The organism is Paenibacillus sp. SSG-1, assembly GCF_002224835.1.
Classification (GTDB): Bacteria; Bacillota; Bacilli; order Paenibacillales; family Paenibacillaceae; genus Paenibacillus_AQ; species Paenibacillus_AQ favisporus.
Genome location: NZ_MBRK01000001.1, coordinates 5,690,870 through 5,747,331, shown reverse-complemented (window position 1 = coordinate 5,747,331; position 56,462 = coordinate 5,690,870). Strand labels below are relative to the sequence as shown.

The window sequence follows — 56,462 nt, the reverse complement described above, 5'->3', positions numbered from 1 at the left end:
ACGGCGGGCTTCTGGCCGGGGCTGCTCTGGCTGCTGTATAACGGCAGCGGGGACGAGCGTCTGCGGGGGATCGCCGAGGAATGCGAGGCCCGGCTCGATGAAGTATTGGACGGCTACACCCGTCTCGACCATGACCTCGGATTTATGTGGACGCTGACGAGCCTGGCTTCCTACAAGCTGACGGGAAGCGAGGAGTCGAAGCGGAGGGCGCTCAAGGCGGCGAATTACCTGGCCGCCCGCTTTAATTTGAAAGGCCGGTTCATCCGCGCCTGGAATCCGTGGTCCGCAGGCGAGGACAATGCCGGCGTCACCATCATCGACTGCGCCATGAACGTGCCGCTGCTGTTCCAGGCGTCCGCCATGACCGGCGATCCGCGGTACCGCCACGTCGCTGAGGCGCATATGGACACGGTGGCCGCCGACTTTGTCCGTCCGGACGGCTCCGTGTATCACATTATGCGCTACGACCCGGACACGGGCGAGCGTATCGGCGGCATCGGCGGCCAGGGCTATGCGCCGGAGTCGGCCTGGTCCCGCGGCACGGCCTGGGCCATCTACGGCCTGACGCTGGCCTATCATCATACCGGCAAGCAAGCCTATCTGGACACGGCCAAGCGTGTCGCCCACTTCTTCCTTGCCAATCTGCCGCAGGACCACGTGCCGCACTGGGACTTCCGGGCGCCGCTGGAAGAAAGGCAATACCGCGACTCCTCGGCCGGCGCGTGCGCGGCCAGCGGGCTGCTCCTGCTGTCGGAGCAGGTGGGTGAGCTGGAAGCAGCCGTCTACCGTGAGCCGGCCGTGCGCATATTGGAGTCGCTATACGCGAACTACGGCGCTTTTGACGATCATGCGCAGGAAGGCCTCATTTTGCATGGGACGAGCCATTATCCGAACCAAACGAATGTGGACGTGCCGCTGATTTACGGCGACTTTTTCTTCGTGGAAGGCCTCGCCCGGCTGCAGGGGAAAGGACCGTTTTATTGGGAATAAGCGGGCGTTGTATTGCGGCGTATGGGCGATTTGAACGTGCAAGGTTGAGCGGTCAAAGCCTGTTTTTTACAGCTGAATACTTGAACGGACGAAAGGAATGGGACTTTAGGGTCTCATTCTTTTTTTTGTTTTAAACTTTCCTAAACTTAATGAAGGATGATAACTGTTATTTGAGCAGCGATAAGTTAAATATTTTCCGAAGACGATTGAAATTTAATGATTATCATTATATGATTACTTAAAACATTTTAGTTTTATCTAAACAAAATACGTGTTGAAAGCGGTTTACAGGTCGACGAAACGGTAACAAGGGAGGGATCGGTCGCCGGGCCGCGGCAGGGGTCACGATGAAGCAGCGCTGTGCGGATCAATGAATGCGTTTTCGCCAAAGATTGAATGATCTTATTTTCTGAAAATTTTATTTGTTGGAGGGAGCAAACATGAACAGAAGGTGGGTTTCGGCATTTTTGATGATGATGCTGTTCGTCACGGTTCCGGGGCAGGTATTTGGTACCGGGCCGGACAGTACGGCGCAGAAAGGCGGCAAGACACAGGAGCAGCAGGGACAGGCGCCGGTGTATCAAAACGTATCCGTACACGATCCATCCATCGTGAAGGACGGGGATACGTATTACGTATTCGGTTCGCATATTGAAGCGGCCCGATCAAAGGACCTGCAGAGCTGGACCCGGTTTACGAACGGGTATACGACGCCGGGCAACGTGCTGTATGGCGATCTGGCGCAAAATTTGGCCGGGTCGTTCGCCTGGGCCGGACAAAATGATTCGGACAGCAAGGGCGGTTTTTCCGTGTGGGCTCCCGACGTGTTCTGGAATCCCGAATATGTGAATACGGACGGCACCAAAGGCGCCTATATGCTGTACTACTGCACGTCCTCGACGTATATCCGGTCGGCCATCGGGTTTGCTGTGTCGCCAAAGATCGAGGGGCCTTATCAGTATGTCGATACCCTGGTGTACTCCGGCTTTACGGAGGGCGATGCCAAGGATAAGGACAGCGCGATCAATAAAAAGTGGACGAACACGAACATTCCGAAGCTGATCGACGGCGGACAGCTCAGCGGGGCAAGCGGTGCCTGGTTCAACGCTGACGGGTCGTTTGCCAACGGCACGTATCCGAATGCGATCGATCCGAACCTGTACTATGACAACAACGGGCAGCTCTGGATGTCTTACGGCTCCTGGTCCGGTGGTATCTTCGTCCTTCCCGTGGACCCGAAGACCGGCAAGGTGAAATATCCCGGCAAAGACGGCAAGACCGCCGACGGACGCCTGGTGGACCGGTATTTCGGCACGAAGGTGGCCGGAGGTTACGGCAAATCGGGCGAAGGTCCGTATGTGGTGTTTGATAAAGCTACCGGCTACTACTACCTGTACATGACCTACGGCTGGCTTGGAGCCGACGGAGGTTACAACATGCGGGTGTTTCGCGCGAAGAACCCGGACGGACCGTATGTGGATGCCCAGGGCCAGAACGCCGTTCTGCCCGGAGACACGGACAACGCGCCGTACGGCAACAAGCTGATGGGGAACTACCTGTTTGCCAGAGACGTGGGCGATCCGGGCACCGGCATCGGCGTAGGGTATGTGTCTCCAGGGCATAACTCCGTGCTGCTGGATGATGCGACCGGCAAGCGGTTCCTCGTCTTTCATACCCGTTTCCCGCAGATGGGCGAAGCGCATGAGGTGCGGGTGCATCAAATGTACATGAATGCGGACGGCTGGCCGGTGGTTGCCCCATACCGGTATGCAGGAGAAACGTTGAGCAAGGTGGACCGTCAGGACCTGATCGGGGAATATAAATTCATCAACCACGGAAAAGGGACGACCGCGGATATCCAGTCCTCCGTGTATATCCGGCTGAACAAGGACAACACGATTTCAGGCGATGTGACCGGCACTTGGAAAAAGACCGGGCACAACGAGGCGGAGCTTGTCATTGCCGGTTCCGTGTACAAGGGCGTCTTCGCCAGCGGCTGGGATCCGGTGTCCGAGCGTTATGTCATGACCTTCACGGCTTCTTCGCGGGAGGGCGTGGCGGTCTGGGGCAGCCGGCTTGAAGACAAAACCGATCAGGCGCTGGTTCAGGACGTATACAACGATCTGAGTCTGGGGGATACGGCGAAGGTCGTGTCGGACCTCGCCCTTCCGGCGGAAGGAGCCCGGCACACCGCGATTTCCTGGAAGAGCTCGGACGAAGCGGTCGTATCGGCCAAAGGTGAGGTGCACCGTCCGGCAGGCGGCGCCCCGGTTCAAGCAGTGCTCACTGCAACAATCACCAAAGGCGGCGCGTCGCTGACGAAGTCCTTTACGGTGACCGTTCTGCCGTACCAGGACGCCAAGCTGTCTGCTTATTACGGACTTGATGGCAGCTTTGCGGACAGTCAGGGGCGGTTTGCCGCAGGTACGGTGACCGGCGACCGGATTGACAAGTCCGGCGGCAGCATCACCTTCGCCGAGAGCAGACAAGGCCAGGCCGCCAAGTTCGACGGAGCCTCCGGGATCCGGCTGCCGGACGGACTGATTTCAAGCAATGCCTATTCGGTTGCGCTGTGGATCAAACCGGAGGAGCTGACGACGTACACGACGGCCTTCTTTGGCGCGAAGGACGGCGACCATTGGGTGAGCCTCGTACCGCGGGGAGCCGTCGCCAACAATACGATGGTCTGGTCGGGCAGCACGATCTGGTATGACGGGGCGACCGGACTGACCATTCCGACCGGCGAGTGGTCGCATCTGGCCTTTTCCGCGGAGAATGGCACGCTGACCGTGTACGTAAATGGGGTGCAGAAGTTCAAGGGAGCGAACTTCCCGGACTGGTTTACCGGCACGAAGGCAAGCTTTAGCCTGGGCGTCAACTGGTGGGATCCGCCGTTTAAAGGGCTGATCGACGAGCTGCGCGTGTATGATGGCGCACTGACGCCAGCGCAGGCAGCGGATTTGGCCAAGAATCCGTCTTAAACATGAGCATACCCCAAGGCAGGCGGTAATAAAAAGGGACAAAGTGAAAAGAGGAAACTCTTTTCACTTTGTCCCTTTTTGACGACTCACTGATATCGGCCGGGGCGGCGAACCAGCAGGTTCCCATTCTCGGCATTATTGCGCTGCCTTTGCTTAGGCTAATGTTCTGTGGGCAAAATCACCCGATAGAGGAGGCCTTTCATCCGCTAGCTCTTGCGGCGCGGAATCGTCAGCGTCTCCCAAGCGTCCGATTGAATCTGCTTGGCGATGTAAATGATCTGCCCGATATGGCTGGAATAGTGCGACATCTGCCGTTCGATCGCTTCCAGCACCGAATGCGGCTTTTCCCGGATGTAGACGGTCCGCAGCAGGTCATCGCTGCTGAGGGAGCCTAGCGCCTTCAGAAAGACGCCCCAGCCGCGGTTCCAGATGTCCAGCAGTTCTTCTCTTGAGGCCACGGTGCCCTCGAACTCGCTGTCCCGGTCGCGGCCTTCTTTTTCCCCGTCGGAATCAAGGAAGTTCGTCCAGCGGGAGATCATATTCCCGCTCATATGATGAACGATAACCGCAATGCTGTTGGAGTCTTCGTTTAACGACCAATTCAGCTTATCGTCCGGAACCTGCGCGATCGCCTTCTCGGCGGAACGTTTCAGTTCGGCGAATTTCTCGTTGACCACCCGGAAATATTCGGTCCCGATATCGTGGGCGCTCATTCCAACCACCTCCGCTATAAAATAACTTTTTTAAACCAGTATAGGGGCCGTTCTTCTTTCCCGGCAAGCAGGGAGGTGACTCTACAATATCTTTTGATTTTCGGGTCTTCCGGTTTTATCGCCGCTCCTGCCATTCCTGATCTCCCATATCCCCAATAGTCCGCGCTTACTCCTCTTTGGGGACGGGGGGGACCAGCTCGGCGATGCCGCCCATATAAGGCCGAAGGGCGTTCGGAATGTAAATCGATCCGTCTTCCCGCTGATGGTTTTCGAGCAGCGGAATCAGAATGCGGGGCGAGGCCACGGCCGTATTGTTCAGCGTATGGCAGTACTGCAGCCTGCCTTCCGCATCGCGGTAGCGGATGTTCGAGCGCCGGGCCTGGAAGTCGAGCAGATTCGACGACGAATGGGTTTCGCCGTAGGCTCCGCGGCTCGGCATCCAGGTTTCGATGTCGTACTGCTTATACGTCTTCTGCGACATGTCTCCGGTGCAGACGGCCATCATCCGGTAAGGAAGCTCCAGCAGCCGCAGGATCTCCTCGGCATGGCCGGTAATTTCCTGAAGCATCGCCTCCGACGCCGCGGGATCGTTCTCGCAGAGGACGACCTGCTCGACCTTGGCGAACTGGTGGACGCGGTATAAGCCGCGTACGTCGCGGCCCGCCGAGCCGATTTCCCGGCGGAAGCAGCTCGACACGCCCGCGAGCCGGATAGGAAGGGCGGCGTCGATCACTTCGTCGCTGTAGTACGACACCAGCGACACCTCCGAAGTGCCGACGAGCCACTTGTCCTCACCGGCCAGCTCATAGGTCTGATCCTTCCCGGTAGGGAAGAATCCCGATCGGGCCAGCGCTTCGGGACGGACCATGACCGGTACGTCCATCGGCGTAAATCCGCGCGAGGCCAGGAGGTCAATCGCCAGCCGCTGTACGGCCAGATGAAGGAACAGGCCAGCTCCCTTCAAATAATAGCTGCGGCTGCCCGCCGTCTTGACCCCGCGCGGAATATCGAACAGATCGTGCAGCTCGCCGAGCGTGACATGATCCTTCATCTCAAAATCGAATTGCCGCGGCGTCCCGATCCGGCGGACTTCCACATTGTCGCTGTCGTCCTTGCCAATCGGCGTGTCCTCCGAGACAACGTTGGGGGCGAGCAGCATCAGTTCCTCAAATTTGCTGGTTGCCTCGCGCAGACCGGCTTCGCAGCCGTCCAGGCTGCGGTTAATCTCCTTCACTTGGCCCTTAAGCTGCTCCGCGGCTTCGTCCTTGCCTTGCTTCAGCAGTCCCGCGATGCTCTTGGTCAGCTCATTGCGCTGAGCCCTTAGCGATTCCGTCTCCTGCAGCAGCCTTCTCCGCTTCTCGTCCCATTCCAGCAGATCGTCCACCTGAAAGGGAATGTTTTTTTGCTCCGCGACTTGCTGTACCTGTTCCTGATGGTCACGGATGAATTGAATGTTTAGCATGGATACCGTCTCCTTTGTCCTTTTGTCCTGTAAAAATACAAAAAGCGCCCTCATCCCTTGGGACGAGGAGCGCTTGCTCGCGGTGCCACCCAATTTGACCAGCCTGCCCGAGGGCAGTGCCGATCCGCTTGGTTCCGCGATAACGGACGGAGGCCGGTTAACTTAGAGAGAGAATGGAGGAGCCGCTGCACTGTCATGCTGCGTACACGCGGGAATCGCCATCCGCTCCGGTCGAAAACGCCTCACAGTTGGATGCTGTTCATCGGCGTAATGTCACTGTTCAGTTCTTTGCGGTTTAGTATAGCGTAAACCGATCAAAAGCACAATATACATACATCCCTTACCTGGATGTGTACTCCTCCAAAAGCTTTTGTATGCTTTGGTGCATGCGGAGCAGGCTCTCCACATCGGAAGCGGGGAGCTGCTCGAGGGCATACGCCATGGCTTGGTAGGAGCGGGGCTTAGCCGCCGACTGAAGGGAACGCTCCCGTCCATCAGCGGTAAGGCTCAGCTTGACCTCCCTGCGGTCTGTCTCGGAGATAACACGGTCCACCAATCCCGATTGGACGAGGCCTTCCACTTGAACGCTAAGGGTGCTTTTAGGAGAAGAGAGACGCTCGGTTAATTCTCTTAGTGTCATGCCGGGCGCGGTATACAGCGTGTTCAGGATGGCGAGCTGCAGCACGGTTAATCCTAGTCCCTCCGCGTTGCTGCGGGTAAACTCCAGAAGGCGTTTTTGAATGCCGGAAAAGGATTGAACGACTTCAGCGGCCAGCTTGATTTGAGGATCTTGGCGTTCTTGGTGATCCATGGCTCAGGCAACCTTTCGTTTATTAATTTGTTCAATAATGAACAGTTCAAGTATGGACAAATTATATGCGGATTTGGGGCATTTTTCAAGGTTCAAATCTCCGATTCAGGGTTAAAAACAAGTACCACATTCTAACGAAAGAAAGGTGATCACGATGATCGGACTCGCGATTTTGTTTTTGATCATTGCCATCGTAGCTGCGATTTTCGGCTTCTTCGGCATCGTTTCTGCGCTCGTTGGCGTCGCAAAGGTGCTGTTCTTCGTCTTCCTGATCCTGTTTATTCTGTCGCTGATATTTGGCAGAAGACGGAGCAGTTGACGCTAGCTGCGCCGCTGGTCCCGTTCATACGAACACTCGATAAGAGCAGAAAAGGCTTGCGCCCACATACGTGTGGGACAAGCCTTTTTTTTGGGTTGAGAGAATTCGAAACGGCGTACGTTTTATCCGGTCCGCATGCTGGTGTTTGCAGTGGGCTTTCGCGCGGGCTTCCGCCAAAACAAGGTAAGGCTTTGGGTGGTGCACCAAAGCGCAAACAGCAGAAACAGCACCGACCAGGCGATGGCAGGGAGCACCGTCATGTGAGCCAGGTTGGCCGCGTCACCGGCCTGCCGCGGATTGGTCAAGGAAGTGATGGCCAGGGTAAGCGGCCCAACAACCGATTCTTCCAGGCAAAGGAAGGCGAGCAGAAGGTAATAGAAATTGCGCACGGTGCTGCCCAGCAAATAAAACACGATGTTCAGCGCCATAAAGATGACGAGCCACCAAACCCCATAGCTGTTCCGGACAAAAAAGAGCAGGTTGACGGCAGCCAGCAGCGTGATCAGGATCAGCCCGGCGGCCTGCTTACGTTTGGCGTACCCGTAGAATAGAAGCACAGCGAAGATGGAAGCGATCGTATACCCCGACAGCGAGACGAGCACGGAGCTCCAGCCGGAGGATAAATAGGAGTAGGTGGTCCCGCTGTGATCGGCATTGAGCTCGATGCGCAGAACCCTTCCGGAGAGCAGCAGGGTGACGACCGCATGGCCGAACTCATGAATCATCGTATCCAGGGTGCGGAACCAGGAGGAAAACGGGATCAGCCGGGTCAGAATCGCGGATGCGACAAGAAACAAGACAGCCTTCAAGGATTTATTCACGGGCAACGGGCAGCTCCTTTCCAAACGGTAGCATGCGGATCTAATATCTTTTGTTCCATCATACACGATCCAATGAAAAAGGGAAGCGCAGCGGAGCTGCACTTCCCGGTTGTTGCGGAACTAGTATATTGCAGGCGAGCGGCTTACAGATCGTCGAATCCGTTGTCGTCGCCGACCTTGCCGTAGTTGCGGGATTTGGCTTCGAAGAAGTCCGTTTTGGTGGCGTTGAGCGCCTCGTCGGAGAAAGGACGAATCCATGGCATGCAGTTGGAATCCACGCCTTCGTAACCTTTTTCCATCCCCATCATTTTCAGGCGTTTGTTGGCGATGTACTTGATGTAGTCGGACAGCTCATTCAGATCGATGCCTTTGACCTCGCTGAGCGTGTAGTGCGCCCAGTTCGTTTCCAGTTCAACCGCGCGGTCGATCGTGCGGTAGACGTAGTCCATGTTCTCCTTCGTGTTCAGCTCAGGGAAATCCTTGAGCAGCTGCTTGAACACTTCGCCGAAGAAGTAGCAGTGCTGGTTCTCGTCGCGCTGGATGTAGGAGATCATTTGGCTGGTCGCCATCATCTTCTGGTCACGGGCCAGGTTGTAGAAGAAGGCGAACGTGCTGTAGAAGAAAATGCCTTCCAGGATCAGGTCGGCCACAAGTGCTCTAAAGAACGTTTGCGGATTCTGCTCGTCGCGGAACTCCTGGTAGATTTCCGAGATGAAACGGTTGCGGTCGAGCAGCACCGGATCATGCTTCCAGTACTCGAAAATCTCTTTCTGCTCCTGCTCCGAAACGATCGAAGACAGCACGTAGGAGTAGGATTGGTTGTGTACGACTTCCTGCTGCCCGATGATAGCCGAAATGGCCTCCAGCGAGGAATCGGTAAAATAACGCTTTACGTCGCCGATGAACATCGTCTGCATCGAGTCCAGCACGGCGAGCAGGGAAATGTTGATCTTGAAGGTGCGCTGCTCTTCCGGATCGAGGTTGACGAACTGCTGCGCGTCTTTGGCCATCGGAATTTCGTCGGCGATCCAGTGGTTCAGCAGCAGAACCTTATACAATTTGTACATATGGGGCATGCGGATATCGTTCCAGTTCAGGATGCCCGAGCATTCTCCTTCGATGATGCGGGTTGAGCGGTTCGGTGCTTCGGTGTTAAAAATCTTTTGCATTTGCATACTCGATTCCTCCTCGTAGTTCTGTTTTTACTTGCTCATTTATATCAACATCCATCGCAGAATGCTGTAATCCATATCAGTTGAGCTATACCAGTGATCTTTAACTTAAGGTTTCAGATAGTCTGCCTCAAATGGTTCATGCAGTATCTTTCCATTCCAGTTGTCCTTATCCGTTTAGCCGGACGCGTGGCGAGCCTCCCGTATTTTGGCGAAGCCAAAACAGGGAGCAAAGCCGCGCGACGCAAGGGGTCTCCGAGAATCGAGGAGACCACCACTCGCACCGCTCAAACGTAAAAGCGTGTCCCCCATAACCTGCAAAGCAGGAGGGGGACGAAAGCGACTCACAGCACATATTCACATCAAGAAAATCCGCCACCCGCCGGTCTTCCGCCAACATTCCGGGTGTCCAGAGGGCAGCGCCCTCGGGGCCCTCCCTTGGAAGGGAGGGTTTGGGAGGGATCGAAAAAGGTTTTAGGCTTTAATATCTTTTACGACGCACACGACTCGCACTCTTCAATCGTCAGCGCACGGCTGCGGACGTAGTACGTCGTTTTGATGCCGGCTTTCCAGGCGTGAAGGTGAAGCTCCAGGAATTCCGTCGCCCGGATATCAGGACGAACGTACAGGTTGAAGCTTTGAGCCTGGTCGATGTGGCGCTGACGCGCCGCGGCCATCTTGATGGACCAATGCTGGTCGATCAGGAATGCCGTTTTGTAATACCAGATCGTCTTCTCGGACAGGTCCGGAGCCGGGTTGGCGATCTTGTAGGTCGTTTTTTCCTCGTAAGACAGAAGGTCGTACAGCGGATCGATGCTGGCGGTGGAGCCGGCAATGATTGAAGTCGAACCGTTCGGCGCAATGGCAAACAGCCAGGCGTTGCGGACGCCGTTCTGCTGCACTTCCTGCTGGAGCTCTTTCCACTGCTCGGTGGTGACGAACTTGCCTTCATGCTCGCCGTCGACATAACCGCGGCTGGTGAAGTAAGCGCCGTTCTCCCAGTCGGAGCCTTTGAACTTCGGATAGTGGCCTTTCTCCTTGGCCAGCTCCATGCTGGATTTGACGAGCAGGTAGTTGATTTTTTCGTACAAATTGTCGTTATATTCAACCGCTTCGTCGGACTCCCAACGGATGCCTTCAAGGGCGAGCAGGTGATGCAGGCCGAAGGTGCCGAGTCCAACCGCGCGGTATTGGCTGTTCGTATATTGGGCTTGCAGGACTTCAATGTTGTTAATGTCGATGACGTTATCCAGCATGCGTACCTGGATCGGCACCAGACGGTCCAGCACATTGTCCGGAACGGCACGGGCCAGGTGAATCGAGTTCAGGTTGCAGACAACGAAGTCGCCGGGAACCTTGGAAATGACGATCCGGGTTTGGCCGTCCTTGGTCACGAGTTCTTCTTTTTCCACCACGGTGGCGGATTGGTTCTGCATAATTTCGGTGCACAGGTTGGACGAGTAGATCATGCCATGTGCACGGTTCGGGTTCGCACGGTTGACGGTATCCCGGTAGAACATGTACGGCGTGCCGGTTTCCAGCTGCGATTTCATGATGCGCTTCATGATGTCGATCGCAGGCACCGTAATTCTTGGAAGCAGCGGGTGGGCAACCGCTTCGGCGTACTTCTCGCGGAACGATCCTTGACCGACCGTTTCGTCATAATAATCCTCAAGACCCGCAGGACGGCCGTTGGCATCCTTCCAGCCCATAATTTTCTTCACTTCATGCGGGCAGAACAGGCTCCACTCGCCGCGGGCTTCAACCGCCTCCATGAACAGATCCGGCAGGCACACCCCATGGAACACGTCATGCGCTCTCATGCGCTCGTCGCCATTGTTCAGCTTCAGGTCCAGGAAGGCCAGGATGTCTTTATGGAAGACGTCCAGGTAGACGGCAACCGCACCTTTACGGGTACCGAGCTGGTCAACGCTGACCGCCGTGTTGTTCAGCTGGCGGATCCAAGGAATGACACCGGAGCTGGTGTTCTTGTGACCGCGGATGTCGGAGCCGCGCGCCCGGACTTTACCGAGGTAAACGCCGATGCCGCCGCCCATTTTGCTGAGACGGGCCACGTCGGTATTGGAGTCGAAAATCCCTTCCAACGAGTCGTCCACCGTGTCGATAAAGCAGCTGGACAGCTGTCCGGCGACCTTCTTGCCGGCGTTGGACATCGTTGGCGTAGCGGCGGTCATGTACAGGTTGCTCATGGCCCAATACGCTTCCTTCACGAGCTCAAGGCGCTTGTCCTCTGGCTCAGTGTGCATCAAGTACATGGCGATGACCATGTAGCGCTCCTGCGGGAGCTCCATAACGCGTCCGTCGAAATCATGCGCAAGGTAGCGGTCGGACAGGGTCAGCAGACCGATATAGTCGAACAGCAGGTCGCATTTGTAATCGATGCAGTGGCCCAATTCTTCAATTTGCTCTTTTGTATAGCAGGTGAGGAGCTCCTCGCGGTAGATTCCTTTTTGCACCAGCTCGGTAATGAGAGGGTAGAACGCACCATATGGCTCGTCAGGATAGGCTTTGTAGCGGCGGTTGTAAGCGGCCTTCTTGTACAGGGAGGTCAGCAGTGAGCGCGCTGCGGCGAACTTCCAGTTCGGCTCCTCCTTGGTGACCAGCTCAAGCGCCGACATCGTGAACGCGCTGCTGATTTCGTCGCCGGTGACTTCCTCGCGGCGCAGTTTGCTCTGCACGCCCCGGAGGAGGCGCTCCTTGTCCAGGGTCTCCAGCCCCTCCAGGATTCGGTCGGCATAAACGGAGAGACGGATTTCATCAAAAGCCAGCTGGCGGTTGTTCGGTTTGGTAACGAGCTGCGGCATGGTGCAGATCTCCTTTCAAAGTTTGTATATTTGGTATAACGGAAAGTAGGACGATGCTGTGAAGAGGGAGCTCTTGCTGTGCTTGCCCATACAAAAGGCATTTCCGAAGAACCTGAAGCACAGGTACGAAAATGCCGCTAGATCCCGTATGCCCTATTTACGAGCATGGGAAAAAATATCTATCACCCTATGTATAGATATCGACTGGCATCACGCACCTATTCCTCGTAGGCCTTTCGTGAGACAAAACAGGCAGGTCTCCTGACTCCCGAAAATGCGATATTCGGCGCCTTCCCGTCCGCGTGACGGACAGTGGCCTCAGCCGATATCGTGCCGAAAGCTCGGAGCTCTCGGCCTTCCGGTTACAGTGGCGGGACCGTGACGGATTCACACCGTGCTTCCCTATTATGAACGCCTGGCAAATCGAGCCGTGTTCACCTGTTTCCACTATATTTGGTTGCTTTCATACTAATTTAACCCAATATATTGTGTTTGTAAACCTAGTTCCTCTTAAAAGACGAGCAATGAGAATTATACCAGATGGACCCCCGGGGCGCTACTGTGAACCATTGGAGATTAGCCTCTAGAGGGGGCTGAAAAGGTAGAAATCGGGCGGATTTTGCAGGAAAAACGCGAATAAAAAATTTTGCGGGCCATCCTTTTGCGATTCTGGAGGCGGTCGGGTAAAATAAAAATAGGAATAAAGTTCGATCCGCTTGCAAAAGGATAAAGGAGGCGCACGACCATGGCAATTGCAGAGGTAACGGTCATTCCGATCGGAACGGCCACGACCAGCCTGAGCTCCTATGTGGCACAGATGCAGCAGGTGCTGGCGGAGCAGAAGGGGATCAGCTACGAGCTGACGTCGATGAGCACGATCATTGAGGGGGCTCTTCCGGATGTATGGCAGGCGATTGCAGCCCTGCACGAAGCACCGTTCCTGGCCGGCGCGCAGCGCGTATCCACTTCAGTCAAAATTGACGATAGACGGGACAAAGCCTCTTCCAGCGCCCAGAAGCTGCAATCGGTCCGCGACAAATTGAAATAAATTCCAACTGCAAATGAAGTATTGCATTTTGGAAAAGAAGTTGTATAATAGTTTTTGTTTGACGGAAAATTTCATTTTCCACGCTGGTGTAGCTCAGGGGTAGAGCAACGCACTCGTAATGCGTAGGTCGGGGGTTCAATTCCCTTCACCAGCATCTTTCATAAGCCTTACAGGACGCGGGTTTCCGGATTTCGGAGACCGCGTCTTTTTTGTTAATTTGGGCGATCTTCTACCATTTTTCTGTCCTTTAGTCGAGTAAAGCGTGTTTTTCCCATCAATTAAAAATAAAATGGAATTTCCCCTGTCGGCTGTCGCAGGTCCTAGCAGCGCTGCATGAGCAATCCAGAGGCGCGCAAAGGTATCCCAATAAGGACAAGAATCAGGAATGATAAAGACCTTTATGTAAGAACCAATTACCTATACTGGGCATATAGTATAGTGGCTCATAAAACTTCCTTGATGTAAGGCAAAGCCCGCTTTCGAAGCGGGCGTTTTCATTCAGGAAAAAAATCAAATCTTAAGTGCGTTTACCCATACCAAATGGTGGAATGTACATATTGTAATATTAACTTTCTTACAAAGGAGGTACATGTATGAGCGACGGTGTTGTTGGTGGCGTAGGATACGGTTACGGTTTGCACAGCAACGTAGGTGCTATCCTGGTGCTCTTTATTTTGTTGGTAATTATCGTTAAGGCATTCTGTTGGTAATAAAAAGTCAGGAATGAGGAAGCCCCTGCTGGCTAAGTGCTGGCAGGGGCTTTTTTTATTTATAAATTAAAGTAGTTTCTCACTATCTAGGCACGTACAAGTTGGATTACTAGGGTAGCACGCGTTGTACTAATCCCGCCAGCTAGCCGTGGGCTCACTCGGGACCGAGGGAAAATAGTCTTTTAAACCGCTGACTCTGTCCACAACGCTGAAAGGTTTCTTTCATAGAATAAAACTGATCCTATGAAGAAAGGGGAATATCACATGAGCGAAGTTGGTGGAGTTGGTTATGGTGGCGGCTGGTCGACGAGCGTCGGTATCATTCTTGTCCTCTTTATTCTGCTTGTCATCATCGCTAAAACTTGGGGATACTAATTGCTGAAAGGTCCTTAGCCCGCCTGATCGATCCGGGGGCATGAGACCCACACAAGCGCAGCGCAGTGATCCGTTATGGATCCTGCGCTTTTTTTATATATCATCGGCGAAATATTCAGCGGACAGCCTGACCCATATTCGTGCAGTTCTTAGCACAGCGCGCCAATCCTGAATAATCCCGGTACCCCTGGGTAAAATACGGGGGATCATTCCTAGAGGAGGTAAACAGCAATGACGATGGTTCGCGACGTAATGACCAAAGACGTAAAGGTATGCGCACCCCATGATTCGATCACGGCTGCGGCGCAAATCATGCGCGATGTCAACTGTGGATCGGTTCCGGTTTGCGAAGGCAAAAAAGTGGTAGGTATGATTACCGACCGCGATATCGTGCTGAACTGCGTAGCTGCGGGTAAAGACCCGGGCAGCGTACACTGCCATGACTGCATGACAAGCGATGTCATTTCGTGCTCGCCGGACACCGATGCCCACGAGTGCGCGAAATTGATGGCCGACCATCAAATCCGCCGCATTCCGGTTGTAGAGAACGGAGAAATGGTAGGGATCTGCGCCATTGGCGACCTGGCGACGATGAACATCCACATCAACGAAGCCGGCGATGCCCTCAGCCAAATTTCTGAACCTCTCCATTAAGAGGACGGTGCGGCAGGGAAACTAGTTCGCTGCAGAAGCACCCGTAAAGCGAAAGCGCGATACGGGTGCTTTTTCGTCTATTGTGGCGTTCAGATTTTCTGTTGACTTCAGGCCAATCGCTCATTACAATAATTTGTAACAACATAGGCGATGGAGTTCGCCTTTAACCGCCCGTGAGCTAATGACTCCTACCAGTGCAGACACTGGTAGGAGTCTATTTTTTTGCAGGCATTCCTGCACCGGGACAAGCAGGGGAGCGGTAATTTGCCCCTGAATGAGGAACAATAGGAAATACATCATAGCTGGGGGGAAACCGCTGTAATGGGAAAACGGATGACGAGGGGAAAACGCAGGTTATATGTATACGCAGGCAAATTCATGCATCTCGCGCTGCTTGGCTATATCGTGAAGTGGTCGGTCATCGGGAGTCTGGTGGGGGTGCTTACAGGCTCCGGATCGGCCTTGTTTCTGGCAGCGCTGGATGCCGTTACGCAGCAGCGTCTGCAGCACCCGTGGCTCCTGTGGCTGCTTCCATTTGGGGGAGCCTTGGTAAGCTACCTGTATTGGAAATACGGCAAGGACGCGTCCAAGGGCAACAACTTGATACTGGAGCAGATTCATGAGGGCGGCGGAGCTATTCCGCTGCGCATGGCTCCGCTCGTCCTGTTCGGAACGATTCTGACCCATTGGTTCGGCGGCTCAGCCGGACGGGAAGGAACGGCGGTGCAGATGGGTGGGAGCTTGTCGGAATGGATCGGCAAGAGACTTCGGCTTAGCCCAGCCGACCGTCGCATCATTCTGATGTGCGGCATCAGCAGCGGTTTTGGCTCAGTTTTTGGGACGCCGCTCGCCGGAACAGTCTTCGGGCTGGAGGTGCTTGCGTTGGGGATGATCCGTTACGAAGCGCTGTTTGCCTGTTTTGTGGCGAGCTTTATCGGGGATCTGACCACGAAGGCCTGGGGAATTCATCATATTCATTATTCCGTAAACACGATTCCGGCGATCACGCTGATCACGGTGCTGAAGGTCGTGCTCGCGTCGATGGTGTTCGGCCTGGCCAGCATTTTGTTCAGCGAGCTGACGCATTGGCTGAAAGCGCGCTTCACCGGCTGGTTCCGGAATCCGGCGGTCAAGAGCTTTGCCGGGGGCTGCATCCTGATTGCCATCGTCTACGCGTTCGGCACAAGGGAATACCTCGGGCTTGGTCTTCCGCTGATCAGCGATGCTTTTGAAGGGACGGCGCCAAAGCTGGCGTTTCTCTGGAAAACCGTGTTCACTTCGATTACGCTGGGGGCCGGATTTCAAGGCGGAGAGGTGACTCCGCTCTTCGTCATCGGTGCAACGCTGGGCAGCACGCTGGCGGACTTGCTCCATCTAGCGGTGCCGTTTATGGCAGCCCTCGGTTTTATCGCAGTGTTCAGCGGTGCGACCAATACCCCGATTGCCTGCTTTATTATGGGGATCGAGCTGTTCGGTTCGGGGAATTTGGTATACATGTTCATCGCCTGCGTCGTCAGTTATTATTTTTCCGGGCATACCGGCATCTATGTGTCGCAGCGGATCGGGGTGTCCAAGTCCAGGCTGCTGCGCCTGCCGGAACAGGCGACGCTGGCTTCGGTCCGAGGGAAGAAGGGAAGAAAGAAGGAGAAAAGGGAGCGCGCCTAATTTTTTTAGCAAGACATCTTCCCCTCTGGGCGCCCTGGGCATATGCTATCCCATCATCGATTGGAGGGATTGCATTGTCTTCTGGAAAGAAAGCCCAAGTGAAACACTTAGCATGGCATGAAACATTGGAGATGCATGAGCTGGTAGCAGCACAGTCCAACGACCTGATTTGCCTGAAAATGGACATCGGCAAGGTCACCGATCCGCAGCTGCACGCCCTGTATAAAGAGGCTATTATGAGCCTGGAGCAAAACATAAAAGACCTGCTGCAGTTTTATCCGCAAGCACCGGTCCCGGGAGCGAGAGGCGGCAAAGCCGAAGCGGCAGACATGACGGGCTTTTATGCCGGCCATTTGCTGGGCAAGGCCAAAGGTTGGGTTCGCAATTACGCGCTTGCGATTACGGAAACGGCAACACCGGCCTTAAGGGAGGTTTTCGTTAAGCATCTGAACAATGCGATCAAACTCCATGCCAAGGTTTTTGAATTCATGGAGGAGCGTTCGATGTACCCTGCTTACGATCTGGAGCGGCTCCTGGCCAATGATATGGAAAATGCAAAAAAGGCGTTAAGCATGTAACATCTGCACCTCTGGGGCAAGGGGAAAAAGAGATATCGAGGAAAGTCCGGGAGCCTGATCCCGGGCTTTCCTCGTTTTTTCGGCCCAATCCTACACCGTGAAGCCGGGCCTCCCCGGCAGTTCGCTTATGCAGTATACTTTCGTTAAAGTCATAAATAGTTTACGTGGGACAAATAAATAGTTTACGTGAAACGGATTAACAGTTCAGGAGGTGAACGGGTATGATTATGGTCAGTTCTTGTCTGGCCGGACTGAAGGTTCGCTATAATGGAACCGACAGTCTGAATGAAGTCATTCAGCAAATGGTGGCGCAGAACAGGGCGGTGACGGTCTGCCCCGAACTGCTGGGGGGATTCGTCACCCCGAGAGAGCCTGCGGAGATCGTAGGCGGGGATGGGAGGGCCGTGCTGGAGGGCCGGGCCAGGGTTGTTGAGAAATCGGGCCGGGACGTCAGCGGCATGTATATTCAGGGGGCTCACCGGACGCTGGAAAAAGCCCGTGAAGTCGGTGCGTCCATGGTGGTGCTCAAAGAGTACAGCCCCTCCTGCGGAAGCGCCATGATTTATAACGGTTCCTTCGCCAATGAGAAGGTGGCCGGCAGCGGGGTGACGACCGCCCTGCTGGAACGGGAGGGCATTCGGGTGATGTCCGAAGAGACGTTTCTGGAGGCTCTGGACTCAGGTCTTCTCTAAAATCGCTGGCATCGCTCGTCCATCCCGTGAAAGTTTCGGACAAGTTTGCCGGGGCGGATGAATATATATGACCTTAAAGGAGGTCATATGATGCTCAAGAAGAAACGGTTTCGCAACTATGCGCTTTGGATCAGTATGGTCTCGCAGGTGCTTCTGCTGGTGCAGCTGATTGGTCATCTCACCGGAGCGTTTGAACTGTCGGATATGAAGCGGCAAGAGCTTGTGGCGGCCGCGGACCTGGTGCTCGGAATTTTGGCGACGCTGGGGATTATCTCCAATCCGACCAAGCCGAACAGTGGCGGATATAATTTGTAGATGGGAACCCTGCCGTGCAGCCGCCAGCTGCCGGGCAGGGTGTTTTTTTGAGATGCAGGCTCCGGAGACTTTGGATTCCTTACGTATCGCAGGACAAAAAGGAACGGAATCCGCGGGGAAGCAGCATCCCTTCTTGGCGGCGCGATTTCGGGTAGGAACGATCTGTCCCGTTTGATATGATGGAAGGAAAGACTTGCCGGGAGGAGAAGCTTCATGAAAATACTGGTATCAGGATTTGAGCCCTTTGGCGGAAATGCGGTCAATCCGACGGAGCAGCTCGTGCGGGATATCCGGGAGGAGACGTTTGCGGAGGCCGAGATCCGGACGGTTCTGCTTCCGGTCCATTATGACGAATGTGCCGAAAGGCTGCTTGAGGTGGTGCGTGACTATCAGCCGGACGCCGTAATCTGCTGCGGCCTGGCCGCAGGCCGGACGGCGGTAACGCCGGAGCGGATCGCGGTGAACGTCAAGGACGTGGCGCCGGAAGCGGCATACGCCGACAACAAAGGGGAGAGGCCGCAGGATCTGCCCATTAATCCGGCAGGACCGGACGGATTGTTCTCGCGGCTGCCGATCCGAGAGGCCGTGAACCGGCTGAAGGCGGAGGGGATTCCGGCTGCCGTGTCCGAGTCGGCCGGCACGTTTATTTGCAACAACACGATGTACGCCGTGCTGGATTATATCCGTGAGCAGAAGCTGTCAACGCTGGCGGGTTTTGTCCATTTCCCGGCCTCTACGGAAATGGCGCTGCAGAAGCCGGGCCTGCCTTCGCTGCCGCAGGAAATGATGCTGCGGGCGCTGCGCGTGATCATCCTTACGACGATCGATGCGGCAAAGCAGCAGCGGCAGCCCGCGGGGTAACGGGTATCGCTCACCGCCTGACACCTCCAGGTGCTTGTTCAAAACAAGCTCCGGGGGTGTTTTTTTGCTGTTATTGCCCTTCGCCGGCTTGCTGAACGGGACGCTTGAAAAAACCGATCAGGCGGTCCTGATGCGGCACGATCTGTACAAGCTCCCAGCCATGGCGCCCCCACGAGGACAGCGCATAATTAAAGTCCACCGCCGTGTGGCCGCGGTATGATTGCATGTATTCGAGCAGCCCCGCGTCCGTCCCGTATTCCCATTCCAGCGGCTCGTCGCCGGCGGAATGACGGTAACGCTGGGGCAGTCCGCTTAGGCGCACGCCTGTGGTGCAGAGTGCTTGGAGAATGGCTTCTTGCTCCGTTTCTTCCAGGGCTAAAAAGCGTGGCGGCTGCGGGAAATGAAACCGGGCGTGAGAATGGAAAATTTGCAGCACTGCCGTGCCGCACGGATTACCGGTTTCGTCTCTGACCACATACCATACGCATCGCTCACGCTCCTCGGGCGGGCCCCAGTTCTCGACTGACTCCGACAAGCGGAATCCGGCGGGGACCTCGTATCCCGACTTCCGCACCTCCTCGCAGATCGGACCCATCAGCTGTTGAATATAGACGCCGTAAGCGCGGTCGCCGAATTCCGCAAACATGCTGCTGAGTTCCTCTGCATGCTCTTGAAGAATCGCCTCCCAAATTTCGCCCAGGTGCCGGTTCATGGACCGGACTACCGAATAAATTGGATTCATATAAAACTCCCTTCACATCGTAAAATTTTGCCTAGGCTGTTCTGATTCCGTTGCGGAATACCACTGCCCATTAATCTAATGGGTTTAGATTAATCTAATGGGATTAGAATAATGGCATATGCTATAATTGTCAAGTGAAAAGGAGGGCTCTTCGATGGCCAGAAAACGAACGGTGCCCCAGCATCCCTTCTCCGGCACGGGGGAACAGGAGGAGCTGCACATTCCACTAGACCGTGACCGGATTGTCCGGACGGCGCTCCGCGTGTTGAACGAATTTGGCTTGAAGGAGCTGAGCATGCGTAAGATTGCCGATGAGCTCCAGGTAAAGACCGCTTCCCTGTATTATCATGTGAAGGATAAAGAACAGCTGCTCCAGCTTATCGGGGATAAAATAAGCGAAGAAATGGACAGGCCCGACCCGGACCTGCCTTGGCAGGAACAGCTGATCCAGTGGGGGCATGCATTCCGGCGCGTACTGCACCGCTACCGTGATGCGGTGGACCTGTTCAATGGCGGCATCGCCATGGGATACCACCGTCTGCTGCAGATTGAAAGACTGTACCAAATCTTTGCGTCGGCCGGATTCGCGGATGGTCACATCCCGTGGATGGCATCCATGGTGAAGAACCATGTGCTCGGCTTTGTGGCCGAGGAGGTGCGGCTGAAGGGGATGGCCGGTTCCGGCGAGGAAGCACAGGCTCAGCTCAGCGAGGAGTACGCCCGGTTCTTCCGCAGTTTGCCAAGCGAGCAGTTTCCGAATATGATCCGGCTGGCTTCCCATACGACCGATACCGGATGGCAGGAGGAATTCGAATTCGGGCTGGACGTCCTGATGGACGGCTTCCGGCAGAGGCTGACCGACTGATCCGGCGCTAAACAGAAAATCAGGGGGACTAAGAAGTCCGCCCTGATTTTTTTCCGTAAAACACCGCGAAGTCCAAATACTTGTACATACAGTCCACGTCTTCAAAGCCGGCCTCTTCCATCCACTGCATCTGGTCGGCGGCGGTAGCGTTGATATCCAGGCTTCTGCGTTCAATCGACGCCTGAATGGCTTCTTCCGGCAGACCGCTTGCCCTGATTTCTTCCAGCCAGCGTCTCCGGTAATATACGTCCGCCTGGTCGGTATGGCCTTTCACCTGATCGGCATTGACAAAGATGCCGCCTTCGTTCAGCAGCCGATGGATCGTGGCGAACAGCTGCCTTTTTTCCGGATGGGACAGATGATGAATGGAGAGGGAAGAGACGACGGCATCGTAAGTTTGCGTAAACGGATAACTGCTGTAATCCCCGGTAACATAATCTACATTCGGTACCTCGTGGAACCGCCGGCGGGCCTCCTGCAGCATGCTGTCGCTTAAATCCATCAGCGTAAGCCGTGCCTCAGGGTATTTGAGCAGTACCATGCTGGAGAACAGGCCTGTTCCGGCCCCCAGATCCAAAATACATGGAGTAGAATTGCCGCACTCCACCAGGGACAGGGCCATCCCGTAAAAGTCGTCGAAGCAGGGAATCAGTCCCCTCCGCTGCCGGTCATAGTCCTTTGCATTGGCGTCAAAAAGCTTGATCACAGATCTGTCCATCACCATTCTCCTTTACCCGTTGATTGTTGGAATTGACTTCATTGTACCGGCAGCCCGCTCATTATGGAAATATATAAACCGTATTATACTTATAGGTATTTCCTATATCGTTCCTTCCACGGAACAGCATTGATAAGCTCGATAGAGTTGTGGCGGCAAGGTCCTTTACCCCCGGGAACATCGCGCATTTTCATAGGGCAAATGGACTTGAATGATATTTGTCCAAACCGATTCTCCTTACGCGGCATACGATAGAGTATAAACAGGAGAGAGGGGGAGAAACCATGAGTGGTGTAGGAAACCCATTTACCTCAACGGGAGCCATCCTGGTTCTGTTTATTCTGCTCGTCATCATTACCAAATCCTTTATTTATTAATCCATGGGCCCAAGCGGTCCTTGGGCAACGAAGCTCCCGCCCTCCGGCGGGGCTTTCGCCATTTCATAAGAAAGGCAGATACCGCAGTATATACATATGGATTGAAAAAAGAAATATAGACGAGTAAATGGGAGAATGGATTAGTATACAGAGGGAAATAGCGCATACATGCAGTTTTGGGTTCAGACGATTATAACGCTATAATGAAAAACAGTGAACCATCGGACCCGGCGAACCTGAGAGTGGGGAGCCCGCTTGAAACACCCTGTAACATTTCATGAACGGATAGCAGCACGATCAGCGCTACAGATACAACTTTATATATCCACAGGAGGGATTATTTCTTGTTTTTGAACTGGATCAAACAAGGCTTCTTTAGCAATGTCAGAAAAGATATTTTGTCCGGTCTAACCGTTGCCTTTGCGCTTATTCCCGAAGCCATCGCGTTCTCCATTATGGCCGGTGTGGATCCGATGGTCGGTCTCTACGCATCCTTTGTGATTGCCGTGAGCATTTCGTTTTTCGGCGGACGCCCGGGGATGATATCAGCGGCCACCGGTGCCATGGCATCCTTGATGGGACCGATCGTTGCCAAGTACGGGATCGAGTATTTGTTTGCGACGACAGTGCTGACCGGCATTCTGCAGTGGATCATGGGGGCGCTGAAATTCGGGCGCTTCATCACATTTATCCCGCAATCGGTTATCGTGGGCTTTGTTAACGCGCTGGCGATCGTTATTTTTATGGCGCAGCTGCCGAATTTTGAAGGGGCAACCTGGATCATGTACTTGATGGTGGCCGCAACGCTGTTGATTATTTATCTGTTCCCGCTGCTCACTAAAGCGGTGCCTTCAGCGCTTGTCGCCATTATCGTCATGACGATCATTTCGGTGCTGACCCATGCCGATGTCCGTACGGTAGGCGATATGGGTACCATTACGCAGTCGCTTCCCGCATTTCATGTTCCGTCGGTTCCCTTGTCGTTTCATATGTTCCTGACGATTTTGCCTTATGCGCTGGCGCTCGCGGTCGTCGGCATGACCGAGACGCTCTTGACCGCCAACCTGGTGGATGAGCTGACCGATACCGGCAGCAACAAAAACCGCGAGATCAAGGGGCAGGGCATCGCCAACATCCTCACCGGCTTTTTCGGCGGGATGGCAGGCTGCGCCATGATCGGCCAGACGGTCATCAATGTGAAGTCGGGGGGCCGCTCCCGGCTGTCGACCTTTATTGCCGGCGCCTTTCTGCTGTTCCTGATCCTCGTGCTCGGCGATGTCGTCAAACAGGTGCCGATGGCGGCGCTGGTGGGCGTTATGATCATGGTGTCGGTGGGCACGTTCGACTGGCATTCTTTACGAACGATGAACAAGGTGCCGCTGGGTGACACGATCGTCATGGTCGTGACCGTCGTAATCGTGGTGGCCACGTCCAACCTGGCGATCGGCGTTGTGACCGGAGTCATTCTGAGCGCCCTGAATTTTGGCTGGAAAATGGCGCGTATTCACGCGCAGACCCATATCGATGAACATGGGGTAAAGGTGTACGAAATCAAAGGACAGATGTTTTTCGGAACGATGAACCATTTTGTGCATCTCTTCCATTACCAGGAGGATCCCGAGCAGATTGCGATTGACTTTTCCCACTCCCACGTTTGGGATCAGTCGGGCGTAAACGCCGTATCCAAGGTGCTGGCCAAGTATGAGGCGCTGGACAAAAAGGTGGCCGTCCGGGGATTGAATCCGGAGAGCCAGCGTATCATCGACAAGATTGGCGTAGCCTCGGTATCGTCCCATTAACCAACTCGTAAAACCTGCATTTTATATACGATATGAGAAAAGCCTTCCGGCAGGCCGGAAGGCTTTTTTGCGTAGTTATCCGCTTGAGGAGCGAAAGCTACCTCACCATTTTCTCATAAATATTAAACCCGCTCTCATGCTGGCCCTTCAGCGTAAAGCCGGCCCCGCTGTACAACCGGTTCAAGCCGGGGTTGTCGGCAATGCAGTCGAGACGGATTCGGTCTTTGCCTTGGAACCTTATTCCGGTCAATGCCCAGTGCAGAATAGCGCTGCCAAGACCCGTTCCCCCGAATTCGCGGTCAATGGCAAGCCGGTGCAGATAGACAGAGGTATCGTGCCCCTCTTCGCCCCACAGGTTGCGGTCCCATTCGCTCGCATGCTGCTGGAGGATGACGATGGCGGCAAGGCGCTCCTCCTTTTTGAACAGGAAGACGTCCCCTCGCAGGACCGCCTCGTCGATATGATGCCGATCCTCGCCGGTCAGCAGCTGATTCCACTGCTTGGAGCCTATGCTCTGAAGCCATTGCGCCGTTCGAAACAGCAGTCCCTGCGCGGCCGCGACATCTTCCGGACCGGCCTGAACGGCACGGATTTCCGGGGTAACCCACTCCTGATTGATGATAAAATGATCTGCTTTTGCCTGCTTCATACATCCACCCTCCAAGCGTTACATATGTTCTTATTGTAAGAAGCCGTGAAGAATTAGGCAAATGCCTCATACCGGAGCGGTCAGGAGATTTTTACATGACTCAGGTGCTCTGAAAACGTGGGGCGGCAGCTGCGTCCAGGCCGTTAGCAAGCGGTCAGCATTGTATGTACCAGAGGGCTGGGAGGGAGGATTATGAAGAAACAAAACTTTATCGCCATCATGGCACCGTTGGCTGAATTCGACCAGCTGCAGTCGGGTGTGCCGGCATCGCTCACGATCGCCCAGGCGGCCCTCGAATCCGCCTGGGGCACGAGCGAGCTGGCGGTGAAGGCCAACAATCTGTTCGGCATCAAGGGACAGGGCACCGCAGGAAGCATGCGCCTGCAGACCACCGAGTACGTTCGCGGCGTGGCCGGCCGGGTGATAGCCGACTTCCGCGCGTACAACAGCTGGGCCGAATCGGTGGCCGATCACTCAAGCCTGCTGATGAACGGCGTGTCCTGGGACCGTGACAAGTATGCCGGCGCGCTCCGCACAGACGGGCGATCGGCCGCCGCCGCGATCGGCGCCGCCGGTTATGCCACGGACCCGGAGTATGCAGATAAGCTAATCCGGATTATTGATCAATATAACCTGGACCAATACGATGCCTGGAAGGAGGGGGCGCATATGACCCCTGAGGAAAAGGCAGCATTTAGCGAGCTGCAGAACACGGTTGCGAAGCAGGCGGAATGGATCAAGCAGCAGCAGGCGCTGTTAAGCATGCCCTGCCCGGACTGGGCGAAGGAGGCTTACCGCTATTACAAGCCTTATATTGCAGATGAAACGGGAAGTTATGATTTCTGGCGGCAGCTGGTGATCCAGTACCGCAAAGAGAAGGGAATCAAGGTCGTTTCGGACCAAGACTGACGGCACTTACAGCCATTACGGCCGGATGGTCACTCTTGTATTCACAGGAACGTAGGAAGACAAATCCAGCACATCCTCATTGTGCATCCGGATGCAGCCGTGGGAGACTTCCCGTCCGATAGAGGCGGGATCATTGGTTCCGTGAATGCCGTAATGGGGCTTGGAGAGGCCCATCCACAGCACCCCGAACGGTCCGCCGGGATTTTCCTGTTTATTGACAATCGTGAACTCCCCGGTCGGGGTTTTCGTCACCATTTTTCCGATGCCTACGGGATAGGATTTGACGGTCTGGTCGCCGTCCAGCAAATATAACGTGCGCTCCGACAGGTCGACGATGATCCGGTATTTTGGCATTTGCATCACTCCTTGCTTCCAGAGTATGTTTATAGAGCGGGGGATGCATCCCTTTGCAAGTGAATTTATGGAACGAAGGGGATTGGAACGTGATGCTGAGAAAAAAAATTATCCTCTACTGCACCTTTTCCGTGCTTGTGCTGTTCGCGGCATTTTTCGTCTGGAGGCAGGGCCCTTATGTGTATCATTTGGTTCGTTATCCCGGAAGGCCCCACATCAAAAAGGAAGAGGGCGGTGTTCCGGCATACAGCTTTATTTCGACCAAGCCGACGCCAGGTGCGGTGTATTATAAAAACAAAGTCATCACGCTGATGTACCACGACGTCTCTCCGCGTCCGATCAATGACAAGAGTCTGGATACCGCTGTATTCGAGGAGCAGCTCCAGGCCATGAAGGCAAACGGATTCCATTGGATTACGATGGAGCAGTACGCCGACTTCGTCACCCGGCATCAGCCGGTGCCGGACAACGCCGTGCTGATGACGTTTGACGACGGCTATGAGACGTTCTATACCAATGTGTTCCCGATCCTGAAGAAGTACCACGTGCCGGCAACGAATTTTCTGATCGTGTCGACGGTGGGGAATCCGAAGCATCCCGGACTGCCGAAGCTGACCTGGGCCCAGGTCAAGCTCATGCACCGGAGTGGTATCGACTTTTACAGCCATACGTTTGATTCGCACGCTTATGCTTATGTTCGCCCCGAAGGGAAAACCCATGACAGGCTGGAGCCGATGCTGATGGGACCGGAGCATAACAAAACCACCGGGCATGTGGAGACGGAGCAGGAGTATATTCGGCGGGTGAAGGGTGATTTAACCCGGGCGGATCAAATCCTCCGGAATAAAATCGGCAACCGCCGCGATATTCTCGCTTTTCCCTACGGCGGCTATACGCAGCAGGTGCTGGGTCTCTGCCGCAATCTCGGCATTCAAGTAGTCTTTACCGTCAAACCGGGAATCGACGGCCCCGGGCAGTACATGGGATACCGGGTCAACGCGGGCGGCATGGACAATAACCCGATTGCGCTCATTGAATCGATGAAGCATGCGGAGTCGCTCCGCGGATACAGCAAAGCCGGCTAAGCCTCCTGACGAGAGAAGGAAGTGGCAGTAGGCCGTAAATACATTGGAAAATATGGATAACCCCCCGGACATTTCTCCGGGGGGTTTGGCTTTGGCGGCGCAGCGGCCGCCTCATATATTTAACCCCTGACAGCCGTTCAAGGCTGCAGTCTGGTTCCTTGTTCTAGTTCGTTAACAGAATAATGACTTCCAAAACAACAAAAGCCCTGCCTCTCTTTTGTCCTTGCGGCTCCGATGACCGCGCCAGCGTGAATCAGAAATAGCATCTTAAATCTCATACTTCGCATTGGGTTATTTCAAAATAGGAAATTAAGTCTTCGAGGTTGAAGATTTATTCTTTCTTGCGGGGAACGAAAAGGGTTAAATGAAGTTATATTCACATAATATATCACATATTCTTTATAAATGCAATAGGAAATTATATCGCCCACCAGACTTGTATAAATGTGCAAAAGCGCCATTTCATACGGAGGGATTTTATGATAAAAGTTGGTTTTTGTCGCTGGTTCATGTCACATTTTGGGATGAAATAACCGATATTCTTAATAGTGCTGCGCCGAACGGCCTATATTGATGAAAAAGGAAGGCTGGCTTATGGATACCGATTCTACCCGTTTGCAGGGGGTTGCCCTGTATTATGCTTTTCGGAACAAATTGGTACGGAATTATATTTTCGGATCGCTATTCGCGGTATGGATCGTGGGCAGCGCTCTCGTTCTGACCACGATCAGCATTTCTCCGCAGGAGATCAAACGGCTGGCGATCATCTTTGCTTGCTCCATGGCGGTCATGGTCGCGGTGGAATCCTGGATATTCACGCGGCACGTTCGGCCGATCCGGCAGGGCTTGTTCTGCCGGACCTGTACGGTTCAGACCATTGAAACAGCCTACCGTCAGGCACATAAGCTGCCGCAGCTGGCGGTGTTCCGGATTTTGGTCCCGCATTTCCTCGGGCTTGCCGTACCTGCGGCCGGCTTGACACTGTGGCAAATGAGCCGTGGCCTTCTTCATTTCCCGCCGATTTATGTTGCGGCTGCGGCAGCCGGCGCCTTCCTCGTAGCCAGCATGCATGCGATGATCGAATTTTTTCTGACGACGGCGACGGTCCGGCCGCTGATGGGGGAATTTCATCGGCTCGCCCAGGAAACGCACCGCATTGAGCTGAATCCGGAGGGGCATGTCGTCTTGTCCATCCGTCCGAAGTTTCTGCTCAGCGCCATGCTGATCGGTACCTCGCCGCTCCTGCTGTTCACCCTGGCTGCCCAGATTCGGCTGGGCAATTTAAACGAGGAAATGATGACCGGGTACTGGGGCTGGGCGGGGCTGATCCTGCTGGTCGACATCATTTTTACGTATACGGGTGCCAGGCTGTTGACCCATGAGGTGGAGCGGCCGATCTCCCATCTGTACGACGCCATGAATCATGTCAAGGATGGCCGGCTGAAGACGGTCCAAAACGTGTATTCGGACGAGTTCTCCCGGCTGGCCACCGGCTTCAACATGATGGTCCGGGCGCTTCAGTCGCGTGAAGCCCAGACCCGGGCGATGCTGGACAGCTACTTTGTGACCCTCGCCGTTGCGCTCGATGCCAGAGACGCCTACACGGCAGGGCATTCCTTGCGGGTGGCCGAATATTCGGAGCTGATCGGGCGGCTCAGCAGGATGACTGAGGAGGATATCAACGTGATCCGCCAGTCGGCGCTGCTGCATGACATCGGGAAAATCGGCATCCGGGACACCGTTCTGTTGAAGGAAGGGCGTCTAACGGAAGAGGAGTTCGACCAAATCAAGGCCCATCCGGTGCTTGGTGAGACGATTCTGAAGCAGATCGAGCCGAAGGATGCCATGGCGCCGCTCCTTCCCGGCGTAAGGTCCCATCATGAGCGATATGACGGGAAAGGGTATCCGGACGGACTGGCCGGAGACGATATCCCGCTGCTCGGGAGAATTATCGCCGTAGCCGACGCCTTTGATGCGATGACTTCGGATCGGCCATACCGTAAAGGCATGGATGTCGCCAAGGCGCTGTCCATTCTCGAAGAGGGCGGAGGGACGCAGTGGGATCCGGAATACGCCCGCATTTTTGTCGACTATATGAGAAATCAAAGGTTGGGAAAAGCGGCAGGCGACGATACATAAGCGATGACCAAGGATCGGAAACCAAGAAAACCTCCCGGCCGTGAAGGATGACTTCCGGACGGGAGGTTTTTCGTCGTTTTGAACGTTGATAAGGAATCAGTTGGCAGCCGAGCGCAGGAACCCTGGCAGACGGAAGAATGCAACCAGGAGGCCGGCGGCCCCGAACGTCAGGAGAATAAGGGCAGGTCCCGCAACGTCGCCGAGATGGGCGCCATGAGCGATAATGTTCTGCAGCGAGTGCAGCGCCCAGTACTGCGGCAGAAAGTGCCCGACGGTCTGTACGGATTGCGGAAGCAGGTAAGACGGTACCCACAGGCCACCCAGCATGGCACCGCCCATGGCAATGACCTGGGTGATGACCATGGCAGCTCCCTCGCCGGGCACCAGGAAGGATAAGCCGAGCCCGATGCCGGTTCCGCAGATGCTGAGGCTGAGCACAATCAAGGTAAGGGCGGCGACGTCGCCAAGCTTCACGTCATAGACGAAGTGGCCGAAGGCGAACAGGACAACACACTGGGCGATAACCGTCAGGATGAAGGGCACCCACATCCCGACCAGATACTGCAGCGGCTTTACGCGCGTGCTGCGAATGCGGGACAGAAGGCCGGTTTTCTTTTCGTCAAAGAAGCGGCGGGCCATCGTGATCATAATGTAGAAGACGAACATGACGGTCATGCTGGGGACCATGGAGTCCATATAGCTGATATGGTCGGACGTCGTCGCCACATCTTTAATCTGGATCGGGGAGGCCAGCGCCTGCTCTGCCTGCTCCTTGGAATCTCCCTTGGCCAGCAGGACATCCGTCAGCTTCTGCTCGCGATATTGGCTGGAAATGCTGCTAAGGATCGCCTGAATCGGCGCAAGCTCGGTCTGTGCGGTAGGGTCCTGGTACAGCTGAATATCCGCGGGACTGCCTTCCTTCATGGCTTTTTCGAATCCGGCGGGAATGACGAGCATGGCCGAGAACTGGCCCTGTTTCATTCTGTCGACCTGGTCGTCCAGGGTGGATGACGATTCCAGCTTCACGTCCATAATCCCCTGCATTTGCTTCACAAAGGCTTGGGACGCGGCGGATTGATCCTGGTCGATCGTGCGGATGGATACGGAGGAACTGTCGCCTCCGGCACTGTTGAAAATCGTACCGAACATGGCGATGAACAGGATTGGCATCAGCAGCAGGAAGAAGAAGCTTTTGCGGTCTTTGCGGATCAGCCGCAATTCTTTGATAATCATGGCTCTCATGGGTTTTGCTCCTTTGCTTGTTCATTTCTTTGCTTGTTTCATACGATGAACGATTTATCACCTTAATGAGTGAGAGGGATGCTTGTGAAAAAGAATTAATCCCGGAGTGCGGTACCGGTTACCCGCAGGAATACGTTCTCCAGCGAGGGACGGACGATTTCCAGCTGCTTCACGTCCCAGCTGTGCTGGGAAGCGAGGCGAAGCAGTCGCTGCATCACGCCATGCAGATTTTCCGTTTCCAGCACGTATCCGGAGCCTTCCTTGCGGACCGCGGTTACATCCGGGTCTTCCGGTAGGTGATGGGCTCCTGCAATTTCCACGTAAATGGCCTTCTGTCCGTAATTCTCCAGCAGTTCCCCGAGCGGGCCCATCGCCTTGATCGTGCCCTGATCCATAATGGCCACTTCATCGCACAGCGCTTCGACTTCCTCCATGTAGTGGGTGGAGTAGATGATCGTCACGCCTTCGCGGTTCAGGTCGCGGATCATTTCGAAGATGTGGTTCCGCGACTGCGGATCGATCCCAACCGTCGGCTCGTCGAGAATCAGCAGCTTGGGACGGTGGAGGAGCGCGGCGGCGATGTTAATCCGGCGCTTCATGCCTCCCGAGAACGTGCCGACTTCCTCTTTGGCCCGGTCCAGCAGACCGGTCTGGGTCAGTACCTCGTGGATGCGCTGCTTCAGCATTTTGCCCCGGACACCGTAAGCCTCACCGAAAAACTCCAGATTGTCATAAGCGGACAGCTTATCGTACAGCGTAATTTCCTGCGGGACGTAGCCGATATATTTCGATACGGCGTCCGGATTTTTGGTCGCCTCCTTGCCGAGCAGCCGGACGGAGCCGCTGTCGGCCTGGACAATGCCGGTCAAAATTTTCATCGTGGTGGACTTTCCCGCGCCGTTCGGTCCGAGGAAGCCAAACGAAGTGCCGGCTTTCAGAGAGAAGCTCACGTCCTGGAGCGCCTGTTTCTTCGGATAGGATTTGCGGAGCCGGGAAACCTCTAGCATATAATCGTTGTTATAAGAAGTCTGATTAGATTCGGCGGTGTTGCGAGCCGTCGTTTGGATCATAGGGACAACCTCCTAAAAGTTTTGTGAAGCATAGCCTCAAAGCAAAATCGTCGCAGCAAAACTAGCACCGGAAGCATAAGCTTAAGTTTTGTGAAGCATAACCTCAAAGCAAAATCGTCGCAGCAAAACTAGCACCGGAAGCATCGGCTAAAGTTTTGTGAAGCAGCATGTTTGCAAAATGACGGGCCGCCGGCAGTACCGGCTCGTGCGGATGAACGAAAGGCTTCCGGCGGCCACGTTGAATATCCCGTTAAGTTTATAGAAGAAAAGCGTTTTGAACTTGCTACAGATCCAGCTTTTTATCCATGACGTATGTCACCGCCCGGATCAGGCCATAGGCTACCGCCCAGCTGCCGATGATGATTGCCGGAAGCTCCCATGGAAAGGGGAAGAACGTCGCCGGTCCTGCGGTTTCCAGCCGGCCTTCAGGCAGCAAATACTCGTTCATGTTGGAGTATACGATGCTGAAGCCTCCCATAAATAGAATCCAGAGGAGCGGTGTCAGCGGCTTGGCGGTGCTGTACATGACGCTAATGGTCAGCATGCCTGCGGCTATGATGAAAGGGGTCAGGCCGGCGACGACGGTCAGCCAGTTAATGCCCGTAATCATAAAAGAGACGGCCATGTCGTAGGTGTAATGATCGATGGTTGAGGTCAGAATAAGCACGTACGCCGATAAGGCGATGTAAATGGCGATCATTGCGATCCATACCTTCAAGCAGTTACCGAGCCATTTGGCGGCAATAAGGCGAAATCTCGGGATCGGGAGCGTCAGCCACCAGCCGTACGTATCGTTGGACCATTCTCTTTTTACAGCGCCGTATCCCAGGAAGAAGATCCAGTAAGGGAAAGCCAGCGTCATATACCAGAAGCTGCTCAGTTCTAGGTCGTTACGTGCCGCCAGATAAGTGGTGACGATGACCACCGCTGCAGCAACAATCAGGATATAAGCGGCACACCAGCTTCTGGATAAGCGGACGCGGTTCAGTTTTCTCCAGCTGCCCCGCACCATAAACTCATGCTGGACAAGGTCCATAAACGTGCCTGATGACATCAACGCTGCCACTCCTTTGCGTACATTTTACGGAATACATCGCGCAGTGAACCGTATTCCGCCCTCAAGCTTTCGGTGTCGCCGGACCAGATCGCCTGACCCTGCTTCATCATGACCGTGTAATCGAACAACCCTTCAACCTCCTGAATATCATGGGTGCTGATCAGGACGGACTGCCCGCTGTCCTCGAGGTAGTCGATGATGCCGGCCACAATCGCCTCCCGTGACATGACGTCGATGCCGGTAAAAGGCTCGTCGAGAATAATGAGGGACACTTCCCGGGCAAGGCACTGAATCAGCATAACGCGGGCTTCCTGGCCCTTGCTCATTCCGCCGATTCTCGCATCCAGTTCAACATCCATATAATCCGCCAGGCGGATGGCCTGTTCCATCGAGAAGCGAGGCAGGAAGGACTCTCCCCATTCGAACGCCTGCCGCACCGTATGGTTCGGATACCAGCGGGCCCGATCGGGGAGGTAGGCGATGTGGCGGTTGGTTTCCCAGCCGGGCTTCGAGCCGAGCACTTCCACGGTGCCCCGGTCTGGCCGGACGAGGCCGGTAAGCATCCGGAATAACGTGGATTTGCCGCAGCCATTCGGGCCCAGAATACCGGTGATCCGCCCTTCGGGAACGGTGATGTTCAGCCCGTTTAGCGCCTGCTTCTTCCCATAGGCCTTGCTTACTTGTTCACATCGCAGTATCGGTGCCGTCATCGCATGGATCCTCCTTCCTCCGCGTCGTATTTTTGTTCAATATAGGACTGGATATCGTTCCAGGTTAGTCCGAGGCTTTCCATTTGATCCATAAAGCTGTCGATATATTTGGCCGCGAGCGCCGTTCGGAACGACCGGACATGCTCCGGGGAAGAGGTGACGAAGGTTCCTTGACCCCGCCGTTTCTCGGTAAGTCCGTCCCGTTCAAGCTCCTGATAAGCCCGCATGACGGTGTTCGGGTTCACCCGAAGCTCTTGAGCCAGCTCGCGCACAGAAGGCATCTTGTCTCCCAATCCAATCTCTCCTTTGGCAATGGCGCTGCGCACCTGATCCAGAATTTGTTCATATAAAGGTTGGCTGAAGTCGATGTGGAACCGCAGCGGGCCAACCTGTTGGTCTTCCATGGCCTTCCCTCCTAAAAGCTCTGCTGGGTCTGGAAGCACAGCTTTCCTTCTCGGCATAAGTGCAAATGTTCAGGTCACTTATGTGATTTAAGTGTATTATATCACTTAATACACTTAATGCAATAGGCGATCAATATGTTGGTTAAAATCTTTTTCGCACCGGTTTATGGCTATGAAGATTGGGGCAGCATTGCTGGTGCTCGTTGGATTCAGCCCGCGTTCCTTCGGGTAATAAAGAACTACAGGCGGAGCGGATAGTTCCGCCGACCAACAACTTATACCGAGAGGAGCTGATCCTCATGGATCATAACGTATTCAAGGGAAAATGGAATCAACTGAAAGGCGAAGCCAAAAAGCAGTGGGGCGAGCTGACGGATGACGATTTGGATAAAATCGGCGGCGAAAAGGACAAGCTGATCGGCAAGCTTCAGGAGCGCTATGGCCATTCCAAGGACGCCGCGGAAAAAGAGTACCATGACTGGACGCGTTCGCGTCAGTTGTAGGCCTCTTCGTCCTGCGGTCGGCATGTGGAAATAACAAAAGGCGCAGCGAATCTCCGGCAACCGGGGGGCGCTGCGCTTCTTTCGGGTGTTCACCTACCTAACCCAAGTACGCCCTGCCCTCACCTGAATGACTTCAAGCACGCCATCCGCCATAGACTTACCTCAAAGGTCTGAGCGGTTACCCACAAGAAGGTTCCCCATTTACCCGGTATGGGCCGCAACATCAGCGAGAATCCCCCAGCTTCGGCGGGCTGCCGCGGTAATCCCGGCTTAGCCCGGCATCGTTTTATATATAAATTCTGGATATATGGATCTGCCATGATATGATATGAGAGCACGGCTAATATCCATCTTCAGGAGTGAGTACATGGATTTTTGCAAAATATTTCTTGGGAACACGGCCCTGCTCATAGCGGCTGCCTACTTGGCCAACCTAGTCTACAAATATGGACTTGCCCGTGCCCCTAAACATGTGAAATACACCTGCTCGGTGCTGTTGATCATCTTTTGCGGATGGCTGAGCATGGTTTTCGGATACAAGCTTAGCGAAAATGTGATTTTCGATCTCCGGATCATCCCCCTCATCATTGCGACGGTTACTTACGCTGAGCCGGTGACGCTGGTCATTATCGGCATCGGCATCGGATTCGCGCGCCTTACGTTCGGCGTGAACGAGGCCTCGGTCGCCGGTTTGTTCAATCTGTGCATTTTGGGCGCTGCGGCGGCACTGCTCAATATGTGGATGAGACGCAAGGGATTCAGTCTTGTGACCCGCGGCTTCCTGGCCATTCTGGTCTTGAACGTACTGAATTGTATCGATATTGCCTTTTTAGGGGTTATTCCTGCCGCTCATTATTTTGAAACGATCATGCCGGCCACGCTTCCGCTCACCCTCTTGCTGAGTTTGATCTTTTCATTGATCCTCCGCGATTTTCAGCTTGAAGCAGCCCGCACCATCCAGCTCAAACAAAGCAACGTGCTGCTGTCGGCCCAGGCCGAAGAGCTGCATCAGGCCAAGCGCGTGCTGGAGGAACGGGCCAAAGAGCTGGCGAGGTCCTCGCGCTACAAAACGGAGTTTCTGGCGAACATGTCCCATGAGCTGCGCACTCCTTTGAACAGCATCATCAATTTTGCCGAGCTGATCAGCGACAACGACGACAGCCGCACCAAGGAGGAAATGGCCGAGTACGGTGAAATTATCCACCAGTCGGGCTATGAGCTTCTGCGCATCATCAACGACATTCTGGACTTGTCGAAGGTGGAGGCCGGTCGGCTGGAAATCATGCGTGAAGAGATGAATATCAGTGAAATTCCGCAGCTGCTGCAAATGCATTTTGAACTGGTCGCCCAAAAAGAAAACGTCGGCTTCTCCATCAAGCTGGATCCCTCGCTGCCGGAAACGTTCCGGACCGATCCGAGCCGGGTGCAGCAGATTTTGAGGAATTTGCTGTCCAATGCTTTCAAGTTTACCCATCAGGGAAAGGTGAGCCTCGTCATCCGTGCGGAGCATAACCCGGAGGGAAAGCTTGCGGGCTCATGGATCGTGTTCGACGTTCAAGATACCGGTATCGGCATTTCGCCGCCGCAGCAGCGGCGGATCTTTGAAGCGTTCGCCCAGGCGGACGGCTCCATCAGCCGGAAATACGGCGGGACGGGCCTCGGGCTCTCGATCAGCCGGGACCTGGCGCATCTGCTGGGAGGGTTTATCCGGCTGGAGAGCAAAGTGGGGAGGGGCAGCTGTTTTTCGCTCTATTTGCCGCTGGTAAGCGAAGCGGAGGAATGTGCCACCCTGGAAATCACCCCATCCGCCGGCGGAGTGGAGCAGAAGGCGCTGCTTCCGGGACGCACCGGAACGGTTCCGGGCCTGGAATAACCGTCTTTTCGCTGCTCATATACGCAGAGCGGTCCCTGGAGCCAGAGCTGGAGAAGGTGGGTGACGGGCAGCTTGCAATCGAGGCAGCCGCACGCCTGGAGCAGCGCGGTGCCGTATTGCAACTTGGCCAACCTCTGTTTACAATGAGAAGGATAGTACGAAGACGAAAGGGTGACTTCCATGAGTAAAAAGGTGATTTCGACCGAGTCCGCGCCAGGAGCGATCGGACCTTACAGCCAGGCCGTTCAGGTCGGCGACTTTATTTTCACATCGGGACAATTGGGGCTCGACCCGGCGACCGGTGAGTTCGGCAGCGGCGTTCAGGAGCAGGCCCGCCTGGCTCTGAACAACGTGAAGGCGATTCTTGAAGCAGCAGGGAGCAGCCTGGATCAAGTGGTCAAGACGACCGTGTTCCTGAAAGACATGAACGATTTTGCCGCGGTCAACGAGATTTACAGCTCCTTCTTCACCGAGCCTTACCCTGCGCGCAGTGCCGTTGAGGTCGCACGCTTGCCGAAAGACGGCTTGGTGGAAATCGAGACGATTGCCGCCGTTAAATAGATCGGAAGCTACATATCCTATAGAAAGCCGGACTTTGCCCGGGGCGCAGCCCCGTTCGCAAAGCCCGGCTTTTTTGTGTTGTTTATATCTCGGGTCTCCCCGCAAAGTATCTGATATACGCCTGAGTAGAGGTCTCCACTTTGTGGGGTGATTTTCGGGTCTCCCCGCAAAATACCGGATATACGCCGAAGCTGAGGCCGCGCTTTGCGGGGTTACATTCAGTCCCGATCCCGGCTCCGGGCGAAGAAAAGATAGATCGCATAGACGAACAGAATGATCGCCAGGATGAGTGCGGCTATAAACGCCCGCTCCACCTGATCCTGCTGCTCCAGGGCTATGGCGACATAGCCCCATACGAAGACCAGCGGATAGATGCTGTCCCGATAAGGGTAGCTGACCAGAATGGCGATCAGTGCACCGGCGAGCAGGAAAACCACGGCCCACACCAGCTCGCTCAATCCGAAGCCGTTCCAACCGTTCTTTTTCAGCACGATCGCAATATTAAGAATGACGGCTACGCTAAGCCAGCCGAAATACAGGCTGAAGGGAAGCTTGATCAGCCACATCTCTCCGGATGTCGGATAATAGATGCTGCGCGTCCGCCGATAGATGACAAACAGCGAGAGCAGCAGCAGTACCATGGCGACGAGCGACAGCTCGATATATTCATACTGCCACAAGAGCAGCCACGCGATGTTCAGCACGCAGGAGATGATAAACCACGGACCGATGGACCGGACCGAATCCCGGGTTTCGGTGACCCGTCCGCTCTGATAGAGAAGAAAGCCAAGCAGCAGTACATAAATTAAGGACCAAATGGTAAAAGCATACCCTTCGGGCGTGATCATGGTTGGGTATTGGTCCGATATTTCCCCTGTCGTTTTTCCCCCGAGCACAGCAGTATTGGCCAGCGCGTTGACCACCATCGCGGCGACGAACGCGAGCCAGTTCCACCATTTATACGGATTGCTTCTAAGCATCGTACCAGCCTCCTGAAGTGATGTCTACGGCTTGCCGCAGAGCGGCCTTTCCCCTACAAATATACCCGAATTTGTCCCAAAAAGAACAAAATGATGCAGATTCAATCCTTGTCGATATAGGTAATTAAATGAAAAACCATGAAAGTGTAAGGAGTGAGGGCATGAACTCGAAAAAATCGTCTCAGCTGCTGCAGCAGCTCATTTTTGTCGGACCGTCGGCCCTGTGCTTCCTCGTCATTGTTGTCGTTCCCTTTCTTTTAGGACTGTATTATTCGTTTACCGACTGGAACGGGGTGTCGAGGCATGCGGGCTGGGTCGGATTCCGCAATTATATCCACATTTTCACGGAAGACCCGGCGTTTCTGAATTCGTTCTGGTTTACCGTCAAATTTACCGTACTTGGAGTCATCCTAACCAATGTGCTCGGTTTTATTCTCGCCTATGTGCTGACGCGGTCGCTGCGGACGCGAAACGTGCTGCGGACCGTATTTTTTGTACCTCATGTTATCGGGGGTCTGCTGCTCGGATTTATCTGGCAGTTCATCTTCGTGAAAGGGTTTTCTTCCGTCGGTGCGGCCACCGGGCTCTCCTTCTTCAAGCTGCCCTGGCTCGGCACCGAGGCGACGGCCTTCTGGGCGGTCGTCATCGTCTTTGTCTGGCAGAACGCCGGCTATTTGATGGTCATCTACATTTCCTCGCTGAACAATGTGCCGAAAAGCCTCATTGAGGCCGCTCAAATCGATGGTGCATCCAGGGGACAGGTTCTCCGGAAGATCACCGTTCCGCTGGTCATGCCGGCCGTGACGGTCTGTCTGTTCCTCGCCATTTCCTGGTCGTTCAAGCTCTTTGACCTGAATCTGTCGCTCACCAAGGGCGGTCCGTTCAAGTCAACCGAATCCGTTGCGCTGAACATTTACAATGAGGCCTTTAACATCAGCCGCTTCGGCATGGGCTCGGCGAAGGCGATTATCTTCTTTATCGTCGTGGCCTTGATTTCGATCCTTCAAGTGCGCGCCACGAAGCGCAAGGAGGTGGAAGTATGATGCACACAAGCACGAACACAGGCACAAACCGAGGCCCAAGCCCAAGAGCCGGCGCAAGCACAAGCACAAGCCGCGGGTATCGCGCCAAACGGCTGATCCTTGAACTGCTGATGATTCTTCTGGCCCTGGTGTTCCTGGTGCCGTTCTACTTTCTGCTCGTCAATTCGGTCAAGTCCTTCGGCGATATTCTGACCAACTCTGCGGGCTGGCCGCATGCCTTTCTATGGAACAACTATGCACAGGCGTGGAAAATTACCGCCTTCCCGAAAGTGTTCGGCAATTCCCTGCTGATTGCGGTTATCAGCAACGTGCTGCTGGCTTTGATCAGCTCGATGGCGGCGTACCGGATGGTGCGCAGGGACACGGTGTTCAACCGGCTGCTGTTCGCTGCGTTTGTAGCCGCGATGGTCATTCCGTTCCAATCGATCATGATCCCGCTCGTTAAGGTGGTCAGTACGCTCGGTTTGATGGACACGAGAACCGGGCTGATCATCTGCTACCTCGGATTTGGCGCGCCGCTGTCCGTGTTTCTATTCCACGGATTTGTCAAATCGGTGCCGCGGGAGATCGAGGAGGCGGGCCGCGTTGATGGCTGCTCCACGTACGGTATCTTTTTCCGCATCGTTCTGCCCTTGATGCAGCCGATCATCGTCACCGTCATCATCCTGAACGCGCTGTGGATCTGGAACGATTACCTGATGCCGTCGCTCATTCTGCAGAGCCCGTCGCGGCAGACGATCCCGATCGCGACCTATGCGTTCTTCGGCCAGTTTACGAAGCAGTGGGATCTGGCCCTGCCCGCGCTGGTGCTCGGCATTACGCCGATCGTCATCTTCTTCCTGGCCATGCAGAAGTACATTATCGAGGGCATCGCCCAGGGATCGGTGAAGGGCTGAACCCAGCCCCGGCCCGTCCCGGCAGCTCAAGTATATTCCATAAAGGAGGTTATGCGGCATGAAGAAAAAGGCCTATGCCGTTGGAGCCCGCCTTGGCGTGCTGCTGGCCTCGTTCGCCCTGCTGGTCGGATGCGGCAGCGGAAGTGGCAGCGGCGGGGTCAAGACCATTCATATTTTTCAGTTCAAGGTGGAAATTGCGGATGCATTAAATAAACTAAAAGGGGAGTATGAACAGTCCCATCCGGGAATCAAGCTGGATATACAGACCGTCGGCGGGGGCAGCGACTACGGCGCCTCGCTCCGGTCCAAATTTGCAGCTTCGAAAGAGCCGGACATTTTCAATATCGGCGGTTATGCCGAAATGGACATGTGGCAGGAATATTTGGAGGACTTGTCCGATCAGCCTTGGGTCAAGGACGTGAAGGACATCGCCAAAGAGCCGATGACCAAGGACGGCAAGCTGTACGGGCAGCCGATGAACCTGGAAGGGTACGGCTTCATTTATAACAAGGATTTGTTCAAGAAGGCGGGCATCACACAGCGTCCGACCACGCTCAGCGAGCTTGAGGAAGCGTGCAAGAAGCTGAAGGCCGCCGGAATTACCCCGTTTGCCAACGGGTATCAGGAAAATTTCGTGCTCGGCAACCATAACATCAACGTGGCTTTTGCCGACCAGAAGGACCCTGGCGCTTTTATCCAGCATCTGAATGACAAGACGGAAACGTTCGCAGACAACGAAGTCGTGAAGCAGTGGTCGAACCTGTTCGACCTGACGCTGAAATATGGCAATCCAGGCCCGCTTACGACGGACTACAACACCCAGGTCACGATGTTCGCCAGCGGGGAAGCCGCCATGATGCAGCAGGGGAACTGGACCCAGGTGCAGATTGACGGCATTAATCCGAAGCTGAACCTGGGCATCCTGCCGATGCCGATCAATGACGATCCGCAGCTGGGGGACAAGCTGTACGTCGGCGTGCCGAACAACTGGGTTATCTATAAGGATTCACCGGTCAAGGAGGAGGCCAAGGAGTTTCTGAACTGGCTGGTGACCTCCGATACCGGGAAGAAGTACATTACGAAGGAGTTCAAATTCATTCCGGCCTTCAAGTCCATTAAAGGTACAGACGAAGACCTGGGACAGCTGGGCATGGAAGTGCAGAAATACACCGACGAAGGCAAGACGCTGACCTGGAACTGGTTCCGGTTCCCGTTCGGCATGCAGCCCGAATTCGCCGCGGCCATGCAGGGATACATCGGCGGCAAAATCACGAAGCAGGAAATGTTTGAGCAGTTCCAGCAGAACTGGGACAACTTGAGCGTCCGCTAACGACCGCCGGGCTCAGTGCGTCTGAGCCGCGAGGTCCTTCCGAAACTCGTTGGGCGTGCGGCCTTCCTGCTTCTTGAACACCTTGCTGAAATATTTCTCGTCCTGATAACCGACCATTTCGGCAATCTGGGAGATGCGCAGCTGCGGATTGTGCAGAAGCAGCTTGGCCTTCTCAATCCGGATCCGGGCGAGAAAGTCGGAGAGGTTCACATGGAATTCCTGCTTGAAGCGTCTGGAGATGTATTCCCGGCTGAGAAAAAAGCGCGCAGCCATTTCCTGCAGGGAAATATCCTCGGCATAATGGCTTTCCAGGTATGCGGCAATGTCGTGGATGATATGATTCTCCCGCGAGTGCTTCTGTGTCAAAATGCGGCTGGCTGCGGTCAGCCGCCCTTCGTATTGGGAAGTCCACAGGTCATAGGACAGCCGTCCATGCTTGTCGAGCGGAAGGGAGCGGGGCAGCTCCAGCAGGGCGTCTTTGTCGGGACTTGGCGCCGCTGCTTCGGCGCCTTGATCCATCCACTGCTTCAGCATCCAGTCCCACTCCGCGTTCCACTGCACCAGCTGCTCGGGCGTCACCCGATCGAGCTGCCGGACGGCCTGCATCCAGCCGTCCACGGCGGCGCTGATCTGCTCGCGGCTGCCGCTGAGCGCTGCCAGGCGGAACTGCTCCTCATGCGCGCTCAGGCGCAAGGGCCGGGGAGCTGCCGGGCCGACGGCGCTCAGCGTATGGAGCCAGGCGGCGGGGTCCTGCAGGCTGCGCTGCCAGAGCGCCCAGTGCGCCTCCTGATAGGAGCGGGCGAGGCCCTCCGGGAACGGCTGGAAGGACCCGGCGCCGATATGCACGCTGCGGTGCAGGGTGGCGTCGATGCCGCGGTGAATGTCCTCCAGCAGGGAGGACAGCGGCATGGAGTCATCCCATAGGAGCAGCACGATTTCTTCGGGGTTCGCCAGATGATGGAAGGCGAACCCTTTTCGTTTGGCCGACAGCAGCTCGTTGCCGATATTCGTCAGCGTAAAATAGAGCAGCGGCTTCATACGGGCAAACTTCTCCAGCAGCTCGTCGTCCAGCTGCGCCGTGCTGATGACCGCCGCGGCGCAGCGGTCGATGTGCTCCGGCAGGCCGTATTCCTCCCGCAGCTGCTGAAGGATCTCCTCCCGGCGCCCGTGCCCGCCGATCAGGTCGGACAGCAGCTTGTCGGCATAGTGCGGCCGCATCCGGTTCATCTCGATGCTCTGGCGGCTGCTCTGCCGCTGCTTCAGCTCTTCCTCCCGGCAGGCGGCCGCGGCTTTGGCGAGCGCCTCGTTCAAGGCGGCGGGGTCCACCGGCTTCAGGATGTAGTCCATCCCGCCGTGGCGGATGGCATGGCGGACCAGATCGAAATCGTCATAACCGCTGATGACGATCGTCTTTATCCCGGAATGGCTTCCGCTCAGCCATTCCATCAGCTGCGTGCCGTCCATGCGCGGCATGCGCATATCCGTCATCACGATCTGGGGAGCATGCTCCTCGATCATCTCTGTCGCTGACTTCCCGTCGGCCGCTTCCAGAATGTCCGTAATGCCATGGCGCTCCCATTCCCCGAGCAGCTTGATAGCCTCCCGGACATGCTTCTCATCGTCTACAATTAACACTTTCATGGCTGTCAATTCTCCTCTGTATGAACTTCCCCCGGCCCGGCCCCTGTGCGGGCTTCGGCCGTTTTATTTTCTCCGGCGTGCATATCTTGCATATCTTGCATATCTTCAGTATCGATTTCCAAGGAAATACGGACTCCATACGGCTCAAGGTTTTCGATCCGCATGCCGACGTCATGCGGCGTATACAGCTGCAGACGAAGCAGGACGTTGCGTACGCCGATTTCTCCGTTATCGCCTGCCCATTCGTCCTCCAGTTCGCCGTTTCCCCGGCCATCCAGCTGTTCCTGCAGCGTGGCCAGCTTCTCCGGTTCGATCCGGCTGCCGTTATTTTCAATGACGATCTGCAGCACGCCGTCTTCCCGCATATGGCTTTCGATGCGAACCATGCCCTGACGGCCTTCGTGATCCATACCGTGCTTGAAGTAATTTTCGATCAGCGGCTGAAGAATCATTTTCGGCATGGGCTTATCCAGCGTATCCGGCGCCAGGTCCAGCGTGTAGACGAGCTGGTCTCCGAAGCGTTCCTTCTGCAGCTCCAGATAGAGCCGGACGTGATCGGCCTCGTCCCTCAGCGTCACCAGCACATCGTTGTTGCGCATGCTGTAGCGCATAATTTTGGCCAGGGAAGAGAGCAGAGCATAAATCCGCGGAACGTTATTTTGCAGCGCCAGCGTTCCGATCGACTGCAGGGTGTTGTACAGAAAATGGGGATTGATCTGGGCCTGCAGCGCTTTGAGCTGATTGGTCTTGTTCGCCAGCTCCAGCCGGTATTCCCGCAGGATCAGGTTGTTGATCGTATCCATCATTTGCCTGAAGCGGGTGAACATGATGCCCGTCTCGTCCTGCCGGTTCCAGGATATGTCGACGTCGAGCTGGCCGGATTGAATCCGGTTCATGTAGCTGGTCAGCTTCTTGATCGGCTCGGTGATCCGGATCGAAATGAACAGCGTGCCAAAGATGATGATTCCCAGGGCGATGACCGCAATGGCGGCGTTGATCTGGGTCAGCTGTCGCGCGCGCTCATACAGCGTGCTGTTCGGAATTCTTTTAATCATCGTCCATTCGGTATAAGGCGTCTGCATCTTCTCGAAGACGTTCATGGCCCCGCCGCTTTCGAAAAAGCCCTCGGTCTGCGTTCCCTTGATCCGCGCCAGCAGTTCTTTGTCCGTGATCTGGGTGCCGAGCTGGCTGTCCCGCCCGGAATAGACGACGGTACCGCCCTGGTCGACGACCAGCAGCTGCTCCTTGTCCTTGTTGAACAGCTGCTCGGTAATATCCGCCACCGAATCCAGGCTGACGTCGATCGCCAGCAGGGCCAGCACCTTCTCCGACGGCACATTGGTGATGGACCGGTGGAAGGTGAAGACCATTTTGTCCGAGTAGGAGGTCGGCGACGGGGGAAAACCATAGTCATGGCTTTTATGGGTCGGCTCGATGGCCGTCGTATATTTTTCATACCCTTGGGTCGAAATGTAGGGCTCGGTCCGGTACTCCCGCTTCGGGTAGATCGCTGGGGTGACCAAGGTGGACTGTCCGGACTGGGTGGCATGCAGGTAAATCCGCTCGATGCCGTGCACCGTATTCAAAATATTTTGCAAGGACGTGTACACCTCGGCCACCGCCCGGTAATCGTCCGGGATTTTCCGCAGGTTGCGCAGGAAGTTGGCGTCCGTGTACAGGGTGAGCGAAGCCTGGTTGATGCTGTTCAGATAGTTGGTCAAATTGACCTTGCCCTGGTAGATCAGGTTCCGGTTCTCTTCGAGCGCCTGCTCTTTGATCGTCTCCTTGGTATGGATGTATGTGATCGTGATGGAGAGCAGCAGCGGGACGGTCGTCGCCAGCAGCATAAACAGAATCAGCCGCGAACGGATGCTGCGGAATTTCATGGAAACACCACTCTTTCGGGGTGCGTGAGGTATGTCATATCAATATTTTCCCCCTAACGGTTCACGATCCTCCGTGTTATTGAAGAACCGCTTCCCTCATACTGAAATAGTCATATACGAATCGTAAAGGGGAGATCAGGATGAATCGCCAAAAGTCATCCGGGCTGCTCCAGCAGCTGATATTCGTGGGGCCATCCACGATTTTTTTTCTCATCATCATTGTCGTTCCGTTCCTGCTGGGCTTATATTATTCCTTTACCGACTGGAACGGGGTATCCGGCGACGTCACCTGGGTCGGATTCGACAATTTCAAACAAATCATAACCAATGATCCCGATTTTGGGAAGGCTTTCTGGTTTACGGTAAGGTTCACAGTCATCGGCATTATTGTAACCAATGTGCTCGGATTTTTCCTTGCCTATTTCCTGACCAAGCCATTGAAGTCGCGCAATGTGCTGCGGACGATTTTCTTTATGCCAAACGTCATCGGCGGACTGCTGCTTGGTTTTATTTGGCAGTTTATCTTTGTAAAGGGTTTCTCGGCGCTCGGCAGCGCTACCGGCTGGCACTTCTTCAACCTGCCTTGGCTGGGGGACGAAACGACCGCCTTCTGGGGTATCGTTATCGTGTTCGTCTGGCAAACTGCGGGCTACCTGATGGTCATTTACATTTCTTCGATCAATAATATCCCTAAAGATATTCTAGAAGCGGCCGAGATCGACGGGGCCAGCAAGCTGCAAATTCTGAAATCGGTCATCGTGCCGCTGGTGATGCCTGCCGTTACGGTCTGTCTGTTCCTGGCCATTTCCTGGTCGTTCAAGATGTTTGACCTGAACCTGTCGCTGACGAAGGGCGGGCCGTTCCGCTCGACGGAATCGGTGGCGCTGAACATTTATAATGAAGCATTCCAGAACAACCGTTACGGGCTTGGAACCGCCAAAGCGATCATCTTCTTCGTCGTGGTTGCCATCATTACCAGCCTTCAGGTTAAAATCACGAAAAGCAAGGAGGTCGAATCGTAATGGAAGCATCCAAACAATACCGCTGGGGGACGCTCGTCACCGAAATCATTATGGTGCTGGTTGCGCTGCTCTTCCTGGTTCCGTTCTACTTTCTGTTCGTTAACTCGGTGAAAACATTTGGCGACCTGCTGACGAACTCCGCCAGCTGGCCGAAAACCTTTGAGTGGCACAATTACAGCCGGGCCTGGGACATTACCAACTTCCCGTCGGCGCTGTGGAACTCGCTGGTCATTACCGTGGTCAGCAACGTGCTGCTGGCGCTGTTCAGCGCCATGGCCTCGTACCGGATGGTGCGTCACAATACGCGGTTCAACCGCTTCCTGTTTATGATTTTCGTGGCTGCCATGGTCATCCCGTTCCAATCCATCATGATTCCGCTTGTCAAAGTCACCAGTACGCTGGGCCTGATGAACAGCATTCCGGGACTGATCGCCTGTTACCTCGGCTTCGGGGTGCCGATGACGGTATTCCTGTTCCACGGGTTCGTCAAATCGATTCCGCTGGAAATCGAGGAGGCCGCCACGGTGGACGGAACGAATATTTACGGCACGTTCTTCCGGATCGTCGTTCCGCTGATGAAGCCGATGTTCGTTACCGTTATCATTCTGAACACGCTCTGGATCTGGAATGATTACCTGCTGCCGTCGCTGGTGCTGCAAAGCCCGGACCTGCGGACGATTCCGATCGCGACCTTCGCCTTCTTCGGACAGTTCACAAAGCAGTGGGATCTGGCCCTGCCGGCGCTCGTCTTGGGCATTCTGCCGGTCATCGTCTTTTTCCTGGCTATGCAAAAATATATCGTCGAAGGCATTACGCAGGGAGCGGTCAAAGGCTGAAGCCTTCAGCTGCGAACAACAGGTCAATCCCGTCCCCCTGTTTGATCAATATCGTAAGTGCCGGGGGGACAGGCTGTTCCCTATAATGAGGGAGTAAGCGATTTCAACGAGAGAACTTTTAAATGAGGCATTCCGCTTGATATGCAAGAACAAAAGGGAGGATTCTTGATCATGAAAAAACGGACCAAAATGGCGCTGGCTTCCGTGCTGGCCCTTTCCGTAGTACTGGCCGGCTGCGGCTCCAAAACAGATAAAAGCGCCGAAGGCGCGAGCGGCGGCAGCGGCGGCACCAAGACGATTCACATTTTCCAATTCAAGGTGGAGATTGCCGAGGCGCTCAACAAGCTGAAAGCCGACTATGAAGCCAGCCATCCGGGTGTGAAGCTTGACATTCAGACGGTAGGCGGCGGTTCGGATTACGGTGCGGCGCTGAAGGCGAAATTCGCATCGGGCGAGGAGCCGGATATTTTCAACGTAGGCGGTTATACCGATCTGGATACGTGGCAGGCCAAGCTGGAAGACCTGTCGGGTGAAAAATGGGTCAGCGATATGGTGGATGTCGCCAAGGACCAAATCTCCAAGGACGGCAAAGTGTACGGCATGCCGATGAACCTGGAAGGCTACGGCTTTGTCTACAATAAAGACTTGTTCAAAAAGGCGGGCATTACCGATATTCCGAAGACGTTAACCGAGCTTGAGGCAGCCGCCAAAAAGCTTCAAGACGCGGGCATCACCCCGTTCGTCAACGGATACCAGGAAGGCTGGATTCTCGGCCAGCACTCGCTGAACGTGGCCTTTGCCCATCAGAAGGATCCGGGCGCTTACATTGAGGGCCTCAACAACGGAACGGCCAAGTTTGCCGGCAACGAGCAAATGGACCAGTTCATGAATCTGTTTGACCTGACGCTGAAATACAGCAACAAAAATCCGCTGACGACCGACTACAACACGGAAATGACGATGTTTGCGAACGGACAGGCGGCTATGACGCAGCAGGGCAACTGGACGCAGGTGCAGATCGACGGCATCACGCCGAACATGAATATCGGGATTCTGCCGATGCCGATCAACGACAACGCGGAGGAGAATGACAAGCTGCTTGTCGGCGTGCCGAACAACTGGGTCATCAACAAAAACTCCAAGGTGAAGGATGACGCGAAGGAATTCCTGAACTGGCTCGTTACCTCCGATGAGGGCAAAAACTACATCACCAAGGAATTCAAATTCATTCCGGCCTTCAAGAGCATTAACGCCACTGAGGAGGATCTGGGCGCGCTCGGCGCGGAAGTGCTGAAATACAGCAAAGAGAACAAGCTGCTGAGCTGGCAGTTCGCGAGATTCCCGGAAGGCGCCTGGAACGAATTTGGCGCAAGCATGCAGGGGTATATCGCCGGCAAGACCGACAAGGCCAAGCTGTTCGAGGACTTCCAAAAAACGTGGGATAATTTGAAAAAATAATAGCTTAAGCAGCATACGAATGACCTGGAGGCTTCCTTTTGAACCAATGAAAGGGAGCCTCTTCATCTTAGAGGAGGGAAGCAGGATATGGAGGGCAGCGAAGCAATCCGGCCGGATAAAGAAGGACCTGTCATTGTGCAGGAGGCTTGGGAGAACCTGGGTATCTATACCGGCGTGGAAAAAAGAGAAGGAACCTACTGGGTACGAACGGAACGCGGGGGAGCGGCCGTGGAATTCGTCACGGACGACATGCTGCGCATTAAATATTTCCTCGGAAATGATCCGGAAATGTCGACTACGGTCGCCATCGATCCGGCCGCTGCGGCAGGGGGCGAGGTCCAGGCACAGCTGGAGGAGACGGAAGGGGGCGTCCGGTTCCGCACGGCGTCGCTGGAAGTGACGCTGGACAAGCTGGGATTGTCCATGACCGTCAGGGACCTGGAAGGAACCGTGCTGGCCGAGCAGAAGAGCATCACCTTCAGTCCGGACGGATCGGCCTTCGGTGTGTACGACATGCCGCAGGATTCCCATTTCTACGGACTCGGGGAGAAATCGAGCTTCCTTGATAAACGCGGCGAGCGGTACACGAACTGGAACACCGACGTCTACGCTCCGCATATGCCGGAAATCGAAGCGCTGTACGAATCGATTCCGCTGCTGATTCATATGCACGGCGGCATCAGCTGCGGACTGTTCCTCGATAATCCGGGACGTTCGGATTTCGACATGCGCAGCCATGGCGTCGCCTTTACGGTCAGCTGCACGACCGGCAGCTACGACCTCTATTTCATCAACGGACCGGAGCTTAAGGACGTCGTCAAGCGTTACACAACACTGACCGGGCGGATCAACCTGCCGCCGAAATGGGCGATCGGGTATCATCAGTCCCGTTACAGCTACATGAACCAGCAGGAGGTGCTGGAGCTCGGCCGTACGTTCCGTGCGAAGCAGATTCCGTGCGACGTCATTTATTTGGATATTCATTATATGGACGAATACCGGGTGTTTACGTTCGATCCGGTGCGGTTTCCGGATCCGGCAGGCATGATCCGCGAGCTGCGGGAGATGGGGATCCGGATCGTGCCGATTGTGGATCCCGGCGTCAAGAAGGATGCGAAATACCCGATTTATCAGGAAGGGATCCGGGAGGACCATTTCTGCAGGAAGCTGGAGGGGGATCTGTTCTTCGGCGAGGTATGGCCGGGGACAAGCACTTTCCCGGATTTCACCGACGACCGCACGGCGAAGTGGTGGGCGGATCAGCATGCCTTCTATACCGAACTCGGCATCGAGGGCATCTGGAACGACATGAACGAGCCGGCGGTGTTCAACGAATCCAAGACGATGGATCTGGACGTGATGCACCGCAACAACGGCAAGCCGCTGACGCATGAGGAGCTGCACAACATCTACGGACTGCTTATGTCCAAATCGACCTTTGAAGGGTTGAAAGAGCAGCTGGACCGCCGCCGTCCGTTTGTGCTGACCCGCGCCGGGTATGCAGGCATCCAGCGGTATGCGGCCGTCTGGACGGGAGACAACCGGAGCTTCTGGGAGCATATGGCCATGGCCATGCCGATGGTGCTGAACATGGGGCTCTCCGGCCTGGCGTTTGCGGGTCCGGACATCGGCGGCTTCGCCCACCATACCTCCGCGGAGCTTCTGATCCGCTGGACGCAGATGGGCGTCTTCTTCCCGTACTGCCGGAACCACTCGGCGCTGGAAACGGTGCGGCAGGAGCCGTGGTCGTTCGGGGAGGAGGCCGAAGCTATCCTGCGGGAGTACATCGGCCTGCGCTACCGCTGGATGCCACAATTGTACAACCTGTTCCATGAGGCGGCTGTGACCGGGCTGCCGGTCATTCGCCCGCTCATTCTGGAGTATCCGCACGATCCGAACGTGACGAATCTGTGCGATCAATTCCTGCTCGGCGACAACGTGCTGATCGCGCCGGTCTATCGCCCGGATACCGACCATCGTGCCGTATACCTGCCCGAAGGAACTTGGCTGGACTACTGGACCGGCGAAGCGCATGAAGGCGGGCGGTATATCCTGGCCCACAGTCCGCTCTCCGTTTTGCCGGTCTACGTGAAAGCCGGCAGCATGATCGCGGAAGGTCCGCTGAAGCAGCATGCGGAAGATGGAGCGGATGATGCGGTGACATTCCATGTGTACGGCGCGGATGCGGAAGGTGACTTTGCGGCCTCTTACCGCCTGTATGAAGATGACGGGGTGAGCTACGGGTACGAAGTCGGAGCCTATAGTGAGCTGGAGCTGAAGGTGCGGGCCGAGCAAGGCCGGCTTGTCCTGTCGTATGCTTACCCGCATCGGCAGTATGAAGCGAAGCGTGAAAGCCTCCGCTTTGTGCTGCGCCGTCCGAAGTTCCGCCCGGCTGAGGTCGAAGGGCTCGGGCAGGTGACGCTTGAGCAAATGGAGCAGGGGGCGCTCGGCTGGGCCGTCGATGGCCAGAGCGGCGACCTGATCATTCAGGTCCAGGATCGGCCCGAAGGCGGACAGTGGGCGGTCATCTCTGCCTGATCAGCCTATATACAGATCCATGGTGGATTCAAGCCGGAAACCGGTTCAGGGAGATTCATGCTCCCGGGACGGTTTCCGGCTTTTTTAGTTATTTTAGATATAAGGAAATTAATTTTCCGAGAGTCGTCTTTCTGGTATTTCCAGAAAAACGGCGTTAAATGCGGTCCGGCTTCGTTGAATGCTCGTCAATGAGACGCTTCTACTCTGATGCTGCATGATCGGGTCAGGCAGAGGGCAGGCGGCCCCATGGTGGGCAAAAAGCATAAAAAAATAGTGAAAAATGCCTAAAAAAGACCCGGATCTCGTTTTTAAATTCATGCGTTTTCGTATAAGATGGAAGTATATGTGTAATTACGGATACGACAGGAGACTACCATGAATCAACCGCTTTATGGCGTATGGCTTGGCGATGTGTTTTTTTGTTTTTCAGGAGAGATGTCCGAACCGAGAGTGGATGCATGGAGCAAAGTGGTCAAGCAGCTGACGCTGACGGACGGGACGCGCCCTTTTGCTCAGGCTGCGCTCAGGCTGGCCGAGCTCAAGTACCCGTCCGCGCATGCGGCTCAGCGTACGAGCCGCCGGGGGGAACGGCGCCAGCTCATGGGCAGAACGCTGGAAGGACTTGCCCTGAGCGCCGCAGACGCCTTCAGCTTGCTTCTCGCATGGGATGAGCCTTATATCCGGCAGGCGGGAATGGAGCCCGGGGCGGAGATGGGGTACTGGGCCCAGGCGGCCCGGTTCGCCCTGGAGCTGATGCTGCGCGGCTGTATCGCACCGGGGACGGCCCCTGTGCCGACAAACGGCACCCGCCGCAAATCGGGTGAGCAGGCGCTGACGGCGGAATGGAAGCCGAGCCTGAACCAGCCGCAGGACGCGGAGCGGTTCCTGCAGCTGGCGGCGGCAATGCCGCCTGTGGCGCTTGGAGTACCGGTGCTATCCGGCAGGGATGCGATGACCAAGGAGGAAGCGGGGGCATTTTTGCTGCATTCGTTTATGGGCGCCATGATCCATGCGCAGGTGCGTGAAGTGATCCGTGAGAACGAGAGCAAATTTTCCCGTTACCATGCCGAATACCGGAGAGGATATTCCCCGGTGGCGGAGCTGTGGTGGAACAGTACCCTGACCGCCAGTCGGATGATCCCGGTTCAAGGGAGCACGGAAGAGATGGGGGAGCTGGCGTCCGCGGTTGGTGAGACGGGGGGGACCTCGATCCCGGCCGTGGAAAACGGGGATGCTGCGGCACAGGGCCGGATGCAGCTGGGACTGCGGCTCGAGCCCTGCCATACCGAGGAAGAGGAACGCTGGTGCGTCTCGTTCTGGGCTGAATTTCAGGATGAGTTCGGGGCATGGATTCCCATCCGGGCCATCTGGTCGTATCGCGAACGGGATATCAGCCGCCGCGGCCGCGTCTTTCCGAATGTGCAGGAGCAAATGCTCCGTGCGCTCGGCGATGCGTCGAGGCTGTCCCCGGAACTGGCCGAAGCGCTGAGGGGCCCGGCTCCGGAGAGCCTTGAACTCACTACGGAGGAAATGATCGCCTTTGTCCGCCTCTCGGTTCCGAAGCTGACGAAAGCCGGAATCACGGTCCAGATGCCCTCCCGGTGGAGCCGGAAGGGGCGCCGCCGTGTGGGATTGTCGCTGAAGATGCTGGCGGAAAATGCAGGCGGAGGCGCGCCCGGTCATCCGGTCATCGGCCTGGAGCAGCTTGTCTCCTTCCGGGTGGAAGCCGCCCTTGAGGGCCACACCCTTACCCGGGAGGAATTGGCCGAGCTGGCCGAGTCGACCCTGCCTTATGTGAAATTCCGCGGGGAATGGATCGAGCTGGATTTGAAGGAAATCCGCCAGGTGCTGCGCTATATCAAGAAGCATGACGAAGGCGAAATGAACATGTCCGACTGGATGCATCTCAGTGCAGGAGAAGACGGGGAACGGACCTGGAAGGGCATTCCGGTGCTGGAGCTGGAGACAATGGGCTACCTGCAGTCCCTTCTTGGCGAGGAGGGGCCGAAGAAGGTGCCTGTCCGCCCGGTTCCCGCTTCGCTGCACGGCGTACTCCGCCCTTATCAGGAGCGGGGCTACCAATGGCTGGCCGCGATGCGGGACATGGGCTTCGGCGTCTGCCTGGCCGATGACATGGGCCTCGGAAAGACGGTGCAGGTGATCACCTGTCTGCTGGAGCAGCACAAGGAGGGCAACCCTCCCGTGCTGATCGTGTGCCCGACCTCGCTGCTCGGCAACTGGCAGCGCGAAATGCAGCGCTTTGCCCCCGGGCTCGAGCTGTACATTCACCACGGCAACCGCCGCCTTCACGGGGACGAATTTCTGGAACAGGCGCTTCGGCATGACGTCGTGCTGACCACCTACCATTTGGCCGGAAGGGACGGCTCCGACCTGGCCTCAGTGCTGTGGTCCACCGTCGTGCTGGACGAAGCCCAGTACATTAAGAACTACCGGACCAAACAGGCGCAGAGCGTCATGAAGCTGTCGGCGCCTCACCGCATCGCGATGACCGGGACGCCGGTGGAGAACCGCCTCGGCGAGCTGTGGTCGATTTTCCAATTCCTCAATCCGGGTTATCTCGGTTCTTCCACATCGTTCCGGCAGCGGTACACGACAGGGGAGGTCGCGCCAGGGAAGCTGCAGGAGCTGCATAAGCTTGTATCGCCCTTCATGATGAGACGCCTGAAGAGCGATCCCGACATCCGCAAGGATTTGCCGGAAAAGCTGGAAATCAAATCTTACTGCACGCTGACCGAAGTGCAGGGAGCGATGTACCAATCGGTCGTGGACCAGATGATGGGCCAGATCGGACAGCAGACGGGGATCGCCCGGAAAGGGCTCGTGCTGTCCTCGCTGACGAAGCTGAAGCAGATTTGCGACTCGCCGCTTCTGCTCGGCAGGGAAGACGTGCGGGGCGCCAAAGCCGAGTCTTCCGGGAAAATGGAGCGGCTCCTCGATCTGCTTGACAACATCCGGGAAAATCAGGAGTCAGCGCTCATCTTCACGCAATACGTGGCGATGGGACATCTTCTGGTGTCGAGGCTGAAGGAGCGTTACGGCAGGGCGCCTTTCTTCCTTCACGGCGGCGTGTCCAAACAGGAGCGCGACGACATGGTCATGGCCTTTCAGGAGGGCGAAGGCCCGTCCTTCTTCGTACTGTCGCTGAAGGCGGGGGGCGTCGGTCTGAATCTGACCCGGGCCAATCATGTGCTGCATTACGACCGGTGGTGGAATCCGGCGGTGGAGAATCAGGCGACGGACCGGGTATTCCGAATCGGACAGCAGAAAAACGTGCAGGTTCACAAGCTGATCTGTCAAGGAACGCTTGAGGAACGGATCGACGAGCTGATCGAGCATAAAAAGTCGCTCTCCGAGCAGGTCGTCGGTTCGGGAGAAACGTGGCTGACCGAGATGTCGGATCACGAGCTGAAGGAATTGATCATGCTGCAAGGGGAAGACTGGATGTAAATGTAAACCGGCGGCTTAGGGTTTCCTTAAGCAGGCTGCGGCTATCATGTTGATATTCGACGCTTCTGATTTTTTTTGGGGCACTCCAAGGAGGGAACAAGGGATGAAGGCACAAGGTAACGACCGAACGGAGCTGATCGTGGAAGCGGAACCCGGATTGATCCGGGCCCAAGGGACAACCGCAGAAGGCCGTGAGGAATGGACCCTCGGCATTCCGGTGACGGTAGACGGAGCTGTGCCCGCAGGCACCATCGTGGAGAGGCTGGCCGATTGCCCCGCCGACCTTTATTTACTGCTGCAGGATAGCCGGCTGCCTTGGCTGGATGAGCTGCTGGGGCAAACCGCCCTGACCTGGGGCGAGGCGGTCTGCAGCTGCGGCGCAGACGGATGCCCCCATGCTTCGGAGTCGATGACGGCCATCCGTCAGCGCTTGGCGGATGAGCCGCTTCTCATGCTGGCACTGCTGGGGCTTCCCCGTGAGGAGCTGCTCGGCCGGGTCTTCGGCGACTGGGCTGATTCCATGCCCCCGGGTGACGCCAAGCTGGCCGACGGCGACCTGTCCTCCCTGGAGGAGAAGGGCAAAGGCGGCCCGTCTCCCGGCGAATGGCTGGCAGAAGCGGCCCAGCAGGGCATGCTGCATGAACCGGGAGCGCCGTACCGGGAGGTGGCCGTCCATCTGAAGGCGGTGCCCGCCAAGGATATGCCGGAGGAGGATTGGTCGGGCCTTCTGCCCAAGGTGACGGCAGCCCGGCAGGTGATCCGCTCGATCAAGTCGCAGACTGCGGCGAGGGCCAAGGAGCAGCTGAAGCGGGTACCACCGGCTGCCGCTGGGCTGGCTTCAGCCCCAGCCCCAGCCCCAGCTCCGGCTTCGGCTTCGGAGAAGAGAACATGACCGGGCCAGCCCGCGCCGGAAGCCGGGGCGCCTGCCTTCTGGCGGCGCTGATCCTCACGGCGTCCGTCTTGCTCAGCGGCTGCGAGTGGTCGGAAGGGGCAGGGCGGGAGAGCGGACAAGCCCTGCACGCCCCCGGAGATTCGGGTGCTGGAGGGCAGGAGGGCCTGGAGCGGGTCGCCGATCCCGTACTGGCCAAGCGCAGCGAAAATTCGCTGCAGGCTACGGCCCGGACCATGAACGGGAAGCAGGTGGTGACCAATCCGGATGCGGTTACCGTGGTAGTCAACAAGCAGCGCAGCCTTCCGGAAGGGTATGCCCCTCCCGACCTCGTGGAACCGGACGTGCCTTTTACGTTCGACGGGCACCATGAGAAACGGCAGCTGCGGAAGGAGGCCGCCGCCGCGCTCGAAAGGCTGTTCGCCGGGGCGTCGCAGGCCGGTCTGGAGCTTCGGGCCGTCTCCGGTTACCGCTCGTATGAGCGCCAGCAGGCCGTTTACGGGCAGCATGTCCGCACCAAGGGGGCGGAGGAAGCCGCCCGTATCAGCGCCGTCCCTGGGACGAGCGAGCATCAGACAGGCCTGACGATGGACGTTTCGAGCCCCAGCGTCGGCAACGTGCTGGGGGCTGTATTCGGCTCGTCTGAGGAAGGGCGCTGGCTTGCGGCGCATGCCGCGGAATACGGCTTTATCGTCCGGTATCCCGACGGAATGGAGAGCGTGACCGGCTACGTGTACGAGCCGTGGCACATCCGCTATATCGGAACGGACCTGGCACCGGACATCGCCCGGAGCGGGCTTGCGCTCGAGGACTATTTTGACGAAGCGAACATGAAGCTGTAATGGCGTTCCATCTAGATCCAGATATACGCCAATAAGCCGTCTCCCTAGTTAGGGGACGGCTTATTTTCACTATTCAATCGTTATATAACTCGATCCATGGCCGCTGGTCTTATTCGCAACATCAAATTTCACCCGGCATTAGCTTTCTCCCTCGTGCATTTCATGCAGGGCTCCCTCGATCAAATCGCCGTTCTCCGCAAGAATCTCCTGACGGAGCCGGAGCATCTGGTGATCCAGCTTGTCGGCGGCCAGGGAAGCTTCTTTCAGCTCGGCCACCACATGAGGCGGAACCTGCTTGTCATATTTGTAGAAAATAATATGCTCCATGCTCGCCCAGAAATCCATGGCCAAGGTCCGCATCTGGATTTCAACCTTCATCCAGCGGGTGCCTTCGATCAGAATCAGCGGCACGGCCACGATGACGTGCAGGCTCTGGTAGCCGTTCGGCTTCGGATGGGCGATATAATCCTTGACCTCGATCAGCCGGATGTCGTCGCGGTGGGTTAAATGGTCAAGCAGCCGGTAAATGTCCTGGACAAACGCGCAGACGATCCGCATGCCGGCGATATCGTGGATATGATTCAGGATATTATCCATCGTCAGCTCATATCCTTTGCGCTCCATTTTGTTCATGATGCTCTTAGGTTCCTTGATCCGGACCTTGATATGTTCGATGGGGCTGTAACCGTCCTGCAGCTTCAGTTCGGTCTTGATCAGCTTGATTTTGCTCTGAAGCTCCTCCAGGGCCAGTTTGTACAGCATCGGAAGCTTCTTCCACTCTTCAAATTGACGGAGCAGGTTGTTATCTATATCGAGCTGATGGAGGTCTTTCAACGTTACGGGACTTACGACGAGCTGTTGGTTCTGCTGTTCGTTCATGCCAATCTCCTACCTATCTGCAAATTGGGTTGCTGTATAGAATGAATGAAAGAAATGTCTGCTTTAGTTCATTCTATGTATGTATACATTTTACCTGAAAATAGGAGGGTGAAGCAAAGCAAGACGTCAGTGCAGCAATCCTGTAAAGGCCGCAAAAGCCCCTGCCATCCGCCCGAATTCCATGTACCGGGGTACCGGAAAGTCAGGCGGGGCAAGGGCCGGAAAGGGATATGGGGATCATCCCTTTATTTGTTCAGAGGAGATCCTTCATACCCTTCATCGTGGTAATCGGTATGCTGCATTTTACCTAAAATATTCATATCCTCGATCGTGCGCCGCGTTTTTTCGTCCCCGATCTCATGCAGATAAGCATACACGGCGATCAGTCTATCGTTATACTCATCAGCCGCATCATCATGGTCGGCCGATTTATACGGAACAAAGGTACGCTTGAACGCATATTCGTCTTCCTTGGTGAGATCCTCCAGCAGATCCCGCAGCTTTGACACTTCCGTCTCGGTCATCAGGACCTCATACTCGGCGGAGTCATTGGGCACATCTTGAATCAGCTGATGGCTCACAGAAATATAGTAACGCTTCTTATCGGTATCCATAAGGCAGATTCCTCCCTTATCCATGGCATCCGCGCATCCCGTGTATTGGCAAGTCCCGGTGGATGCTCCGGACAGGCATGAACGCTTTTAC

At 55.6% G+C, this 56,462-nt stretch carries 51 protein-coding genes, 1 tRNA gene and 2 riboswitches (1 of these 54 cut by a window edge); of the genes, 32 read left to right on the top strand and 20 right to left on the bottom strand.

Annotated elements, in window-relative coordinates; genetic code table 11:
• Both BCV73_RS26330 and BCV73_RS26325 read left to right on the top strand, forming a co-directional pair.
• Positions 1-990, top strand: the 3' portion of a protein-coding gene (locus BCV73_RS26330) for a glycoside hydrolase family 88 protein (RefSeq protein WP_089549127.1). The gene continues 150 nt to the left of window position 1, outside the view; 990 of the gene's 1,140 nt are visible here — the last part of the coding sequence; the start codon falls outside the window, past its left edge; it ends in the stop codon at positions 988-990.
• Positions 991-1,430: 440 nt separating this feature from the next.
• Entirely contained in the window at positions 1,431-3,971 is a 2,541-nt protein-coding gene (locus BCV73_RS26325; protein WP_089549126.1) for a LamG-like jellyroll fold domain-containing protein, read from the top strand.
• A gap of 206 nt (positions 3,972-4,177) precedes the next feature.
• On the opposite strand, the gene BCV73_RS26320 is transcribed toward BCV73_RS26325, so the two are convergent.
• The 3 genes from BCV73_RS26320 to BCV73_RS26310 form a co-directional block, all read right to left on the bottom strand.
• Complete coding sequence (locus tag BCV73_RS26320) at positions 4,178-4,684, bottom strand: DUF1572 family protein (protein WP_089549125.1); 507 nt, start codon at positions 4,682-4,684, stop codon at positions 4,178-4,180.
• Positions 4,685-4,850: 166 nt separating this feature from the next.
• Positions 4,851-6,146, bottom strand: a complete 1,296-nt coding sequence (serS, locus tag BCV73_RS26315) for a serine--tRNA ligase (protein WP_089549124.1) — start codon at positions 6,144-6,146, stop codon at positions 4,851-4,853.
• 340 nt (positions 6,147-6,486) lie between these two features.
• On the bottom strand, positions 6,487-6,957 hold the full coding sequence (locus BCV73_RS26310) for a MarR family winged helix-turn-helix transcriptional regulator (protein ID WP_089549123.1): 471 nt from the start codon (positions 6,955-6,957) through the stop codon (positions 6,487-6,489).
• 154 nt (positions 6,958-7,111) lie between these two features.
• Here BCV73_RS26310 and BCV73_RS26305 point away from each other — a divergent pair, with 154 nt between their 5' ends.
• Complete coding sequence (locus tag BCV73_RS26305) at positions 7,112-7,276, top strand: DUF1328 domain-containing protein (protein ID WP_076172824.1); 165 nt, start codon at positions 7,112-7,114, stop codon at positions 7,274-7,276.
• A 122-nt stretch (positions 7,277-7,398) separates the two neighbouring features.
• Here BCV73_RS26305 and BCV73_RS26300 read toward each other — a convergent pair whose 3' ends face one another.
• The 3 genes from BCV73_RS26300 to BCV73_RS26290 form a co-directional block, all read right to left on the bottom strand.
• Positions 7,399-8,097 carry a M50 family metallopeptidase gene (locus BCV73_RS26300; RefSeq protein ID WP_089550410.1) on the bottom strand — a complete coding sequence of 233 codons (699 nt, stop codon included), beginning with the start codon at positions 8,095-8,097 and terminating at the stop codon, positions 7,399-7,401.
• 143 nt (positions 8,098-8,240) lie between these two features.
• The gene (locus BCV73_RS26295; RefSeq protein WP_076172825.1) at positions 8,241-9,272 is read right to left on the bottom strand and encodes a ribonucleotide-diphosphate reductase subunit beta; all 1,032 of its coding nucleotides are present in this window, start codon (positions 9,270-9,272) and stop codon (positions 8,241-8,243) included.
• A gap of 488 nt (positions 9,273-9,760) precedes the next feature.
• Positions 9,761-12,094: a ribonucleoside-diphosphate reductase subunit alpha gene (locus BCV73_RS26290; protein WP_089549122.1), complete on the bottom strand. Its 2,334-nt coding sequence runs from the start codon at positions 12,092-12,094 to the stop codon at positions 9,761-9,763.
• A 234-nt stretch (positions 12,095-12,328) separates the two neighbouring features.
• Positions 12,329-12,551: riboswitch (cobalamin riboswitch) on the bottom strand.
• A 288-nt stretch (positions 12,552-12,839) separates the two neighbouring features.
• Between BCV73_RS26290 and BCV73_RS26285 the strand changes: the two genes are divergently transcribed.
• The 10 genes from BCV73_RS26285 (at position 12,840) to BCV73_RS26250 (ending at position 18,992) form a co-directional block, all read left to right on the top strand.
• A complete protein-coding gene (locus BCV73_RS26285) occupies positions 12,840-13,142 on the top strand; it encodes an MTH1187 family thiamine-binding protein (RefSeq protein ID WP_076172827.1) in 303 nt (100 codons plus the stop codon).
• 82 nt (positions 13,143-13,224) lie between these two features.
• Positions 13,225-13,296: transfer RNA gene (locus BCV73_RS26280), tRNA-Thr, on the top strand.
• 439 nt (positions 13,297-13,735) lie between these two features.
• On the top strand, positions 13,736-13,852 hold the full coding sequence (locus BCV73_RS35485) for a YjcZ family sporulation protein (protein ID WP_208837126.1): 117 nt from the start codon (positions 13,736-13,738) through the stop codon (positions 13,850-13,852).
• A 264-nt stretch (positions 13,853-14,116) separates the two neighbouring features.
• On the top strand, positions 14,117-14,227 hold the full coding sequence (locus tag BCV73_RS34855; protein WP_105445680.1) for a sporulation protein YjcZ: 111 nt from the start codon (positions 14,117-14,119) through the stop codon (positions 14,225-14,227).
• Positions 14,228-14,458: 231 nt separating this feature from the next.
• Complete coding sequence (locus BCV73_RS26275) at positions 14,459-14,881, top strand: CBS domain-containing protein (protein WP_076172830.1); 423 nt, start codon at positions 14,459-14,461, stop codon at positions 14,879-14,881.
• 137 nt (positions 14,882-15,018) lie between these two features.
• Positions 15,019-15,079, top strand: a riboswitch (Fluoride riboswitch).
• A 135-nt stretch (positions 15,080-15,214) separates the two neighbouring features.
• Positions 15,215-16,546, top strand: coding sequence for a voltage-gated chloride channel family protein (locus tag BCV73_RS26270; RefSeq protein ID WP_089550409.1), 1,332 nt, complete (start codon positions 15,215-15,217; stop codon positions 16,544-16,546).
• Between the two features lie 131 nt (positions 16,547-16,677).
• On the top strand, positions 16,678-17,124 hold the full coding sequence (locus BCV73_RS26265; protein ID WP_076172970.1) for a spore coat protein: 447 nt from the start codon (positions 16,678-16,680) through the stop codon (positions 17,122-17,124).
• Positions 17,125-17,345: 221 nt separating this feature from the next.
• Positions 17,346-17,816, top strand: a complete 471-nt coding sequence (locus tag BCV73_RS26260) for a 2-thiouracil desulfurase family protein (protein ID WP_089549121.1) — start codon at positions 17,346-17,348, stop codon at positions 17,814-17,816.
• Positions 17,817-17,906: 90 nt separating this feature from the next.
• Positions 17,907-18,131 (top strand): phage holin, encoded by a 225-nt coding sequence (locus BCV73_RS26255; RefSeq protein ID WP_076172832.1) that lies wholly within the window; start codon positions 17,907-17,909, stop codon positions 18,129-18,131.
• 213 nt (positions 18,132-18,344) lie between these two features.
• Positions 18,345-18,992, top strand: a complete 648-nt coding sequence (locus BCV73_RS26250; RefSeq protein WP_089549120.1) for a pyroglutamyl-peptidase I — start codon at positions 18,345-18,347, stop codon at positions 18,990-18,992.
• Positions 18,993-19,062: 70 nt separating this feature from the next.
• Here the strand turns inward: BCV73_RS26250 and BCV73_RS26245 are convergent, their stop codons facing one another.
• The gene (locus BCV73_RS26245; RefSeq protein ID WP_089549119.1) at positions 19,063-19,734 is read right to left on the bottom strand and encodes a DUF6022 family protein; all 672 of its coding nucleotides are present in this window, start codon (positions 19,732-19,734) and stop codon (positions 19,063-19,065) included.
• Positions 19,735-19,888: 154 nt separating this feature from the next.
• On the opposite strand from BCV73_RS26245, the gene BCV73_RS26240 reads away from it, so the two are divergent.
• Positions 19,889-20,599: a TetR/AcrR family transcriptional regulator gene (locus BCV73_RS26240; protein WP_089549118.1), complete on the top strand. Its 711-nt coding sequence runs from the start codon at positions 19,889-19,891 to the stop codon at positions 20,597-20,599.
• A gap of 28 nt (positions 20,600-20,627) precedes the next feature.
• Here the strand turns inward: BCV73_RS26240 and BCV73_RS26235 are convergent, their stop codons facing one another.
• Positions 20,628-21,317 (bottom strand): class I SAM-dependent methyltransferase, encoded by a 690-nt coding sequence (locus tag BCV73_RS26235; protein ID WP_089549117.1) that lies wholly within the window; start codon positions 21,315-21,317, stop codon positions 20,628-20,630.
• A 284-nt stretch (positions 21,318-21,601) separates the two neighbouring features.
• Between BCV73_RS26235 and BCV73_RS26230 the strand changes: the two genes are divergently transcribed.
• The gene (locus tag BCV73_RS26230; protein WP_084203986.1) at positions 21,602-21,694 is read left to right on the top strand and encodes a sporulation protein YjcZ; all 93 of its coding nucleotides are present in this window, start codon (positions 21,602-21,604) and stop codon (positions 21,692-21,694) included.
• A 344-nt stretch (positions 21,695-22,038) separates the two neighbouring features.
• Entirely contained in the window at positions 22,039-23,493 is a 1,455-nt protein-coding gene (locus BCV73_RS26225) for a SulP family inorganic anion transporter (RefSeq protein ID WP_089549116.1), read from the top strand.
• Positions 23,494-23,590: 97 nt separating this feature from the next.
• On the opposite strand, the gene BCV73_RS26220 is transcribed toward BCV73_RS26225, so the two are convergent.
• On the bottom strand, positions 23,591-24,142 hold the full coding sequence (locus BCV73_RS26220; RefSeq protein ID WP_089549115.1) for a GNAT family N-acetyltransferase: 552 nt from the start codon (positions 24,140-24,142) through the stop codon (positions 23,591-23,593).
• Positions 24,143-24,334: 192 nt separating this feature from the next.
• Here BCV73_RS26220 and BCV73_RS26215 point away from each other — a divergent pair, with 192 nt between their 5' ends.
• Entirely contained in the window at positions 24,335-25,051 is a 717-nt protein-coding gene (locus BCV73_RS26215; RefSeq protein WP_089549114.1) for a glycoside hydrolase family 73 protein, read from the top strand.
• 15 nt (positions 25,052-25,066) lie between these two features.
• On the opposite strand, the gene BCV73_RS26210 is transcribed toward BCV73_RS26215, so the two are convergent.
• Positions 25,067-25,405 carry a L,D-transpeptidase gene (locus tag BCV73_RS26210; RefSeq protein WP_076172839.1) on the bottom strand — a complete coding sequence of 113 codons (339 nt, stop codon included), beginning with the start codon at positions 25,403-25,405 and terminating at the stop codon, positions 25,067-25,069.
• 59 nt (positions 25,406-25,464) lie between these two features.
• Here BCV73_RS26210 and BCV73_RS26205 point away from each other — a divergent pair, with 59 nt between their 5' ends.
• Together BCV73_RS26205 and BCV73_RS26200 are read left to right on the top strand one after the other, a co-directional pair.
• Entirely contained in the window at positions 25,465-26,490 is a 1,026-nt protein-coding gene (locus tag BCV73_RS26205; RefSeq protein WP_218828195.1) for a polysaccharide deacetylase family protein, read from the top strand.
• 594 nt (positions 26,491-27,084) lie between these two features.
• Entirely contained in the window at positions 27,085-28,629 is a 1,545-nt protein-coding gene (locus tag BCV73_RS26200; RefSeq protein ID WP_089549112.1) for an HD-GYP domain-containing protein, read from the top strand.
• Between the two features lie 96 nt (positions 28,630-28,725).
• On the opposite strand, the gene BCV73_RS26195 is transcribed toward BCV73_RS26200, so the two are convergent.
• The 5 genes from BCV73_RS26195 to BCV73_RS26175 form a co-directional block, all read right to left on the bottom strand.
• On the bottom strand, positions 28,726-29,871 hold the full coding sequence (locus BCV73_RS26195) for an ABC transporter permease (RefSeq protein WP_089549111.1): 1,146 nt from the start codon (positions 29,869-29,871) through the stop codon (positions 28,726-28,728).
• A 95-nt stretch (positions 29,872-29,966) separates the two neighbouring features.
• Positions 29,967-30,941, bottom strand: a complete 975-nt coding sequence (locus BCV73_RS26190) for an ABC transporter ATP-binding protein (protein ID WP_244879412.1) — start codon at positions 30,939-30,941, stop codon at positions 29,967-29,969.
• Between the two features lie 283 nt (positions 30,942-31,224).
• Positions 31,225-31,995: an ABC transporter permease subunit gene (locus BCV73_RS26185; RefSeq protein ID WP_089549110.1), complete on the bottom strand. Its 771-nt coding sequence runs from the start codon at positions 31,993-31,995 to the stop codon at positions 31,225-31,227.
• Entirely contained in the window at positions 31,995-32,708 is a 714-nt protein-coding gene (locus tag BCV73_RS26180) for an ABC transporter ATP-binding protein (protein WP_089549109.1), read from the bottom strand. Before BCV73_RS26180 ends, BCV73_RS26185 begins: the two co-directional genes overlap by 1 nt.
• Complete coding sequence (locus BCV73_RS26175) at positions 32,705-33,112, bottom strand: GntR family transcriptional regulator (protein WP_076172845.1); 408 nt, start codon at positions 33,110-33,112, stop codon at positions 32,705-32,707. Before BCV73_RS26175 ends, BCV73_RS26180 begins: the two co-directional genes overlap by 4 nt.
• Before the next feature lie 299 nt (positions 33,113-33,411).
• On the opposite strand from BCV73_RS26175, the gene BCV73_RS26170 reads away from it, so the two are divergent.
• From BCV73_RS26170 to BCV73_RS26160, 3 genes are all read left to right on the top strand, one after another.
• On the top strand, positions 33,412-33,615 hold the full coding sequence (locus tag BCV73_RS26170) for a CsbD family protein (RefSeq protein ID WP_076172846.1): 204 nt from the start codon (positions 33,412-33,414) through the stop codon (positions 33,613-33,615).
• Between the two features lie 367 nt (positions 33,616-33,982).
• Positions 33,983-35,488 (top strand): sensor histidine kinase, encoded by a 1,506-nt coding sequence (locus tag BCV73_RS26165; RefSeq protein ID WP_089549108.1) that lies wholly within the window; start codon positions 33,983-33,985, stop codon positions 35,486-35,488.
• Positions 35,489-35,668: 180 nt separating this feature from the next.
• Positions 35,669-36,049 carry a RidA family protein gene (locus tag BCV73_RS26160; protein ID WP_076172848.1) on the top strand — a complete coding sequence of 127 codons (381 nt, stop codon included), beginning with the start codon at positions 35,669-35,671 and terminating at the stop codon, positions 36,047-36,049.
• A gap of 218 nt (positions 36,050-36,267) precedes the next feature.
• Here the strand turns inward: BCV73_RS26160 and BCV73_RS26155 are convergent, their stop codons facing one another.
• Positions 36,268-37,029, bottom strand: coding sequence for a tryptophan-rich sensory protein (locus tag BCV73_RS26155; protein ID WP_076172849.1), 762 nt, complete (start codon positions 37,027-37,029; stop codon positions 36,268-36,270).
• A 161-nt stretch (positions 37,030-37,190) separates the two neighbouring features.
• On the opposite strand from BCV73_RS26155, the gene BCV73_RS26150 reads away from it, so the two are divergent.
• The 3 genes from BCV73_RS26150 (at position 37,191) to BCV73_RS26140 (ending at position 40,298) form a co-directional block, all read left to right on the top strand.
• Positions 37,191-38,072, top strand: coding sequence for a carbohydrate ABC transporter permease (locus BCV73_RS26150; RefSeq protein WP_076172850.1), 882 nt, complete (start codon positions 37,191-37,193; stop codon positions 38,070-38,072).
• A gap of 110 nt (positions 38,073-38,182) precedes the next feature.
• The gene (locus BCV73_RS26145) at positions 38,183-38,968 is read left to right on the top strand and encodes a carbohydrate ABC transporter permease (RefSeq protein WP_076172973.1); all 786 of its coding nucleotides are present in this window, start codon (positions 38,183-38,185) and stop codon (positions 38,966-38,968) included.
• 58 nt (positions 38,969-39,026) lie between these two features.
• Complete coding sequence (locus tag BCV73_RS26140; protein ID WP_089549107.1) at positions 39,027-40,298, top strand: ABC transporter substrate-binding protein; 1,272 nt, start codon at positions 39,027-39,029, stop codon at positions 40,296-40,298.
• Positions 40,299-40,310: 12 nt separating this feature from the next.
• On the opposite strand, the gene BCV73_RS26135 is transcribed toward BCV73_RS26140, so the two are convergent.
• Together BCV73_RS26135 and BCV73_RS26130 are read right to left on the bottom strand one after the other, a co-directional pair.
• Positions 40,311-41,939, bottom strand: a complete 1,629-nt coding sequence (locus BCV73_RS26135) for a response regulator (RefSeq protein WP_089549106.1) — start codon at positions 41,937-41,939, stop codon at positions 40,311-40,313.
• 5 nt (positions 41,940-41,944) lie between these two features.
• The gene (locus tag BCV73_RS26130; protein ID WP_089549105.1) at positions 41,945-43,825 is read right to left on the bottom strand and encodes a cache domain-containing sensor histidine kinase; all 1,881 of its coding nucleotides are present in this window, start codon (positions 43,823-43,825) and stop codon (positions 41,945-41,947) included.
• A gap of 140 nt (positions 43,826-43,965) precedes the next feature.
• On the opposite strand from BCV73_RS26130, the gene BCV73_RS26125 reads away from it, so the two are divergent.
• The 7 genes from BCV73_RS26125 (at position 43,966) to BCV73_RS26095 (ending at position 54,878) form a co-directional block, all read left to right on the top strand.
• The gene (locus BCV73_RS26125) at positions 43,966-44,847 is read left to right on the top strand and encodes a carbohydrate ABC transporter permease (protein WP_076172854.1); all 882 of its coding nucleotides are present in this window, start codon (positions 43,966-43,968) and stop codon (positions 44,845-44,847) included.
• Positions 44,847-45,683, top strand: coding sequence for a carbohydrate ABC transporter permease (locus BCV73_RS26120; RefSeq protein WP_076172855.1), 837 nt, complete (start codon positions 44,847-44,849; stop codon positions 45,681-45,683). The genes BCV73_RS26125 and BCV73_RS26120 overlap by 1 nt, the downstream gene beginning before the upstream one ends.
• Before the next feature lie 171 nt (positions 45,684-45,854).
• Complete coding sequence (locus BCV73_RS26115) at positions 45,855-47,141, top strand: ABC transporter substrate-binding protein (protein ID WP_076172856.1); 1,287 nt, start codon at positions 45,855-45,857, stop codon at positions 47,139-47,141.
• Between the two features lie 87 nt (positions 47,142-47,228).
• A complete protein-coding gene (locus BCV73_RS26110) occupies positions 47,229-49,679 on the top strand; it encodes a glycoside hydrolase family 31 protein (RefSeq protein ID WP_089549104.1) in 2,451 nt (816 codons plus the stop codon).
• Positions 49,680-50,054: 375 nt separating this feature from the next.
• Positions 50,055-53,147 (top strand): DEAD/DEAH box helicase, encoded by a 3,093-nt coding sequence (locus tag BCV73_RS26105; RefSeq protein WP_089549103.1) that lies wholly within the window; start codon positions 50,055-50,057, stop codon positions 53,145-53,147.
• A 103-nt stretch (positions 53,148-53,250) separates the two neighbouring features.
• Complete coding sequence (locus BCV73_RS26100; protein ID WP_089549102.1) at positions 53,251-54,039, top strand: hypothetical protein; 789 nt, start codon at positions 53,251-53,253, stop codon at positions 54,037-54,039.
• On the top strand, positions 54,036-54,878 hold the full coding sequence (locus tag BCV73_RS26095) for a M15 family metallopeptidase (protein WP_089549101.1): 843 nt from the start codon (positions 54,036-54,038) through the stop codon (positions 54,876-54,878). Before BCV73_RS26100 ends, BCV73_RS26095 begins: the two co-directional genes overlap by 4 nt.
• A gap of 138 nt (positions 54,879-55,016) precedes the next feature.
• Here the strand turns inward: BCV73_RS26095 and BCV73_RS26090 are convergent, their stop codons facing one another.
• Together BCV73_RS26090 and BCV73_RS26085 are read right to left on the bottom strand one after the other, a co-directional pair.
• Positions 55,017-55,757, bottom strand: coding sequence for a GTP pyrophosphokinase (locus BCV73_RS26090; RefSeq protein WP_076172861.1), 741 nt, complete (start codon positions 55,755-55,757; stop codon positions 55,017-55,019).
• Positions 55,758-56,002: 245 nt separating this feature from the next.
• Positions 56,003-56,371, bottom strand: coding sequence for a hypothetical protein (locus BCV73_RS26085; protein WP_089549100.1), 369 nt, complete (start codon positions 56,369-56,371; stop codon positions 56,003-56,005).
• Between the last annotated feature and the right edge of the window lie 91 nt (positions 56,372-56,462).

Excerpts from the sequence above, each read along its gene's own strand:
- BCV73_RS26325 (WP_089549126.1), top strand. The coding sequence starts at position 1,431 with ATGAACAGAAGGTGGGTTTCGGCATTTTTGATGATGATGCTGTTCGTC.
- BCV73_RS26320 (WP_089549125.1), bottom strand. The coding sequence starts at position 4,684 with ATGAGCGCCCACGATATCGGGACCGAATATTTCCGGGTGGTCAACGAG.
- serS (WP_089549124.1), bottom strand. The coding sequence starts at position 6,146 with ATGCTAAACATTCAATTCATCCGTGACCATCAGGAACAGGTACAGCAA.
- BCV73_RS26310 (WP_089549123.1), bottom strand. The coding sequence starts at position 6,957 with ATGGATCACCAAGAACGCCAAGATCCTCAAATCAAGCTGGCCGCTGAA.
- BCV73_RS26305 (WP_076172824.1), top strand. The coding sequence starts at position 7,112 with ATGATCGGACTCGCGATTTTGTTTTTGATCATTGCCATCGTAGCTGCG.
- BCV73_RS26295 (WP_076172825.1), bottom strand. The coding sequence starts at position 9,272 with ATGCAAATGCAAAAGATTTTTAACACCGAAGCACCGAACCGCTCAACC.
- BCV73_RS26290 (WP_089549122.1), bottom strand. The coding sequence starts at position 12,094 with ATGCCGCAGCTCGTTACCAAACCGAACAACCGCCAGCTGGCTTTTGAT.
- BCV73_RS26285 (WP_076172827.1), top strand. The coding sequence starts at position 12,840 with ATGGCAATTGCAGAGGTAACGGTCATTCCGATCGGAACGGCCACGACC.
- BCV73_RS35485 (WP_208837126.1), top strand. The coding sequence starts at position 13,736 with ATGAGCGACGGTGTTGTTGGTGGCGTAGGATACGGTTACGGTTTGCAC.
- BCV73_RS34855 (WP_105445680.1), top strand. The coding sequence starts at position 14,117 with ATGAGCGAAGTTGGTGGAGTTGGTTATGGTGGCGGCTGGTCGACGAGC.
- BCV73_RS26275 (WP_076172830.1), top strand. The coding sequence starts at position 14,459 with ATGACGATGGTTCGCGACGTAATGACCAAAGACGTAAAGGTATGCGCA.
- BCV73_RS26270 (WP_089550409.1), top strand. The coding sequence starts at position 15,215 with ATGACGAGGGGAAAACGCAGGTTATATGTATACGCAGGCAAATTCATG.
- BCV73_RS26265 (WP_076172970.1), top strand. The coding sequence starts at position 16,678 with ATGCATGAGCTGGTAGCAGCACAGTCCAACGACCTGATTTGCCTGAAA.
- BCV73_RS26260 (WP_089549121.1), top strand. The coding sequence starts at position 17,346 with ATGATTATGGTCAGTTCTTGTCTGGCCGGACTGAAGGTTCGCTATAAT.
- BCV73_RS26255 (WP_076172832.1), top strand. The coding sequence starts at position 17,907 with ATGCTCAAGAAGAAACGGTTTCGCAACTATGCGCTTTGGATCAGTATG.
- BCV73_RS26250 (WP_089549120.1), top strand. The coding sequence starts at position 18,345 with ATGAAAATACTGGTATCAGGATTTGAGCCCTTTGGCGGAAATGCGGTC.
- BCV73_RS26245 (WP_089549119.1), bottom strand. The coding sequence starts at position 19,734 with ATGAATCCAATTTATTCGGTAGTCCGGTCCATGAACCGGCACCTGGGC.
- BCV73_RS26240 (WP_089549118.1), top strand. The coding sequence starts at position 19,889 with ATGGCCAGAAAACGAACGGTGCCCCAGCATCCCTTCTCCGGCACGGGG.
- BCV73_RS26235 (WP_089549117.1), bottom strand. The coding sequence starts at position 21,317 with ATGGACAGATCTGTGATCAAGCTTTTTGACGCCAATGCAAAGGACTAT.
- BCV73_RS26230 (WP_084203986.1), top strand. The coding sequence starts at position 21,602 with ATGAGTGGTGTAGGAAACCCATTTACCTCAACGGGAGCCATCCTGGTT.
- BCV73_RS26220 (WP_089549115.1), bottom strand. The coding sequence starts at position 24,142 with ATGAAGCAGGCAAAAGCAGATCATTTTATCATCAATCAGGAGTGGGTT.
- BCV73_RS26215 (WP_089549114.1), top strand. The coding sequence starts at position 24,335 with ATGAAGAAACAAAACTTTATCGCCATCATGGCACCGTTGGCTGAATTC.
- BCV73_RS26210 (WP_076172839.1), bottom strand. The coding sequence starts at position 25,405 with ATGCCAAAATACCGGATCATCGTCGACCTGTCGGAGCGCACGTTATAT.
- BCV73_RS26200 (WP_089549112.1), top strand. The coding sequence starts at position 27,085 with ATGGATACCGATTCTACCCGTTTGCAGGGGGTTGCCCTGTATTATGCT.
- BCV73_RS26195 (WP_089549111.1), bottom strand. The coding sequence starts at position 29,871 with ATGAGAGCCATGATTATCAAAGAATTGCGGCTGATCCGCAAAGACCGC.
- BCV73_RS26190 (WP_244879412.1), bottom strand. The coding sequence starts at position 30,941 with ATGATCCAAACGACGGCTCGCAACACCGCCGAATCTAATCAGACTTCT.
- BCV73_RS26185 (WP_089549110.1), bottom strand. The coding sequence starts at position 31,995 with ATGTCATCAGGCACGTTTATGGACCTTGTCCAGCATGAGTTTATGGTG.
- BCV73_RS26180 (WP_089549109.1), bottom strand. The coding sequence starts at position 32,708 with ATGACGGCACCGATACTGCGATGTGAACAAGTAAGCAAGGCCTATGGG.
- BCV73_RS26175 (WP_076172845.1), bottom strand. The coding sequence starts at position 33,112 with ATGGAAGACCAACAGGTTGGCCCGCTGCGGTTCCACATCGACTTCAGC.
- BCV73_RS26170 (WP_076172846.1), top strand. The coding sequence starts at position 33,412 with ATGGATCATAACGTATTCAAGGGAAAATGGAATCAACTGAAAGGCGAA.
- BCV73_RS26165 (WP_089549108.1), top strand. The coding sequence starts at position 33,983 with ATGGATTTTTGCAAAATATTTCTTGGGAACACGGCCCTGCTCATAGCG.
- BCV73_RS26160 (WP_076172848.1), top strand. The coding sequence starts at position 35,669 with ATGAGTAAAAAGGTGATTTCGACCGAGTCCGCGCCAGGAGCGATCGGA.
- BCV73_RS26155 (WP_076172849.1), bottom strand. The coding sequence starts at position 37,029 with ATGCTTAGAAGCAATCCGTATAAATGGTGGAACTGGCTCGCGTTCGTC.
- BCV73_RS26150 (WP_076172850.1), top strand. The coding sequence starts at position 37,191 with ATGAACTCGAAAAAATCGTCTCAGCTGCTGCAGCAGCTCATTTTTGTC.
- BCV73_RS26145 (WP_076172973.1), top strand. The coding sequence starts at position 38,183 with ATGATTCTTCTGGCCCTGGTGTTCCTGGTGCCGTTCTACTTTCTGCTC.
- BCV73_RS26140 (WP_089549107.1), top strand. The coding sequence starts at position 39,027 with ATGAAGAAAAAGGCCTATGCCGTTGGAGCCCGCCTTGGCGTGCTGCTG.
- BCV73_RS26135 (WP_089549106.1), bottom strand. The coding sequence starts at position 41,939 with ATGAAAGTGTTAATTGTAGACGATGAGAAGCATGTCCGGGAGGCTATC.
- BCV73_RS26130 (WP_089549105.1), bottom strand. The coding sequence starts at position 43,825 with ATGAAATTCCGCAGCATCCGTTCGCGGCTGATTCTGTTTATGCTGCTG.
- BCV73_RS26125 (WP_076172854.1), top strand. The coding sequence starts at position 43,966 with ATGAATCGCCAAAAGTCATCCGGGCTGCTCCAGCAGCTGATATTCGTG.
- BCV73_RS26120 (WP_076172855.1), top strand. The coding sequence starts at position 44,847 with ATGGAAGCATCCAAACAATACCGCTGGGGGACGCTCGTCACCGAAATC.
- BCV73_RS26115 (WP_076172856.1), top strand. The coding sequence starts at position 45,855 with ATGAAAAAACGGACCAAAATGGCGCTGGCTTCCGTGCTGGCCCTTTCC.
- BCV73_RS26110 (WP_089549104.1), top strand. The coding sequence starts at position 47,229 with ATGGAGGGCAGCGAAGCAATCCGGCCGGATAAAGAAGGACCTGTCATT.
- BCV73_RS26105 (WP_089549103.1), top strand. The coding sequence starts at position 50,055 with ATGAATCAACCGCTTTATGGCGTATGGCTTGGCGATGTGTTTTTTTGT.
- BCV73_RS26100 (WP_089549102.1), top strand. The coding sequence starts at position 53,251 with ATGAAGGCACAAGGTAACGACCGAACGGAGCTGATCGTGGAAGCGGAA.
- BCV73_RS26095 (WP_089549101.1), top strand. The coding sequence starts at position 54,036 with ATGACCGGGCCAGCCCGCGCCGGAAGCCGGGGCGCCTGCCTTCTGGCG.
- BCV73_RS26090 (WP_076172861.1), bottom strand. The coding sequence starts at position 55,757 with ATGAACGAACAGCAGAACCAACAGCTCGTCGTAAGTCCCGTAACGTTG.
- BCV73_RS26085 (WP_089549100.1), bottom strand. The coding sequence starts at position 56,371 with ATGGATACCGATAAGAAGCGTTACTATATTTCTGTGAGCCATCAGCTG.